Annotated in this window: 63 protein-coding genes, 1 tRNA gene, 2 rRNA genes, 3 pseudogenes and 2 riboswitches (2 of these 71 cut by a window edge); of the genes and pseudogenes, 54 read left to right on the plus strand and 15 right to left on the minus strand. The window is 44.4% G+C overall.

What is annotated here, in order from left to right:
* The 11 genes from ACRRNK_RS00385 to ACRRNK_RS00435 all read left to right on the plus strand — a co-directional run.
* Positions 1-1,527: ribosomal RNA gene (locus ACRRNK_RS00385) — 23S ribosomal RNA — on the plus strand (it extends 1,405 nt beyond the left edge of the window).
* 194 nt (positions 1,528-1,721) lie between these two features.
* A 5S ribosomal RNA gene (gene rrf / locus ACRRNK_RS00390) occupies positions 1,722-1,838 on the plus strand.
* Positions 1,839-2,128: 290 nt separating this feature from the next.
* On the plus strand, positions 2,129-3,586 hold the full coding sequence (gene guaB, locus ACRRNK_RS00395) for an IMP dehydrogenase (RefSeq protein ID WP_433944892.1): 1,458 nt from the start codon (positions 2,129-2,131) through the stop codon (positions 3,584-3,586).
* 131 nt (positions 3,587-3,717) lie between these two features.
* Positions 3,718-5,100 carry a D-alanyl-D-alanine carboxypeptidase family protein gene (locus ACRRNK_RS00400; RefSeq protein ID WP_433944893.1) on the plus strand — a complete coding sequence of 461 codons (1,383 nt, stop codon included), beginning with the start codon at positions 3,718-3,720 and terminating at the stop codon, positions 5,098-5,100.
* 196 nt (positions 5,101-5,296) lie between these two features.
* A complete protein-coding gene (gene pdxS / locus ACRRNK_RS00405) occupies positions 5,297-6,178 on the plus strand; it encodes a pyridoxal 5'-phosphate synthase lyase subunit PdxS (protein WP_127200813.1) in 882 nt (293 codons plus the stop codon).
* Between the two features lie 57 nt (positions 6,179-6,235).
* Positions 6,236-6,808, plus strand: a complete 573-nt coding sequence (pdxT, locus tag ACRRNK_RS00410; protein WP_433944894.1) for a pyridoxal 5'-phosphate synthase glutaminase subunit PdxT — start codon at positions 6,236-6,238, stop codon at positions 6,806-6,808.
* A gap of 206 nt (positions 6,809-7,014) precedes the next feature.
* Positions 7,015-8,298, plus strand: a complete 1,284-nt coding sequence (serS, locus tag ACRRNK_RS00415; RefSeq protein WP_433944895.1) for a serine--tRNA ligase — start codon at positions 7,015-7,017, stop codon at positions 8,296-8,298.
* Positions 8,299-8,368: 70 nt separating this feature from the next.
* Positions 8,369-8,457: transfer RNA gene (locus ACRRNK_RS00420), tRNA-Ser, on the plus strand.
* A 164-nt stretch (positions 8,458-8,621) separates the two neighbouring features.
* Positions 8,622-8,777 carry a small acid-soluble spore protein P gene (locus ACRRNK_RS00425; RefSeq protein ID WP_127200810.1) on the plus strand — a complete coding sequence of 52 codons (156 nt, stop codon included), beginning with the start codon at positions 8,622-8,624 and terminating at the stop codon, positions 8,775-8,777.
* Positions 8,778-9,002: 225 nt separating this feature from the next.
* Positions 9,003-9,878, plus strand: coding sequence for a YitT family protein (locus ACRRNK_RS00430; RefSeq protein ID WP_433946752.1), 876 nt, complete (start codon positions 9,003-9,005; stop codon positions 9,876-9,878).
* A gap of 90 nt (positions 9,879-9,968) precedes the next feature.
* A complete protein-coding gene (locus ACRRNK_RS00435; protein ID WP_433944896.1) occupies positions 9,969-11,039 on the plus strand; it encodes a DUF6612 family protein in 1,071 nt (356 codons plus the stop codon).
* 51 nt (positions 11,040-11,090) lie between these two features.
* Here the strand turns inward: ACRRNK_RS00435 and tadA are convergent, their stop codons facing one another.
* Complete coding sequence (gene tadA / locus ACRRNK_RS00440) at positions 11,091-11,564, minus strand: tRNA adenosine(34) deaminase TadA (RefSeq protein WP_433944897.1); 474 nt, start codon at positions 11,562-11,564, stop codon at positions 11,091-11,093.
* Positions 11,565-11,865: 301 nt separating this feature from the next.
* On the opposite strand from tadA, the gene ACRRNK_RS00445 reads away from it, so the two are divergent.
* Together ACRRNK_RS00445 and ACRRNK_RS00450 are read left to right on the plus strand one after the other, a co-directional pair.
* Positions 11,866-14,151, plus strand: coding sequence for an ATP-binding protein (locus ACRRNK_RS00445; RefSeq protein ID WP_433944898.1), 2,286 nt, complete (start codon positions 11,866-11,868; stop codon positions 14,149-14,151).
* Positions 14,152-14,199: 48 nt separating this feature from the next.
* Positions 14,200-14,901, plus strand: a complete 702-nt coding sequence (locus tag ACRRNK_RS00450) for a pseudouridine synthase (RefSeq protein ID WP_433946753.1) — start codon at positions 14,200-14,202, stop codon at positions 14,899-14,901.
* A gap of 81 nt (positions 14,902-14,982) precedes the next feature.
* On the opposite strand, the gene motB is transcribed toward ACRRNK_RS00450, so the two are convergent.
* On the minus strand, positions 14,983-15,786 hold the full coding sequence (gene motB / locus ACRRNK_RS00455; RefSeq protein ID WP_433944899.1) for a flagellar motor protein MotB: 804 nt from the start codon (positions 15,784-15,786) through the stop codon (positions 14,983-14,985).
* On the minus strand, positions 15,770-16,573 hold the full coding sequence (gene motA, locus ACRRNK_RS00460) for a flagellar motor stator protein MotA (RefSeq protein WP_433944900.1): 804 nt from the start codon (positions 16,571-16,573) through the stop codon (positions 15,770-15,772). The genes motB and motA overlap by 17 nt, the downstream gene beginning before the upstream one ends.
* 224 nt (positions 16,574-16,797) lie before the next feature.
* Here motA and ACRRNK_RS00465 point away from each other — a divergent pair, with 224 nt between their 5' ends.
* Entirely contained in the window at positions 16,798-17,091 is a 294-nt protein-coding gene (locus ACRRNK_RS00465; protein ID WP_433944901.1) for a hypothetical protein, read from the plus strand.
* 221 nt (positions 17,092-17,312) lie between these two features.
* Positions 17,313-17,612 carry a 4a-hydroxytetrahydrobiopterin dehydratase gene (locus ACRRNK_RS00470; protein ID WP_433944902.1) on the plus strand — a complete coding sequence of 100 codons (300 nt, stop codon included), beginning with the start codon at positions 17,313-17,315 and terminating at the stop codon, positions 17,610-17,612.
* Positions 17,613-17,863: 251 nt separating this feature from the next.
* Here the strand turns inward: ACRRNK_RS00470 and ACRRNK_RS00475 are convergent, their stop codons facing one another.
* The 6 genes from ACRRNK_RS00475 to ACRRNK_RS00500 form a co-directional block, all read right to left on the minus strand.
* Positions 17,864-18,220 carry a c-type cytochrome gene (locus ACRRNK_RS00475; protein ID WP_433944903.1) on the minus strand — a complete coding sequence of 119 codons (357 nt, stop codon included), beginning with the start codon at positions 18,218-18,220 and terminating at the stop codon, positions 17,864-17,866.
* A 112-nt stretch (positions 18,221-18,332) separates the two neighbouring features.
* Complete coding sequence (locus ACRRNK_RS00480; protein ID WP_433944904.1) at positions 18,333-18,836, minus strand: GNAT family N-acetyltransferase; 504 nt, start codon at positions 18,834-18,836, stop codon at positions 18,333-18,335.
* Positions 18,837-19,148: 312 nt separating this feature from the next.
* The gene (locus ACRRNK_RS00485) at positions 19,149-19,622 is read right to left on the minus strand and encodes a C40 family peptidase (protein WP_433944905.1); all 474 of its coding nucleotides are present in this window, start codon (positions 19,620-19,622) and stop codon (positions 19,149-19,151) included.
* A 4-nt stretch (positions 19,623-19,626) separates the two neighbouring features.
* Positions 19,627-19,765: riboswitch (cyclic di-AMP (ydaO/yuaA leader) on the minus strand.
* A gap of 340 nt (positions 19,766-20,105) precedes the next feature.
* Positions 20,106-20,597, minus strand: coding sequence for a C40 family peptidase (locus tag ACRRNK_RS00490; protein WP_433944906.1), 492 nt, complete (start codon positions 20,595-20,597; stop codon positions 20,106-20,108).
* 6 nt (positions 20,598-20,603) lie between these two features.
* Positions 20,604-20,741, minus strand: a riboswitch (cyclic di-AMP (ydaO/yuaA leader).
* Positions 20,742-20,962: 221 nt separating this feature from the next.
* Positions 20,963-21,778: a hypothetical protein gene (locus ACRRNK_RS00495; protein ID WP_433944907.1), complete on the minus strand. Its 816-nt coding sequence runs from the start codon at positions 21,776-21,778 to the stop codon at positions 20,963-20,965.
* A 16-nt stretch (positions 21,779-21,794) separates the two neighbouring features.
* Positions 21,795-23,771, minus strand: a complete 1,977-nt coding sequence (locus ACRRNK_RS00500; RefSeq protein WP_433944908.1) for a M1 family metallopeptidase — start codon at positions 23,769-23,771, stop codon at positions 21,795-21,797.
* Positions 23,772-23,919: 148 nt separating this feature from the next.
* On the opposite strand from ACRRNK_RS00500, the gene ACRRNK_RS00505 reads away from it, so the two are divergent.
* The gene (locus ACRRNK_RS00505) at positions 23,920-24,435 is read left to right on the plus strand and encodes a YwhD family protein (protein WP_433944909.1); all 516 of its coding nucleotides are present in this window, start codon (positions 23,920-23,922) and stop codon (positions 24,433-24,435) included.
* A 237-nt stretch (positions 24,436-24,672) separates the two neighbouring features.
* Here the strand turns inward: ACRRNK_RS00505 and ACRRNK_RS00510 are convergent, their stop codons facing one another.
* From ACRRNK_RS00510 to ACRRNK_RS00535, 6 genes are all read right to left on the minus strand, one after another.
* Complete coding sequence (locus ACRRNK_RS00510) at positions 24,673-25,323, minus strand: HAD family hydrolase (protein ID WP_433944910.1); 651 nt, start codon at positions 25,321-25,323, stop codon at positions 24,673-24,675.
* A gap of 123 nt (positions 25,324-25,446) precedes the next feature.
* Entirely contained in the window at positions 25,447-25,830 is a 384-nt protein-coding gene (locus tag ACRRNK_RS00515) for an MmcQ/YjbR family DNA-binding protein (RefSeq protein WP_433944911.1), read from the minus strand.
* A 317-nt stretch (positions 25,831-26,147) separates the two neighbouring features.
* Complete coding sequence (locus ACRRNK_RS00520; protein ID WP_433944912.1) at positions 26,148-28,574, minus strand: heavy metal translocating P-type ATPase; 2,427 nt, start codon at positions 28,572-28,574, stop codon at positions 26,148-26,150.
* Entirely contained in the window at positions 28,567-28,950 is a 384-nt protein-coding gene (locus tag ACRRNK_RS00525) for an ArsR/SmtB family transcription factor (RefSeq protein ID WP_433944913.1), read from the minus strand. The genes ACRRNK_RS00520 and ACRRNK_RS00525 overlap by 8 nt, the downstream gene beginning before the upstream one ends.
* Positions 28,951-29,564: 614 nt before the next feature.
* The gene (locus tag ACRRNK_RS00530) at positions 29,565-30,230 is read right to left on the minus strand and encodes a DNA-3-methyladenine glycosylase (protein ID WP_433944914.1); all 666 of its coding nucleotides are present in this window, start codon (positions 30,228-30,230) and stop codon (positions 29,565-29,567) included.
* Between the two features lie 90 nt (positions 30,231-30,320).
* Positions 30,321-32,384: a transglycosylase domain-containing protein gene (locus ACRRNK_RS00535; protein WP_433944915.1), complete on the minus strand. Its 2,064-nt coding sequence runs from the start codon at positions 32,382-32,384 to the stop codon at positions 30,321-30,323.
* 402 nt (positions 32,385-32,786) lie between these two features.
* Here ACRRNK_RS00535 and ACRRNK_RS00540 point away from each other — a divergent pair, with 402 nt between their 5' ends.
* The 38 genes and pseudogenes from ACRRNK_RS00540 to ACRRNK_RS00725 form a co-directional block, all read left to right on the plus strand.
* Positions 32,787-33,134, plus strand: coding sequence for a hypothetical protein (locus tag ACRRNK_RS00540; protein WP_433944916.1), 348 nt, complete (start codon positions 32,787-32,789; stop codon positions 33,132-33,134).
* Positions 33,135-33,171: 37 nt separating this feature from the next.
* The gene (locus ACRRNK_RS00545) at positions 33,172-33,375 is read left to right on the plus strand and encodes a hypothetical protein (RefSeq protein WP_433944917.1); all 204 of its coding nucleotides are present in this window, start codon (positions 33,172-33,174) and stop codon (positions 33,373-33,375) included.
* 45 nt (positions 33,376-33,420) lie between these two features.
* On the plus strand, positions 33,421-33,894 hold the full coding sequence (locus tag ACRRNK_RS00550; RefSeq protein ID WP_433944918.1) for a VOC family protein: 474 nt from the start codon (positions 33,421-33,423) through the stop codon (positions 33,892-33,894).
* Positions 33,895-34,147: 253 nt separating this feature from the next.
* Positions 34,148-34,474: a DUF962 domain-containing protein gene (locus ACRRNK_RS00555; RefSeq protein ID WP_433944919.1), complete on the plus strand. Its 327-nt coding sequence runs from the start codon at positions 34,148-34,150 to the stop codon at positions 34,472-34,474.
* 918 nt (positions 34,475-35,392) lie between these two features.
* Positions 35,393-36,034, plus strand: a complete 642-nt coding sequence (locus ACRRNK_RS00560; RefSeq protein WP_433944920.1) for a hypothetical protein — start codon at positions 35,393-35,395, stop codon at positions 36,032-36,034.
* 152 nt (positions 36,035-36,186) lie between these two features.
* Positions 36,187-36,780 (plus strand): transglutaminase-like domain-containing protein, encoded by a 594-nt coding sequence (locus tag ACRRNK_RS00565; RefSeq protein WP_433944921.1) that lies wholly within the window; start codon positions 36,187-36,189, stop codon positions 36,778-36,780.
* A 160-nt stretch (positions 36,781-36,940) separates the two neighbouring features.
* Complete coding sequence (locus ACRRNK_RS00570; protein ID WP_433944922.1) at positions 36,941-37,486, plus strand: histidine phosphatase family protein; 546 nt, start codon at positions 36,941-36,943, stop codon at positions 37,484-37,486.
* 133 nt (positions 37,487-37,619) lie between these two features.
* Positions 37,620-37,757, plus strand: a pseudogene (locus ACRRNK_RS00575) (NUDIX hydrolase); the annotation flags it as partial.
* Positions 37,758-37,800: 43 nt separating this feature from the next.
* Positions 37,801-38,280 carry a YcxB family protein gene (locus ACRRNK_RS00580; protein ID WP_433944923.1) on the plus strand — a complete coding sequence of 160 codons (480 nt, stop codon included), beginning with the start codon at positions 37,801-37,803 and terminating at the stop codon, positions 38,278-38,280.
* 83 nt (positions 38,281-38,363) lie between these two features.
* Positions 38,364-38,828 (plus strand): annotated as a pseudogene (locus ACRRNK_RS00585) (DUF2691 family protein).
* A gap of 236 nt (positions 38,829-39,064) precedes the next feature.
* On the plus strand, positions 39,065-39,235 hold the full coding sequence (locus ACRRNK_RS00590; protein WP_433944924.1) for a YHYH domain-containing protein: 171 nt from the start codon (positions 39,065-39,067) through the stop codon (positions 39,233-39,235).
* Positions 39,236-39,513: 278 nt separating this feature from the next.
* Positions 39,514-39,906: a VOC family protein gene (locus ACRRNK_RS00595; RefSeq protein WP_433944925.1), complete on the plus strand. Its 393-nt coding sequence runs from the start codon at positions 39,514-39,516 to the stop codon at positions 39,904-39,906.
* A 22-nt stretch (positions 39,907-39,928) separates the two neighbouring features.
* A complete protein-coding gene (locus ACRRNK_RS00600) occupies positions 39,929-40,330 on the plus strand; it encodes a GNAT family N-acetyltransferase (RefSeq protein ID WP_433944926.1) in 402 nt (133 codons plus the stop codon).
* A 104-nt stretch (positions 40,331-40,434) separates the two neighbouring features.
* Positions 40,435-41,121, plus strand: a complete 687-nt coding sequence (locus tag ACRRNK_RS00605; protein WP_433944927.1) for an SMI1/KNR4 family protein — start codon at positions 40,435-40,437, stop codon at positions 41,119-41,121.
* 348 nt (positions 41,122-41,469) lie between these two features.
* Positions 41,470-42,282 carry a class I SAM-dependent methyltransferase gene (locus ACRRNK_RS00610; RefSeq protein ID WP_433944928.1) on the plus strand — a complete coding sequence of 271 codons (813 nt, stop codon included), beginning with the start codon at positions 41,470-41,472 and terminating at the stop codon, positions 42,280-42,282.
* A 242-nt stretch (positions 42,283-42,524) separates the two neighbouring features.
* On the plus strand, positions 42,525-43,088 hold the full coding sequence (locus ACRRNK_RS00615; RefSeq protein ID WP_433944929.1) for a GNAT family N-acetyltransferase: 564 nt from the start codon (positions 42,525-42,527) through the stop codon (positions 43,086-43,088).
* Between the two features lie 197 nt (positions 43,089-43,285).
* Positions 43,286-43,753 carry a hypothetical protein gene (locus tag ACRRNK_RS00620; RefSeq protein WP_433944930.1) on the plus strand — a complete coding sequence of 156 codons (468 nt, stop codon included), beginning with the start codon at positions 43,286-43,288 and terminating at the stop codon, positions 43,751-43,753.
* 264 nt (positions 43,754-44,017) lie between these two features.
* Positions 44,018-44,533 (plus strand): DinB family protein, encoded by a 516-nt coding sequence (locus tag ACRRNK_RS00625; protein WP_433944931.1) that lies wholly within the window; start codon positions 44,018-44,020, stop codon positions 44,531-44,533.
* Positions 44,534-45,023: 490 nt separating this feature from the next.
* On the plus strand, positions 45,024-45,170 hold the full coding sequence (locus tag ACRRNK_RS00630) for a cupin (protein ID WP_433944932.1): 147 nt from the start codon (positions 45,024-45,026) through the stop codon (positions 45,168-45,170).
* 17 nt (positions 45,171-45,187) lie between these two features.
* Entirely contained in the window at positions 45,188-45,478 is a 291-nt protein-coding gene (locus ACRRNK_RS00635) for a hypothetical protein (protein ID WP_433944933.1), read from the plus strand.
* Positions 45,479-46,101: 623 nt separating this feature from the next.
* Positions 46,102-46,512: an NUDIX hydrolase gene (locus ACRRNK_RS00640; RefSeq protein ID WP_433944934.1), complete on the plus strand. Its 411-nt coding sequence runs from the start codon at positions 46,102-46,104 to the stop codon at positions 46,510-46,512.
* 42 nt (positions 46,513-46,554) lie between these two features.
* Positions 46,555-47,169 (plus strand): hypothetical protein, encoded by a 615-nt coding sequence (locus ACRRNK_RS00645; protein WP_433944935.1) that lies wholly within the window; start codon positions 46,555-46,557, stop codon positions 47,167-47,169.
* A 120-nt stretch (positions 47,170-47,289) separates the two neighbouring features.
* Positions 47,290-47,574, plus strand: a complete 285-nt coding sequence (locus tag ACRRNK_RS00650; RefSeq protein ID WP_433944936.1) for a hypothetical protein — start codon at positions 47,290-47,292, stop codon at positions 47,572-47,574.
* A 298-nt stretch (positions 47,575-47,872) separates the two neighbouring features.
* Complete coding sequence (locus ACRRNK_RS00655; protein ID WP_433946754.1) at positions 47,873-48,085, plus strand: VanZ family protein; 213 nt, start codon at positions 47,873-47,875, stop codon at positions 48,083-48,085.
* A gap of 95 nt (positions 48,086-48,180) precedes the next feature.
* Positions 48,181-48,687 carry an HXXEE domain-containing protein gene (locus ACRRNK_RS00660; protein ID WP_433944937.1) on the plus strand — a complete coding sequence of 169 codons (507 nt, stop codon included), beginning with the start codon at positions 48,181-48,183 and terminating at the stop codon, positions 48,685-48,687.
* 90 nt (positions 48,688-48,777) lie between these two features.
* Positions 48,778-49,227 carry an aminoacyl-tRNA deacylase gene (locus tag ACRRNK_RS00665; RefSeq protein WP_433944938.1) on the plus strand — a complete coding sequence of 150 codons (450 nt, stop codon included), beginning with the start codon at positions 48,778-48,780 and terminating at the stop codon, positions 49,225-49,227.
* A 36-nt stretch (positions 49,228-49,263) separates the two neighbouring features.
* A complete protein-coding gene (locus ACRRNK_RS00670) occupies positions 49,264-50,130 on the plus strand; it encodes an alpha/beta hydrolase fold domain-containing protein (RefSeq protein ID WP_433944939.1) in 867 nt (288 codons plus the stop codon).
* A 597-nt stretch (positions 50,131-50,727) separates the two neighbouring features.
* Entirely contained in the window at positions 50,728-51,294 is a 567-nt protein-coding gene (locus ACRRNK_RS00675) for a hypothetical protein (protein ID WP_433944940.1), read from the plus strand.
* A 10-nt stretch (positions 51,295-51,304) separates the two neighbouring features.
* A complete protein-coding gene (locus ACRRNK_RS00680) occupies positions 51,305-51,757 on the plus strand; it encodes a hypothetical protein (RefSeq protein ID WP_433944941.1) in 453 nt (150 codons plus the stop codon).
* Between the two features lie 355 nt (positions 51,758-52,112).
* Positions 52,113-52,421 (plus strand): hypothetical protein, encoded by a 309-nt coding sequence (locus ACRRNK_RS00685; RefSeq protein ID WP_433944942.1) that lies wholly within the window; start codon positions 52,113-52,115, stop codon positions 52,419-52,421.
* 54 nt (positions 52,422-52,475) lie between these two features.
* Positions 52,476-52,637, plus strand: coding sequence for a hypothetical protein (locus ACRRNK_RS00690; protein ID WP_433944943.1), 162 nt, complete (start codon positions 52,476-52,478; stop codon positions 52,635-52,637).
* A gap of 283 nt (positions 52,638-52,920) precedes the next feature.
* A complete protein-coding gene (locus tag ACRRNK_RS00695) occupies positions 52,921-53,265 on the plus strand; it encodes a hypothetical protein (protein WP_433944944.1) in 345 nt (114 codons plus the stop codon).
* A gap of 137 nt (positions 53,266-53,402) precedes the next feature.
* A pseudogene (locus tag ACRRNK_RS00700) lies at positions 53,403-53,910 on the plus strand (AAA family ATPase).
* A 32-nt stretch (positions 53,911-53,942) separates the two neighbouring features.
* The gene (locus ACRRNK_RS00705; protein WP_433944945.1) at positions 53,943-54,410 is read left to right on the plus strand and encodes an SRPBCC family protein; all 468 of its coding nucleotides are present in this window, start codon (positions 53,943-53,945) and stop codon (positions 54,408-54,410) included.
* A 199-nt stretch (positions 54,411-54,609) separates the two neighbouring features.
* On the plus strand, positions 54,610-55,092 hold the full coding sequence (locus ACRRNK_RS00710) for a hypothetical protein (RefSeq protein WP_433944946.1): 483 nt from the start codon (positions 54,610-54,612) through the stop codon (positions 55,090-55,092).
* A 101-nt stretch (positions 55,093-55,193) separates the two neighbouring features.
* Positions 55,194-55,925: a metallophosphoesterase family protein gene (locus ACRRNK_RS00715; protein WP_433944947.1), complete on the plus strand. Its 732-nt coding sequence runs from the start codon at positions 55,194-55,196 to the stop codon at positions 55,923-55,925.
* Positions 55,926-55,975: 50 nt separating this feature from the next.
* Complete coding sequence (locus ACRRNK_RS00720; protein WP_433944948.1) at positions 55,976-56,482, plus strand: hypothetical protein; 507 nt, start codon at positions 55,976-55,978, stop codon at positions 56,480-56,482.
* A gap of 31 nt (positions 56,483-56,513) precedes the next feature.
* Positions 56,514-56,748, plus strand: partial view of an SRPBCC family protein gene (locus tag ACRRNK_RS00725; RefSeq protein WP_433944949.1) — the 5' portion only. Its footprint extends 188 nt past the window's final position; only the first 235 of its 423 coding nucleotides appear in the window; the start codon lies at positions 56,514-56,516; the stop codon falls past the right edge of the window.

A 56,748-nucleotide genomic window follows, 5' to 3' on the forward strand; every position in this document is an offset into this window, starting at 1 on the left:
AGGCCGAAAGGCGTAGTCGAAGGACAACAGGCCCTAATTCCTGTACCACCGTAATCCGTTATGAGCGATGGGGTGACGCAGCAGGGTAGTGACGCAGACTGATGGATGTCTGTCCAAGCAGTGAGGCTGGTGTGTAGGCAAATCCGCACACCGTTAAGGCTGGGCTGTGATGGGGAGTGAAAATTACAGTAGCGAAGGTCATGATCTCACACTGCCAAGAAAAGCCTCTAGTCAGGAGAAGGTGCCCGTACCGCAAACCGACACAGGTAGGCGAGAAGAGAATTCTAAGGCGCGCGGAAGAACTCTCGTTAAGGAACTCGGCAAAATGACCCCGTAACTTCGGGAGAAGGGGTGCCCCGGTAGTGTGAATAGCACGAGGGGGCCGCAGTGAAAAGGCCCAAGCGACTGTTTAGCAAAAACACAGGTCTGTGCGAAGCCGCAAGGCGAAGTATACGGGCTGACGCCTGCCCGGTGCTGGAAGGTTAAGGGGAGTGGTTAGGGAGTAATCCCGAAGCTATGAACCGAAGCCCCAGTAAACGGCGGCCGTAACTATAACGGTCCTAAGGTAGCGAAATTCCTTGTCAGGTAAATTCTGACCCGCACGAATGGCGTAACGACTTGGGCGCTGTCTCAACGAGAGATCCGGTGAAATTTTAATACCTGTGAAGATGCAGGTTACCCGCGACAAGACGGAAAGACCCCATGGAGCTTTACTGCAGCTTGATATTGGACTTTGATACGATTTGTACAGGATAGGTGGGAGCCTAAGAAGCAGGAGCGCCAGCTTCTGTGGAGGCAACGTTGGGATACCACCCTGATCGTATCGGAGTTCTAACCTGGTACCGTAATCCGGTATGGGGACAGTGTCAGGTGGGCAGTTTGACTGGGGCGGTCGCCTCCTAAAGAGTAACGGAGGCGCCCCAAGGTTCCCTCAGAATGGTTGGAAATCATTCGAAGAGTGCAAAGGCATAAGGGAGCTTGACTGCGAGACTGACAAGTCGAGCAGGGACGAAAGTCGGGCTTAGTGATCCGGTGGTACCGCATGGAAGGGCCATCGCTCAACGGATAAAAGCTACCCTGGGGATAACAGGCTTATCTCCCCCAAGAGTCCACATCGACGGGGAGGTTTGGCACCTCGATGTCGGCTCATCGCATCCTGGGGCTGAAGTAGGTCCCAAGGGTTGGGCTGTTCGCCCATTAAAGCGGTACGCGAGCTGGGTTCAGAACGTCGTGAGACAGTTCGGTCCCTATCTGTCGTGGGCGTAGGAAATTTGAGAGGAGCTGTCCTTAGTACGAGAGGACCGGGATGGACGCACCGCTGGTGCACCAGTTGTTCCGCCAGGAGCACAGCTGGGTAGCTAAGTGCGGAAGGGATAAGCGCTGAAAGCATCTAAGCGTGAAGCCCCCCTCAAGATGAGATTTCCCAGTATGTAAGACCCCTTGAAGACGACGAGGTAGATAGGCTGGGGGTGGAAGTGCAGCAATGCATGGAGCTGACCAGTACTAATCGGTCGAGGGCTTATCCAACAAAGCTCGGAAGGACGCAGTCCAAGAAGAGCAATCGCAAGTTCGTTTCGTATCTAGTTTTCAGGTGATCAAGCCTGAACCGATTTTAAGCTGCAAGCCTTGATAAGGTCTGATATTTTCTCGCAGCGATGAGTTTTCTAAAGTCGGATATTTTCCTGAAGTGATTCAGGGAGTATTGACCCGGAAAAATCCCGTTTGGTAGCGATGGCGGAGGGGTTCCACACGTACCCATCCCGAACACGACCGTTAAGCCCTCCAGCGCCGATGGTACTTGGACCGCAGGGTCCTGGGAGAGTAGGACGCCGCCAAGCACAAGAGTAAGAGCACTACCTTATGGTAGTGCTCTTTTTGTTTATAATACGGTCTTAATGCAGATATTAGCTATGTTCGAGCTGGATAGCTTTATTTTTAAGGAGAAAAGGATATTGGTGGCAGCATGAAGAAGTACGAGTCTCTTCTCGGATGTTCTCATTACGTGTTGACAGCCTATATCCCCTTTGCTAAGATAGTACAAATATATTCCCGTGAGATGAGATCTACGGCCGTCAAGACTATAGAGATGCAGGCCGATGGGACAATAGAGCTGAGGAGGGATACCCTGGTGTGGGAAAGTAAATTTACCAAAGAAGGTCTTACTTTTGATGATGTGCTCCTGATTCCTAGAAAGTCTAATGTTTTGCCAAAAGAAGTGGATGTATCCACAAGATTGAGCGATAAGGTCAAGCTTAACATTCCATTGATTAGCGCAGGCATGGATACAGTTACTGAAGCGGCTCTTGCTATCGCAATTGCTCGTGAAGGTGGGATCGGGATTATCCATAAGAATATGCCAATTGAGCAGCAAGCGGAAGAGGTAGACCGTGTTAAACGTTCAGAGAGCGGAGTTATTACGAATCCTTTCTCGCTTACGCCGAATCATTTGGTGACGGATGCTGAGCAGGTTATGGGCAAATTCCGTATCTCTGGTGTACCTATCGTTGATGAGGATCAGAAGCTGGTAGGTATTCTCACTAACCGCGACCTCCGGTTCATTCACGATTATAACATCGAAATCAAACAGGTCATGACTCATGAGAATCTTGTTACTGCACCTGTAGGAACCACTCTTCAGCAAGCAGAGGTTATTCTACAGCAGCATAAGATTGAGAAGCTTCCGCTGGTCGATGAGAATAATGTCCTCAAGGGTCTGATTACGATCAAGGATATTGAGAAGGCTATTCAGTTCCCAAATGCAGCGAAAGACGCTCAGGGACGCCTGTTGGTAGGAGCGGCTGTTGGGATCTCCAAGGATACTTTTGATCGGACGGACGCCTTGGTTAAAGCCGGAGTGGATGTAATTACCGTAGACTCGGCACACGGTCACCATATCAACATTGTGGATGCGGTTCGCGAGCTGCGTACTCGTTATCCTGAACTGACTATTATTGCAGGGAATGTAGCGACTGGGCACGCTACCCGTGATCTGATTGAAGCTGGCGCCAGTGTAGTGAAGGTCGGAATTGGACCTGGATCAATTTGTACAACACGTGTTGTATCCGGTATCGGTGTACCGCAAGTCACGGCTATCTACGATTGTGCTACGGTTGCACGCGAGTATGGTATTCCAATTATTGCAGACGGAGGTATCAAGTACTCCGGTGAAATACCTAAGGCTATCGCCGCAGGTGCTCATGCGGTAATGCTTGGAAGCTTGTTCGCAGGAACAGAAGAGAGCCCGGGTGAGTCTGAGATTTATCAAGGACGCCGCTTTAAAGTATACCGCGGTATGGGTTCATTAGCGGCCATGAAGCAAGGCAGTAAGGACCGTTACTTCCAAGATGATGACAAGAAGCTTGTGCCTGAGGGTATTGAAGGACGGGTAGCTTACAAAGGGCCGCTATCCGACACGATTCATCAGCTTATCGGCGGCCTGCGTTCAGGTATGGGCTATTGTGGAACGGCTAATCTGGACGAGCTTCGTGATGAGACGGAATTTGTTCGTATAACGGGTGCGGGTCTGCGTGAGAGCCATCCTCATGATGTGCAAATCACGAAGGAAGCACCGAACTATTCGCTATAATTTTCGGAAATGGTTGGTAATCAAGGTCAGGCAGGACGAATTTCGTTCTGCCTGTCTTTTTTTTGCTGCATACCCTGTGTTAGAATGGAACAAGTAATTGATTGAGATCATGAGGGGAGCTTAAAGGTAACTTGAAACCGATAGAAATGAACACGAAGCCTAAACGGCGTATCCTTCGCAAGAGTGTAACGTCGCTTTTGATGGTTAATATGTTGTGCTTATCCATTATTCCCGCACTAACTCTGGCTGAAGGACAGGCCATAGCTGCACCAAGCAGTAAGTCAACGGCAAAGTCAACAGCATCAACAGATAAATTAGGACTTAATGTAAGGTCAGCGATTCTGATTGAGGCAACTACCGGGCAGGTTCTGTACTCCGTCAATGGGGACGAGGCTATGCCGCCGGCCAGTATGACCAAGATGATGACGGAATATATTGTTGCCGAGCAGGTTAAACAGGGCAAACTTAAATGGAGCGATGTTGTAACGGTTAAAGAGAACGCCGCGAAGCAGATCGGTTCTCGTGTCTTCCTTGCAGAGGGAGATCAGCACACTGTGGAAGAGCTGTATATCGCAATGGCTATCGCTTCTGCAAATGATGCAACTGTAGCCCTGGCAGAGCGTGTAGGGGGTACAGAGCAGGAATTCGTTAAGATGATGAATGCGGAAGCGAAGCGTATGGGCATGAAGACAGCTTATTTTGCCAATTCCACAGGTCTTAATGTCGGAGATATGCCGGAGGGCTACCGCCCAGAGAACCCGAAAGAAACAGTTATGTCTGCAGAGGACGCCGCTACGCTGGCTAAATACATTGTAACGGATCACCCGGACTTCACTCGTTTTACTACGATGCAATCATACAAATTCCGCGATCGCGATAAAACTCCATTGGTGAACCTCGACTGGATGCTAGAAGCAAATAAGTCGAATATTAACTTCAAGCAGTACGCCTATCCTGGATTGGATGGTCTAAAAACAGGGCATACCGAGAATGCGGGGAACTGCTTCACAGGTACAGCGGTACGTAACGGCGTTCGTCTCATTAGTGTAGTTATGGGAACTGATGCGAACTCACAGAAGTCCCGTTTTGTCGAGACCAAGAAGCTGCTTGATTATGGCTTTGATAACTTTGAGGTCAAACAAGTTGTTGCTCCAAAAACTACAGTTAAAGGTGCAGAGCAGGTTAGTGTGAAGAAAGCAACCAATACCGATGTTCCTGTAGTTACGGACCAGGCCGTAAGCTTTGTGGTGCAAAAGGGTGCCGATCTTAAAGGAATCAAGTCCACCGTGAAATGGCTGGATAAGGATAAGCTGACGGCTCCGCTGCCAAAAGGCACCAAAGTCGGAACCATAACTTATACCTACAAATCGGATAGCTCTTCGGCTCCGGCAGAGAAGACCGTTAATTTGATCACGGCTGAGGAAGCGGAGAAAGCCGGCTGGTTCAAGCTCTTGCTTCGTGCAATTGGTCAATTCTTTGTAGACTTGTTCAATGCGATCAAGAATTTATTCTAATTCTAGGGTCTATATATTTTGAACTAGAGACTGCATGAGTGATTACCTGGCACCAGCCGGTAGTCCTGCGTATTTAGTTCATGCCATAAGGTTGTGTAATTTAAGCTAATCTTGTAAAATAACAAGTTAGATCAAAGCACGATTTTTGAGTGATATGGATTAGAAATTTGTTTATATATTCGGGAGGTATGGAACAATGGAAACTGGAACATCTCGTGTAAAAAGAGGTATGGCTGAAATGCAAAAAGGCGGCGTCATTATGGACGTCATGAATGCTGAGCAAGCTAAGATTGCTGAGGCAGCTGGTGCAACGGCTGTTATGGCGCTTGAGCGTGTACCCTCTGATATTCGCGCTGCTGGCGGGGTAGCCCGTATGGCTGATCCTACCATTGTGGAAGAAGTTATGAAAGTGGTAACTATTCCAGTAATGGCTAAAGCCCGTATCGGACATTTTGTTGAAGCTAAGGTACTCGAATCTCTCGGCGTTGACTATCTCGATGAGAGTGAAGTACTGACACCTGCTGATGAAGTGTATCACATCGACAAACGTGAATTTACCGTTCCATTTGTATGTGGAGCCAAAGACCTTGGCGAGGCTCTTCGCCGTATCGGTGAAGGCGCGTCCATGATCCGTACTAAAGGTGAACCAGGAACGGGCAACATTGTAGAAGCGGTACGTCACATGCGTCTGATTAACAGCCAAATCCGTAAGATCACTAACATGTCGAAGGACGAGCTGTATGCAGAAGCCAAGAACCTTGGTGTAGCTTATGATCTGCTGCTTGAAGTCCATCAGAACGGCAAGCTTCCAGTCGTTAACTTTGCCGCGGGTGGCGTAGCTACTCCGGCAGATGCTGCCTTGATGATGCATTTGGGCGCAGACGGCGTATTCGTAGGTTCAGGTATTTTCAAATCAGAGTATCCTGAGAAATTCGCACGCGCTATTGTAGAAGCAACCACTCACTACACAGACTATAAATTGATTGCTGAAGTCTCCAAGAACATCGGTACACCGATGAAAGGTATCGAAATCTCTAAATTGACTGCTGCTGAGCGTATGAGTGACCGGGGCTGGTAAGCCCTGGTTCTTCGGCAAATCCAATACTTGGCTTGATATAGAAGGATGATGAGCGTTATGAAAATAGGAGTATTGGCGCTGCAAGGTGCCGTTGCCGAGCATATCAGAAGCATTGAACGTACTGGGGCCGAGGGCGTCGCTGTTAAGCACACGCATCAGCTCAAGGAGATTCAAGGCCTGATTATTCCCGGCGGAGAGAGTACGACAATCGGTAAGCTGATGAGAAGATATGAGTTCATAGATGCGATTCGTGACTTCTCAGCTGAAGGTAAGCCGCTCTTCGGAACATGTGCGGGGCTAATCGTGCTTGCTAAAGAGATCGAGGGTGGAGAAGAAGCTCACCTTGGTCTGATGGATATTCGTGTCTCAAGGAATGCATTCGGACGCCAGCGTGAGAGTTTTGAGACCGATCTGGATGTAAAAGGGATTGATAATCCCGTTCGGGCTGTGTTCATTCGTGCGCCTCTGATTACTTCAGTTGGTAAAGGTGTGGATGTTCTTTCTACCTATAAAGACGAAATAGTCACTGCACGGGAAGGGCATATGCTTGTTAGTTCCTACCATCCAGAGCTTACAGAAGACTTTTCACTTCATCAATATTTCGCCGATATGGTAAGGCAGTATAATTAAAGATTTGAAACTAACTACATCTGGTCAGGAATACGCTAATTCCGTCCGGGTGTAGTTCAATTTTAGCCGATAATCGGAGTCCTGCGCGGACTGAACTGAAGAATTGTACGCTCATTTGTGCTATGTTCCTATTGGGAGCATGCGGTGAGGGTCCTCATCTTGTTCATTCTGTACAGTCAAGGCTGCTGCCCTAGGAGGGACTAGTTATGTTAGATGTAAAGATATTAAGAAATGAATATAGTCGGGTTGAAGAAGCCCTTCAGAAGCGTGGCAAGTCACTTGATCTGATCTCAGGCTTCCCGCAGCTGGATGAGAAACGCCGTGAACTTCTTCAAGAAAGCGAACAGCTGAAGAACCGCCGTAATGTAGTGTCAGCGGAGGTAGCTAAGCGTAAGAAGAATCGGGAAGATGCGGATGAGCTCATTACGGAGATGCGTGAGGTGGGTGACCGGATCAAGGCTCTGGACGATGAGGTACGGGAGCTTGAAGCTAGAATCGATGAGCTTACCATGGCTATCCCGAACATTCCAAATGAAAGCGTACCTGTTGGTTCCTCTGAAGAGGATAATGTAGAGATCCGCCGCTGGAGTGAACCGCGCAAGTTTGATTTTACGCCTAAGGCCCACTGGGAACTGGGTGTGGATTTAAATATCCTTGATTTCGAAGCGGCCGCTAAAGTAACGGGTTCCCGGTTCACCTTCTACAAGGGCCTCGGTGCCCGCTTGGAGCGTGCTCTGATCAGTTTTATGATGGATCTTCACAGCAATGAGCATGGCTATGAGGAGATGCTTCCTCCGTATATTGTGAATCGCGACAGCTTATATGGCACGGGGCAGCTGCCGAAATTTGAAGAAGACCTGTTTAAGCTTCGGGATACCGAATACTACCTGATTCCAACAGCTGAAGTGCCGGTTACCAACTATCACCGTGATGAAATTCTGAATGTTGAGGATCTTCCCCGCAATTATGTTGCGTACAGCTCTTGCTTCCGCTCTGAGGCGGGTGCATCCGGACGTGACACCAGAGGATTAATTCGCCAGCACCAATTTAATAAGGTTGAGATGATTAAAATCGTCCATCCTGAGACATCCTATGAAGAGCTTGAGAAGATGACTCAGAACGCAGAGCGTGTACTCCAGCTTCTTAACCTGCCTTACCGTGTTCTTGCGCTCTGTACAGGCGATATGGGCTTTACTGCGGCCAAGACGTATGACCTTGAGGTATGGCTGCCTGAGAGCGGGATGTACCGTGAAATTTCCTCCTGCTCGAATGTTGAGGACTTCCAAGCGCGCCGAGCGAATATCAGATTCCGTCCTGAAGCAAAAGCCAAACCGGAATTTGTGCATACGCTGAATGGATCAGGGCTTGCCGTGGGCCGTACGGTTGCGGCTATTCTTGAGAATTATCAGCAAGAGGACGGCAGTATCGAGATTCCCGAGGTTCTTCGTCCTTACATGGGAAATATAAATTATATTTCTCCAAAGAAATAGTTGCTTAGTAAGACAACTCATGATATAATCTAATTTGTCACGTGTTAAGCGTGAGAAATTAGATTGACTTGGAGAGGTACCGAAGCGGTCATAACGGGGCGGTCTTGAAAACCGTTAGGGTGCAAGCCCACGTGGGTTCGAATCCCACCCTCTCCGCCATATTACTTTCAACTTAACTACAGTGATTAGACAGGGCTTATTCCTTAGGGAATAGGCCCTTTTAGTTGTTCGATTTCAGCGCTAGGACTGAATAATAAAGGCAGGATCTCGGTAAATTAAATGTGGGCATGAGATTGAACTACACAAGCCTAGGAGGGACAACAATGAGCAAACCGAAATCCATGGCTGTGCCAGGAGTGCAGCCGAACACAGGTAGACGTCGCAAGGAGGAAGGAGCGGGTGGACCCGAGCCCCTCTCCGGATCGAAGAAAGTGAAGAACCGTAATCACGTTGACCATCATAACCGTCAAGGGGGCTAACCCTCTAATTTGCCCGATTTCGGGCAAATTAAGTCTATTTTGCAAGAATATTGGGTTTAAACAAGACATTAGGCTAAATTAATGGCATAATAAAGATAGGGTTACTGCGAACCTGGTGGATAGTATTCTAGGAAATGGAGAGATGAGACAAAAGATAATCGAAAGGAAAGTGATGCAATGAATGAACTCACAAAAGATTTAATGCATGACCAATCCCTTGGAATGATGCCGCGGCCGGCTCGGCAGCATAGTAAGCGTTCTTTGGGGAGTATCCTACTTAGGTGTATGTTTATAATTATAGGGGCTGTGTGCTACGCCGTCGCACTTGAGCTGTTTTTGGTTCCTAACAACATTACGGACGGTGGGGTCACCGGGATATCCGTTATCGCCTCGCATTTCACAAGTTTGCCACTGGGCATTTTCTTATTTCTGCTTAACCTCCCCTTTCTCATCGTAGGATACAAACAAATCGGAAAGACCTTTGCCTTCTCCACTCTTCTAGGTATCATTGTTATGTCCGTCTCTACCCTACTTCTTCATTCTGTACAGGCCGTTAGTCAGGAAACCACGTTAGCCTTTGTGTTTGGCGGTATGCTTCTCGGTTTGGGCACGGGTATCGTTATACGTGCGGGTGGATCACTGGACGGAACTGAAATCATTGCTATTCTCATTTCTCGTAAGACCCCATTCTCTGTAGGCGAGATCATTATGATTCTCAACGTATTCATTCTTGGCGGTGCAGGCTTTGTATTTGGCTGGGATTCGGCTTTATTCTCCATTCTTGCTTACTATATTGCTTTTAAAGTCATCGATATTACGATTGACGGGCTTAATGAGTCAAAATCGGTGTGGATCATTAGTAATAATATTGATGAGATCGGCGACGCCATTATCAGCCGTCTAGGGCGCGGTGTTACATATCTGTCCGGTGAGGGCGGGTTCTCGGGTGATCCGAAGAAAGTTATTTTTTGTGTAGTTACACGTTTGGAAGAAGCTAAGCTCAAAGAGATTGTGAATCACTTTGACGAACGAGCTTTTCTTGCAGTTGGAAACATTCATGACGTGAAGGGCGGCCGTTTCAAGAAAAAAGATATTCATTAATTCTAGAAAAGGGTTTCTCTTCCAGCGGAAATGGTTTATCATATTAAATGTATTTGTCACAATTTAGGGGAATAAAGAGGGGAGAACTTCATGCGTAAGATTATGGGATTGACCCTGACGTTGCTGTTGTCAGTGGTCCTAGTTTTGTCAGGTTGCAGCAGTAAGAAAGATCCAAAAGAGGCTCTACAAGGAGCTGCTACAAATGCACTAAAAATGGATTCTTATGTTCTTAAGAACGAAATTAAAATTAAGGATCTTTCCGTGAATATGGCTCAAAGTAACGAACAGGTTGGATCTGTCGTTAATATGTTGAAGGATGCTGAGATCAATGTCAGCCAAATTTACCAAAAGGATCCTATGCAAACCGAAGCTACACTTGAAGTTAAGCTTAAAGGTGACGTAGCCACTACAATTACAATTCCTTTTGTAACAACAAAAGAGAAGATGTATGTGAAAATTCCTAAAGTACCGTTTTTCCCGATTCCAGACAGCGTAGTGGGTAAATTCCTGGTGCTTGATTACAAAGAACTGGCTGCTCAAAGCGGTAATGAAGTTAAGCTCGATACGATTGACCTTAACAAATCACAAAAGCTGGTTTCTGAAATAGCTAATGCGGTATTCGCTGAATATGATTCTGCTAAATACTTTAAAGATGTAGATTCTAAAGATGCAGCTCTTCCGAATGGATTTAGCGCGAAGCAAGTGGTTCAGTTCAATGTTACGAACGACAATGTTAAAGATGCGGTAACCATCTTCGTGAATAAAGCTCTTCCTAAGATCTTGGACATCATTAGCAAAGATGAATATCGTGAAATGTTACAAGTAACGAAAGAGGATATCGATCAGGCTAAGAAGGAAATTCAATCCGGCAGCCAAGCTGAACTGAGCAAAGCGCTTGATGAAATGAAGAACCATTTGAAGATCAACCAATTTACTGTGAACACAGCGATCGATAAGAACGATTTCCCGGCATACCAGAACGTGAATGCCAATGTTGAGATCAACGATCCGGATACTAAAGACAATGTGAAAATTGCAGTTGAGGCAAAAAGCACATTTACAAACATCAATGAGAAACAAAAATTTGTAATTGGGATTCCGACAAATACAATTACTATGGATGAGCTGCAGCAGGAGTTTGGAGCTGCTGGTCTAGAATAAGAATTTAGACCTTTTCTAAATAAAGAACCCGTGCCATTAGGCACGGGTTCTTTATTGTTCAGTTTTAGGGGGCTTCGCGCGAAGCTTGCGGAAGAATTGAGTCAGCAGGCTTGCGCATTCGGTCTGGAGAATACCGTTAGTCACTTCTGTCTGATGATTAAATCTTGATTCCTGCAGCAGATTCATTAGAGTTCCGGCACAGCCGGCTTTCGGGTCCGTAGTGCCATATAGCACATGTGGAATACGGGCTTGTACAATAGCTCCTGCACACATAGGGCAGGGCTCCAAAGTGACATACAATCTGCAATTTAGAAGTCTCCACGATCCAAGGTGATTGCTTGCCTCACGAATGGCAATAATCTCGGCGTGAGCGGTAGGGTCATAAGCCGTCTCCCGAAGATTATGTCCACGACCTATGATCTCCTGATCACGGACTACAATAGCTCCTATAGGTACTTCTCCAATAGCCTCTGCTTTGAGAGCTTCAGCAATGGCTTCTTTCATCCAGTATTCATCGGTAAACATGGTTAAATGACTCCCTTTTTCATCCTATGATCTGATGGTTATTCTGCGAACAGGCATTCGTTGTGAACAGCCTGTGCGTAAGTATGTGCATAAGTCTTATGTTATCAACAGAGTTATACACAGGTTAATAATTTTTGTGTGTAACTAAGGGCAAACTGTGGGTAACTATAAATGAACAAGGATTGAAACTTGATCCATATTCAATTCGGAATGTCTTTGCAAAAAGTGTCGTTAAAGGTATTATGATAGGAGAGTTATTCCAAATTTCGGCAGGCAATTAGGCCGAGGAGTGAGCAGCGAATTGTCCATAAAAACCAAACTATCCATTATCATTTCTTTTCTGGCCGTGGTTCTTCTGTCTTTGAATATTATTCTCAGCTACTTTACCACGCAAGAAAACCTGCGTAAAGACAGTGAGAACAAAATCATGCTTACTGCCAAGCAAATCGCAATTGCTGTCGAACAAAGCGGCTTTGGTTCTGAATATGTCGAAAGACAAATCACCCAGAAGCTGAAGCTGGCTTCTCTTTTGGCTGTCAAAGAGCTGAATCCCGATATTAATCAGGTGACCAGTCAGCAGCTGGCTAATTTGGCAAAGAAAGCTGGCGTAACAGGTATATCCTTATTTGTAAAAACCACGGATGACATCGTGGCGGCCAAGTCATCGGAGCCCCAGGAAATCGGGTTATCCACGAACAAATGGGGTTATTGGTATGCTGCATTAAATCAGCTGTTCAGTCTACAACCTGTTAAGGTAGAGCAAGGGCAGAAATCCGAGCATTTCTGGTCGGGTCCGTTCGAATATTCATCCACGGCGCCAGATAGTATTGTAAAGTGGGGCTATTATTATGACGGAACGAGCAATTATATTATAGATCCTTATATTCGCAATTTGGACATGGATAGCTTCTTTGAGGTCCTGAATCCGGAGAGGATTATAGCCAAGACCCAGGATGCCAATACGAACGTACTAGATATTACGGGTATAAATTTAACCCGATTTGAAGAGGCTGTTACGCAGGGAATTCCACTTCAAAGAGGCCTCTCGGTAGAAATGAAGGACAAGCCTCTTGTATTCGGTAAGTATAAATACCCGAGTCCCGAGGCGGACCTGAAGGTTCTGAAGGAAGCTATCCATAACGGGCAGAGTGCCCAGTACGACGTTAAGATTGATGGGAAAAGGGTAATTAAGAGCTTTATTCCAATTAAGGATAACTCCAATTATACGTATGTAATCCGGATTATCTCCAGCTATGATCCTATTTATTCTGTCATTTCCAAGCAGATGATTAGCCAAATCTCTATTTCACTGGTTCTTTTGGAGATTGTGATTTTTGCAAGTTATATTCTTGCCGGTCTGCTGATTAGGCCAATTCAAGACATTCTGCTAAAAGTGAATGGGATGGCAGATGGGGACTTCGAGACTCAGCTTGAGGTTTCACGCAAGGATGAGCTTGGGCTGCTTGCAGCCAGGATTAATGCCATGGGTGGGAACCTTGCCCGGTATACACAAGATCTAAATGAAATGAACGATGAGAACCGCTCTGTCAAGGAGCACCTGGAGTCCATTATTCGTCAAACGGCGGATGCCATTCATCTGACTGATCCTGAGGGCAAGATTATACGTGTAAATAAGGCATTTGAACAGCTTTATGGCTGGACAAGTGAGGAGGTTCAGGGAGTCTGCCTGTTCAATATTCCTGAATCGCTTCGTCAGGAGGAGTCGCTCTGGAAGAAGAAGCTGAGTGAAGGAATACCAGTCTACTCAGCAGAGACTGTCCGTCTGACGAAGGAAGGAGCGGAGGTCCGGGTCAGCATCAGTGAATCCCCGATCTTTGACGAAGAGGGGCGGATCACCGCATATGTAATCATTTCCAGAGATATGACGGAACGTAATAAGATGGAGGAGCTTCTGCGCCGCTCTGAGAAGCTGACTACAGTAGGTCAGCTCGCCGCAGGGGTGGCCCATGAAATACGAAATCCATTGACGACGCTGAAGGGATTCTTGCAGCTGCAGCTGCAGACGAAGAAGCTTAATTCCCAGCATACAGATCTAATGTTGTCGGAGCTGGATCGAATCAACCTAATCGTTAGTGAGTTTCTGATTCTGGCTAAGCCTCAGGCTGTTCACTTCCAGGTGAAGGATATTCGTTATATTCTGGGTGACGTTATTTCTCTTCTCGATAGTCAGGCGCACCTTCATAGTATAGAATTCTCCATGAACTTTTCGGTGGAGGCTCTGCTTGTTCATTGCGAAGAGAATCAGCTGAAGCAAGTATTCATTAATCTGCTCAAAAATGCGATGGAGGCCATGCCAGATGGCGGGACAATTCATATGGAGACGTGGCGGAGGGAGCCGGATAGCGTCATGATTCGTATCATTGATGAAGGAGAAGGCATCTCCAAAGAGGCCTTGGCCAAGCTCGGGGAGCCCTTCTTTACGAATAAGGAGTCTGGCACGGGGCTTGGGCTTATGATTAGCCAGCGGATTATTGAGAGTCACAAGGGCACAATGGATATTGAAAGCGAGCTGGGCCGGGGGACGACGGTGACAGTAGCCTTGCCGAGTGGTGAGCAACCAAGGTAACATGTAGGAATAGTGCAGCCAGATGAGTAAAGAAAAGGTGTGAATTTTGTGCGGATTAATAAATTTATTAGCGAGTCAGGGTATTGTTCCCGGCGAGAGGCTGACAAGCTGGTGGAAGCAGGGAAGGTTACGATCAATGGTGTAGTTGCTCTTCTGGGGAGTCAGGCCGAAGAGGGCGATGATGTCCGTGTGAACGGACAGCCTTTGACGGACAAGGAGAAGCATGTGTATTTAGCCCTTTATAAGCCAGTCGGCATTACAAGCACAACTGAGCGTCATGTACAAGGCAACATTGTGGACTTCGTGGGACACGAGAAAAGGATCTTTCCGATTGGCCGTCTCGACAAAGATTCTGAAGGGCTCATTCTTATGACGAATGATGGGGATATCGTTAATCGTATTCTTCGGGCTGAAGGAAAGCATGAGAAGGAATACATCGTAACGGTGGATAAGGCTATTAGCCCATACTTCGTAAGGGCCATGTCGGAAGGGGTAAGAATTCTTGGAGAAATGACGCTCCCATGTACAGTTACCCGAATGTCAGACCGGGTGTTTCGAATTATATTAACCGAAGGCAAGAACAGGCAGATCCGGCGAATGTGCAGCGCTTTGGGATATGAGGTAAGGCGCCTGCAGCGGATCCGGATTATGAATATTCACCTGGGTACCCAAAAAAGCGGCACATGGCGGGAGTTGACCGCTCAAGAGAAGCAGGACTTGGGACGCCAGCTGAACTATACCCTTACCTGATTCACGACTTATCTGAAGATTACCTAGCCCTTTCTGCACTAAAGGCCCCAACAGTTCAAGATGAGCTGTTGGGGCCTTTGGTTAAGGTGTAGAGGTAACGCCCTGCTGGGCATTATTTTGATACTTACGAAGAATCGAGACTTCCACGCGGCGGTTCTTAGCCCGTCCTTCCTCCGTGCTATTCGAGGCGACCGGATGATACTCGCCATATCCTGTGCTGACAAACTTCCTTGGATCCAGCTTACTGTTGAGAAGCAGAATTTTCATAAAGTTAAGCGCTCTTCCCGAACTGAGATCCCAGTTCGAGTCAAATTGTTGGTTAGAGATTGGAACATTATCCGTGTGACCGGACACGATAATGTCATAGTCCGGGAAGCCTTCTAGCATGACAGAGATGGCTTTAGCCAGCTGCTTGGATTCAGGCTTGACCGTGTCATCCCCGGAAGCGAACAGAGCCTTGTCGCTAATGGTAATCGTTAACTGGGACTGATTCAGCTTCGTATCCAGCTGGGATGACAGTCCGTTGACTTTGATGTAGCTGTCCATTTGCTTCTTCAGCTTCTCCAGATCTTCTTGCTCCTGACGCATAAGCTCGCTTCGCTTCTTGCTCATCGACATACTCTGGGTGCTCTGCTGAGCTGAACTTTCCTGTGGTGTATTCGTATCTGTTCCTTCACTTGAGCTCTTATCCATTACGCCTACACCGCCATTCAAAGCGATGCTAAAGGCCTTGCTCATCTGTTCAAACTTCTTGGCGTCCGTGGAGCTCATTCCATACAGTACAATAAACAGGGCGAGCAGCAGGGTGAGAAGGTCGGCATAAGGAATCAGCCAGGATTCGTCGGCATGTTCCTCATGCGGTTCATGTCTATTCTTTTTGCTCACCGGTCGTCTCCTCCTTATCCTGAAGCTTGGCACGTTCAGTTGGAGTTAGGAAGACCGCCAGCTTCTGCTGAATGGCAATAGTGGAGACACCAGATTGGATGGAGAGGAGTCCCTCGACCATCATAAGACGGATTTCAATTTCACGTTTGGAGATACGTTTGAGCTTATTGGATATAGGATGCCATAAGACGTAACCTGAGAATATCCCGAGCATGGTGGCTACGAAGGCTCCGGCGATCGCATGTCCCAGCTTCTCCATATCAGTCATATCAGCCAACGCCGCGATCAGACCGATAACGGCACCGAGTACCCCGAGCGTAGGAGCATACATCCCGGCTTGGGAGAAAATTAAGGCACCGGCGCGGTGGCGTTCTTCGGTAGCAGCGATGTCCTCGGCAAGCACATCACTGACAAATTCTTGATCATTACCGTCGATGATCATCCGCATTCCACCCCGGAGAAAGTCGTCATCGATCTCTTCAACCTTGCTCTCTAGAGCAAGAAGTCCTTCACGGCGGGTAATGGAAGCCCATTCCATGAACAGCGTAATCAATTCAGGTTTGGTGATCATTTTGGGCTTAACAAATAGTAATTTAAGAAGCTTCGGAAACTTCTTCAGTTCTGAAGCCGGGAAACCGACAAAGAGTGATGCTGCGGTACCTACAAAAATGATGATATAAGCCGCCGGGTTATTTACCAGGTTGATGATGGGTGCGCCTTTGAGTATCATACCCACGACAATTGCCACAAGACCCAGTACTAGTCCTATAAGTGTTGATATTTCCATTAATACACCTCGTCCATGAGATAGAATTGAATCCTTTCAGTCTTTCCGGCATCCTTCCGTCAAGACAGTTTCTAGACAGAAACCACAGGAACTTGCAGCCTTCTTTCTGTAAGAAACGGTTTACCTACTTTATCGACAGATTTCCTTTTTTTTTTAAGATGAATTTTCAGTTATAATGAAAAGAGTGGTTCTTAAGTAGAGATCTAGGAAGGCGGAGAGCATAGATGGGCGTAAAACACGCAAGAGATTACGGAGATATTCTGGCAGAATTAACAGCTGCGGTAGGATTGATTGAGGATAGTTATGTTTTCTTTGAAATGGAGGCTGACGATTGGGAAAGACTGTCTGAGGAGGACAGACGCGAGGTCCACGAGGCTTTAGCTGAGGACCTGTTCTATGGTCTGGGGACAGAGCCGGTTATCACGGTAGGCAGTGGTGTGATTATGCTTGATTCCAGCCTGCACCGGATCAACATCCTGGTTGGGGATACGGAGCTTGCTACCGTTCTTCTGGTGTAGACATACACATTAACCTGGATGTGGATTTAAGCCTTATGTCGTGTTAATATATCGTGAGAAGCGTTATCGTTTAGGTCCTTAAGTTCTGTTCTGGGTATTTAGTGGGAAGAGGGATCTGCGATACAGGCGGGTACACGGGTCATAAGAAGATGTGAAGGACAGCCGGTTCTTAAGTCAATCCAGGACAGTTCGGACGTTGTATAGAATAGGGAGGAAATAGGATGCCATTTACACCTCAAGAAGTGGAAGCGCACTTAATTAATCTGGAAGGATGGGAGATGGAAGAGGAAAGATGGATTGTGCGTAAATATGTATTCTCAAACTTCATGAAGGGCATTGCCTTTGTAGACGAAGTTGCGGCTATCTCGGAGGCTTTCAATCATCATCCATTTATCACTATAGACCATAAGACCGTGACGCTCCGTCTAACCTCTTGGGAAGCTGGCGGGATTACTGCAGTGGATATCAAGGAAGCCCAGCAGTATAACGAGGCTTTTGAGAAGGCACGCTCGGCTGAGTAAATAACGCAATAGGAAGATGAATTACTGCGTGGGGCTTACACCGCCATACAGAGCGGTTAAAGGGCACCAGATTTGGATTCCAAACTTAAGTCATATTGCGGACCTCATGCCGTGTGTTGCGATGGAACAGCAGAGGTTCTTACATATTTCAGGGGCAGATTCCCTCAGAATAGCAGAGAAGCGCATATCCAATAAAAAACACGCCCTCCGGAATACGCTTACAGCGTAAAAGAGGGCGCGCTTTGATTTAGTTATTTTTTTGCGGCAAGCCATTCCGCTACATTGGCAATCTCTTCGGGCTTCAATTTGTCTTTGAATGACGGCATGGCGTCTTTACCCTTGGTAACTGTGGTAAAAATTTGCTCATTGGTCAACTGCGCACCGACCTTTTGCAGACTAGGTCCAACCTTACCCTCAAGCTGATCACCGTGACAGCTGATACAGTTGGCTTTGACAGTAGCTTCTGCCTTGGCTGCATCCAACGTGACCTTCGGCATAGTAGGCTTATTCTCCTGTGCTACTTGTTCTTTACCCGGCAGGTTGAACATGAGCACGATGGCCAAAGCGCACGCGATAAAGAACAAACCGCTCATGATCCACTTTTGCATTCCAATCGTCCCTCCTATGTATGATACCTTCTCTCATTATAACGGAACATCCTGTTTGATCATAGCATTTGTGACAAAAAAACAAACAAGTTGTTCACTTTGACTTATTTCATCAGCCGGAGTGCGATTGGTCATTGTGATATACCATGCAGTAGAAAGGCTTCATTCCATCCGGAGTCCGCCGCTCATATTGGTCCGTGATTTGGAACCCCGCCTTCTCATAGGTACGAATGGCCCGCTCATTCCATGTAAGGACTTCCAGATCCACCTCATGATGCGGATAGCGGCGCAGGGCCTCATGGACGACAGCCTGTACGAACGACTTACCCCGTCCCTGCCCACACCAATCAGGCCGCATTCCAATCCCTAAGCGGGAGACACCCACCATGGGAAAGATCTGCGCAAATCCGGCTAACTCCCCTGTATTCGCAAGAACAGACACGTACTGCTCCCGGCGAAGCTGCGGGTCCCCAAATTCAATCTCAAGCGATTTCATTTGTTCCCAGGAGTCAAAGCTGTAGATATCATAAGGCGGGTCGTAGACCCAGGAGCAGATGTCTTGTGCGTGGGATTCTTCCATAGGAATAACCTTGAAGTACGAAGAGCTATTCATCAAAAGGAGTACCTCATTTCGTTCTGATCTAATTCATTTAGAATATGAATATTCAATTGTGTTTTATATAGAGAAAATTTCGAAAAAAAAAGAACTAAATATGTGTTTTCACACGTTTAACCCCTATGGCAGTGGGTAAATATAGAATAAGCAAATATATGGAATAAAATTATTTATTCATTCGAAATGTCTGAAACCTTTTACAGTTAACACACGTTTTAGAAGTAGGTACTAAGGAAGCAAAAAGACCGCAGGCGATTCCGGCAAGAATCGTGCGGTCCACGCGGATGTAAATTCCATTTGAGGGAATGGAGTTTACAGGTTCACAGCATATTTAGTGTATTTGGCTTGGCTGAGAACACGTTTAGCTCCAACGTAGCGTTTGCTGTAGTAGCTGCTGCTGAGACGGTCAATATGGATGCCTTTTGAGGAAGAGGCGTGTGCGAATTGGCCGTTTCCAATGAATACTCCGACATGAGATACACCGGTACCGAACGTATTAAAGAAGACAAGATCTCCTGCTTTCAACTGGCTCTTCGCCATAACTGGAGAACCTTGATGAAATTGAGCTTTGGATTGACGGGCAAGTGTTACACCCATCTTCTTGAACACAAAAGATGTAAATCCGGAACAATCGAAACCACTTGAAGTTACGCCACCCCATTTATACGGAGTACCGTATACACTCTTCACCGTATGAGTTAGTGTGGAATCTGCGAAAGCGCTACCTGTTCCAAGTGTGAACAATAATGCCAAGCTCGTTGCCGCTGCTGCTAGTTTCTTTCTCAAGTTGTTAAACTCCTTCCAAGGCCTGCGAGGTTAGCTTGAGGATTCGGTTGAAGGTTCCCTATGACCCCTTTAATGCAAGATCAATTCACCCATAACTGGTTCCCCCGTTTCCCAGGTGCGTGGGAATTCGGCTGATTTGTTGGTTTAGTGCACCTGAACTGAAAATCCTCGAGATAACGAGATTTCAGGACCCAGCGTTCACGGGAAGTGCTTGTATGACTCTTGTAATGAACATCAAGACAGCCTTCAGAACGCTCCGACATATGACAGTAATAATTACAAAGTTGTTACTAATTCCTTGACTATTGTACCAAAGGCCCCAAGCTTTGGCAAGTTGGATCTCACTTTTTATGTCAAAAAAACATATGATTACGATTTATTTGTCGAAAAATTGGTTAATACTAACTAAAATCCCTAGTTTTGGGCAAACAAAAACCCGCAAGATTCCGGCAAGAATCACTGCGGGCGGGCCAAGGGAACTGCTTATTCTACATCGTCGTTGTCTTTAGAGGAATCGGCAACAGATTGAAATACTTCGTTGCTCATAATACGCTTAGCTCCAACGTAGCGGTTGGTGTAGTAGCTATCACTCAGCTTGCTGATGGTAACGCCCTTTGAGGAAGAGGCGTGTGCGAATTTGCCATTACCGACATATACACCCACATGTGACACACCATTACCAAAAGTATTGAAGAATACCAGATCTCCGGCTTTCAATTCATCTTTCGATACGGCCTTGCCCATTTTGAATTGGGAGCCAGATTGGTGAGGAAGGTTTATTCCCAGTTTGTCAAATACATACATCGTAAAGCCTGAGCAATCGAAGCCGCTAGTGGTAGTTCCACCTGACTTATACTCCGTGCCAATTACTTTGTCCACGACTTTGTCCAGCTTGGAGTCTGCGAAAACGCTTCCAGTCCCAAGTGTGAACAAAATGGACATAGATACTGCTGCAACTACAAGTTTCTTCTTCAAAAGCGGTTAAACTCCTTCCAATGCCTGCGAGGTTAGCTTAAGGATTCGGTTGAAGGTCCCCTATGATCCCTCCGTTGCGAGATCAATTCACCCAAAATTGGTTCCCCCGTTTCCCGGTGCCCGGGAATTCGGCTTGATATCTGTGCACCTATAACAAGAATACGACATGGAAGTCGAATATCCTGCTGTGACAAAAAAATAATTACAATGTTGTTACTGTCTGTTCATAATTCACATTGTAGCAAGGGAGGTATCTTTTGGCAATGGTTACTTGCGAGATTTCCCGGAGGGTTGAAAGAAAAAGGGCCTCCGCAGAGAAGCGGAAGCCTTGGTGGACGCGGGTTTAAGGAAGATGGAGGTAGTTCTCAATTCTTCTCATTCCAAAGGTGATATTGCGAGGCTATGTGCCAAATACTGAGAGTCGTGCGAATGAAAGGATAGGTTTGCTGAAGGATAAGGGCGAGAAATCCGGTCCAGATCCAGGATGCTGTACTGAAAGCACCGAATAGAAGCAGGGCTGTTCCGCCTAGGAACAGAGATATTCCCGTAACGATAAGCAGTCGCCGCAAGCAGCTTAGGATAGAGGAGAACATTCCCCGCCCGAAGATATAACCGAACTGTGCATATAGAAGAAGCTGATGGATGAGATAGCCATAAATCAGCCAACCCAGAATATATATAGCAGTATAGAGGAGCGGATAGCCGCCAGTCTGTATACCCTGTACAAGAAGATCCAGCACCTTCGGTCCGATCCAGTAAGCAGGACCTAGAACAAGGATGAGCTCTATGAGGTAAAAGATGGTGACCGGCTTCCACAGCCGGCCAATCCCTTGGAAGAACACCAGACCGGCTCCGTCCGGGGTTAGCGGACGAAGTCCATACAGAATTCCTGCCTGAATGAGCGGCGTAAGCAGTATTCGCAGGATGAACATGCCGGCAAGAAGCCAGAAGTACAGATGCACCTCTGAGCTGTATTTCAGCTCCAGCTGGCCTTCAATAAGAAATAGAATGCGGCTCAGGTCGCTCGGCGCTGGATCGGGGTAGCGCTGCAGAAGCGGAATAATGGCAGAATTGATCAGCCTATAGAGAAATACACCCCACAGCAGCTGATATAGAAATAGGATAATGACGACCGGAAACTGTTCCTTGGTACTTTGCCATCCGTTACGAATGTATCTCATTCTACTATTGGTCACCTCACCATGAGAGCAATCCAAGTAGGGACTCCACTACTTTGGTTATGCCCAGATTCCACCGCGTGCCTGTCTTCTCTTCCACTTCTGCCTTCAGATAGTTATTGATATGCTTGTTCTCCAGCACCAGGGTATAGCCGGGATCAATCATAGCCCAGGCCAGAGGCTGTTTGTACCGCAGCTTGTAGACAATCTGACTCTCATCGCCCTTCCAGGTCTTGCGCACGATTTGTCCATCTTTAAAGCTGAATAGAATGGGGACCTCCGGATAGCTTCCGCCGAGTCTGCTGATCTTCACGACAGACTCATATAGCGGGCCAGCGCTGGTCTGTACGGGGTTCACTGTAATGGAATCAACCGAGTAGTTCGTCATTTGTCCGCTGTATACATATTGATTGAAGTAATCTTTCCATGACCGCCCGGTAACCTGTTCAACGATTCTCTGAAAATCAGAGGTTGTGGGATGCTTGAAGCGGTACTTGGCACTGTAGCGGGCCATGATCTTGTTCATGGTGCTGGTTCCAACCTGACGTTCAATGCCGAGCAGCACGAGCTTGCCGCGGGTATATACATTTTGGGCATAGGTGTCAGAAGATGCGTATTTCCATGCTTCCAGGGGCAGTGCGGCTGGCTGATTCACGAAGCTTGCCTGCACAGGCAGATTAGGCTTAATCCCATAGGCGCTCTCCATGAGTTTGTCCTCGGCATAAGAGGTGAATCCCTCATCGAGCCATGCTTCCTCAAATTCGTTACTGGCGATCATACCGTAGAAATACTGGTGGCCGATTTCATGCACCACGGTTCTCTCCAGCTCATACCCGGGCGATTCCGAGGTGGCTCCGAAGGCGGTAACGAGGGTCGGATATTCCATTCCACCCGCACCATTGCCGCTTGCCGGGGGTACAACGATGGATAAAGTCGAATAGGGATAACGGCCATACCAATTGCTGTAGGAAGACAGAGCGGCCTTAGCCGCATAGAAGTAACGGTCCTTCAGGTCCTTGTGAAGCGGGTCGAGATACAGCTTGATCCGTACACCGGGAACCTCGGCTGAAGAGAAAGGCTCCTCTGCATAGACAAAGTTCGGGGAAGCAGCCCAGGCAAAGTCATGTACATCGTCAGCATAGAACTGATAAATCTTGCGATTCTGCTTGACGACTGCGGTCTTGGTGGGAAAGCCGGTCGCTGCGACGATATAGGAGCTTGGCACATTGATCCGTACGCTGAAGATACCGAAATCGGAATAGAATTCCGAGCTTCCGTGATATTGATGAAGGTTCCAGCCTTCGGAGGTACGGCCTCTTGTTCCTGCTGGCTCATACACACTTAATTTAGGGAACCACTGACCGGCCATCACGAAGTTATCTGCTGTACCCATGCGGGCGAATACTTTAGGGAGCTGGACCTCAAAGTTAATGAGGAGGGTGATGCTCTCTCCACCTTGAACCGGACGGGGAAGGCGAACCTTAACCAGGGTCTGGTCCTTCGTATTCCCATCATCAGGCTGAACATACTGAAGACGGTGAATCAAGGAGATGCCGTCGGTGGTCCGGATTCCGGTCAGCTTCATGGAGCCCCATCCATCCTTCGGCATGGTGTCCCCTCGAAGCTTGCCTCCGGATTCTTTCATGAAGGTCGTATCCTTGGAAGCGAAGGCGTTCGGATACAGGTGAAAGTAGAGCTCGCTCACGGGTTGTCTACCCGGGTGCTTCCAAGTCACACTTTCAGTGCCGATTAAGGTGCGTTCCTTCTCATCCAGATTCACATCGATGTGATATTCGGCAACGCGGTCACTAAGCTGCTCCGTACCTGGAGTGCCGATACTCTCTGGTGCCTTGGGCTGATCTTGCGGGAGCTTGCCCATTTCTGGTGCAAATGAGGGCTGGGCAGGGGCGGGTGTCAGACTGAGCCATACAGCGCCGCCGATAACAATAAAGCTGAGAATGGAAATGAGTATAATTTTGATCCGTGGTGGGGTCATTCTTGGATACCTCCCGTTGACAAGCATCTAAGGCATGTATATGTTTGCATCTGGAGGATTATTAGTTAAAATTAAAATATATAGAGCCTATTGTTATCGAGGAAGTCTGAATCTTCAGCAAGGCTGCGGCTCACTAATGGAGGGGAATATGGATAATCTGAATAAGACCGGCAAGAAGCAAATTGCCTTAAATATTATCAGCGGCAACGAGAAGAGTAATAAACACAAGGGCTTTGGCGCGGGTTCGATTGACCTGAACAGCGTATCGCCGATCATTATCGATGGCGGTGAAGCGAAGATTGACATCGGAGCTATGCACGCGAAGAGTAAGGTCGAGCGGGGAATCAAATTCTCCGCGAATAAAGAGGACGTGCCGAACGGACGTCAAGTTTGGTTGGTATGGGTTGCGGTGGACCGCACGCCGGAAGGGCAGCTGTATGGCGGAGCAACGGCGTGTGAGATGCTGATCGATACCGAGGCGAAGCGCGGATGGAAGATTCTCGCCGACCACGTAAATAAGCTGGATTATGCGATCAAACGCCGTATTATGCTGGATGAGCTGGGCCCGGTAGAAAAGCAGGCGCTGCGTACGCTGCTAATCACACATAATGAAGATTGGTGGAATCGTTCCTCCAGCGAGCTGAAGAGTGCACTTGAGGGATAATTAAGAGGGATCACATAAGGATCCTCTTTGATGTTTTATTATTGATTAGCCCAATATAAATTTAACCGATAAAATAAGCGATTAAATACCACGCTTGGACATTTTGTTGGTGAAAATAGGAATGGATAGAGTTTTCAGATGAGTTCTGAGCTCTATCCATTTCTTTTGGTTAATTACAATAACATTGTTGATCAGTAAATTGAGCCCTCGATCATTGAACTGTCGTTCCCGGTTAGCTTAATCCCCTGGCAATATGTATGGAAGAAATTCAAGAATATCTATCGGGGAGTGAGCAAATTTGGATGGAAACGTTGATTCCAGCACACCCGCTTCTCCATCTCCCCAAAGTGCGGCGACACTCTTCATCCGAGCTGCGTCAGCAGCACGAATGTCTGAAGGTTGGTCACCGATATATACACAACAATCATGAGATACATTTAACTGTCTCATCGCAAGCTCCAGGGGATCGGGGAAAGGTTTATGCCTTATCGTATCTTCTTGCGTTACAATAGCGTCAAATAAGGCATCCAAGCCTTTTGATTGAAGTTCATTCATGACATGAATACGCCGTTTTGAAGAAACAATGCCCATACGGTAACCTCTCCGCTTCAACTCAATCAATAACTCCGGTATTTCAGAGTAACAAGGGATTTGGTCGGCCCTTTCATGGTAGTAACTTGTCCCACATTCAAGAATTTGCCTTGCCAAATCCTCATCAAACCACTCCTTGTAGACAACTGGAACAGGTCTTCCAACTAGTTGAGAAAATTCTTCTTCTGTTGGATCTCTTCCGAGTATTTGTTGGAATCCAAAACGTGTTCCTTCTTTTGCTAAAAACTCACTATCTAATAGGGTCCCATCAAGGTCCCAAAGAACAACTTTAATCAAAGTGAATCCTCCTCAGCTCAGAAGTTCTCTTGCCTATTTAGACTGAAGTTGGAGATAAAAGCTAGAGACAGAAGATAAAATAGAGATTACAGATTGGAGCTTGGGGATCGGCCCGCTAGAGCGTCATTCCTGTTCGGCTGCGGGTTGCTCGCCCTGAAATAGAAGCAATCTGGATGCCTTAGGCATCTTGGCAACGACCAGCTGGTAGGATTCCTGCAGCATGGCAGTAATGACCTCGTCCGGTACCTGCCCGTTCAGCAGGACAGTATTCCAATGGCGCTTATTCATATGGTAGCCAGGGATAACGGCGCCCGGATAACTCTCGCGCTGAATCCAGGCTTCATCAGGGGAGGTCTTGAGATTAACGGACTCCACTTCAAGATGATTTCCGAGGAGGGCGAACATTTTGCTGCCAACATAGAGTACCGGGAGGCCGGGGTCAAAAGGATAACGAAGGCTGGTTCCCGGGTAACCGAGGCCCAGCTCGATGAGCTCCTGATGATTCATATAGGGATCATACTCCTTTCGTGAAAGATGCTGTTCTTATGGGGATATGGATTATTAGGTATGTATAGGCTCTTTCTCCATAGTGTATCTGGACCCCATTCATAATTCAATGGATGCCGGGGCTGTTATAACCGGTCCTGAGAGGGAAAGCATAGAAGCATAGAGGTAAAAGAGTAAAGAGGCAGAGCAGAAGAGCCGCAGAGTGTAATCCACAAGCAGCTATTCCTCAGGCAAAAGTGGCAGTCCAGACCCTCGCAAGAGGTTTGAACTGCCACTTTTGTTTTTGTATGAAAAGAATACAGCTGGCGGACGTGAGCTTATGCTTCCTTGTCTTTGCCAAGCAGGACGGTTAGTCCAAGCAAGGTGACCAGAATAGTCGCGCCCATATCGGACATGACGGCGATCCAGAGCGTAAGCAGGCCTGGAATCGTCAGCAGCAGGGCGATCAGCTTCAGACCGAGGCTGATGCCAATGTTCCAGCGGATAATCCGGTTCGAGAGACGGGCGACCTTGATCGCCGTCGGCAGCTTGCCGAGATGATCCTGCATCAGGACGATGTCAGCCGTCTCAACGGCACTGTCGGTGCCCTTGCCCATCGCAATCCCCAGCTGTGCCGTGGCGAGTGCTGGCGCGTCATTAATGCCATCACCAACCATGGCGATGCTTCCTCTAGCTGCCAGCTCCTTGATCTTGTCGACCTTCTGCTCCGGCAGGAGACCGGCGTACCAATCCGTGACGCCAGTCGCCTGTGCAACCGCCTCAGCTGTACCTGCGTGGTCACCGGTCAGCATGACCGTATGTTCAATCCCGGCCTGGTGCAGCCGCTTGATCACGTCCCGGCTCTCGGCGCGAATCTGGTCCGCGAGCCCGGCAATGCCCAGAACATGCTTTGCATCAGCTACAAGGACAATAGTTAGACCCGCCTTTTTCATTCGGCTAAGGTCGTCTTGTACCCGCTCTCTATCCGAAGAGGACAGGGAGACGTGCTGGAGCAGCTGCTCATTCCCGGCCCAGTAACGAGCTCCCTCAATATCCCCCTGAATCCCTTGGCCAGGCAGGGTAATCAGGTCATTAACCGGGGCAAAATGGGTGATCCCCGACTCTTCGGCCTTGCGGACCACCGCCTCGGCTAGCGGGTGAAGAGAGGATTGCTCCATGGCTCCGGCTACGGCGTAGAAGTGCTCCGGGTCGTATACTGCTTCCTGAATTACAGCAGGACGGCCCTCGGTGAGCGTTCCGGTCTTGTCGAAGGCGATCATGTTGATTTTGCCAAGCTGCTCCAGATGGATGCCGCCTTTGATCAACACGCCGCTGCGGGCACTGCGGGTCATTCCGCTAACGAGTGCAATCGGTGAGGAAAGCACCAGCGCACACGGACAGCCAACGATCAGGATGGCCAGCCCTTCATATACCCATTTCATCCAGGGTGCTCCAAAGAGCAGGGGCGGGACCAGAACAACAAGTGCTGCAATAATCATAATGGCTGGAGTGTAATATCTCGCAAATTTATCAATGAAAAGTTCAGTCGGCGTCTTGGTGTCTTGCGCTTCCTGTACCAGATGCATGATCTTCGAAAGGGAAGAGTCCTGGTAAGCCTTCTCGATTCTCACCTTCAGAAGCCCCTCGGTATTCACGCTGCCGCCAAAAACAGGATCTCCGGCACTCTTCGAGACAGGGATGGATTCCCCCGTAATAGCTGCTTCATTTACCGCACTGTTCCCTTCGGTAATGATTCCGTCTGAGGGAATCTTCTCTCCGGCACGAACGATAACGATATCGTTCACCTGAAGCCCCTCGATTGCAATGGTCTCCGTCCGGTCTCCGGCCCGGAGAACAACGGCCTGCTTAGGGGCTGCGCTGAGCAGCGCCTCCATCGATTTGCGGGCCCGGCTCATGCCGTAGCCTTCAAGCAGTTCGTTAAGACCGAACAAGATCGCCACCAGAGTGGCTTCCTTCCATTCCCCGATTACTACGGCACCTGCCAAAGCCACGGTCATCAGCGTATCCATATTGAACTTCAATTTAAGCAGATTCTTCAGACCCCGCCAAAAGGTAGAGTAGCCGCTTAACACGATGGCCGCAGCGTAGAAGATAATCAGTGCGGCTGGCGGAAGCACATTTCCAAGTGCAAAGGTGGCAATATACAGGACCGCGGCTGTACTGAGCAGCCATTTGATCAGCTGGCCTTCGTGCCCGCCGTGATCATGGCCGTGGCCATGGGAGTGGCTGTCCGAATGACTGTGGGCGTGCCCGTGATCATCGTGATGGTGGTCAAGTCCACCGTGATCGTGGCCATGCGAGTGTTCGGGCGAATGATCATGTGCGTGACCGTGATGATCGCGATTATGCCCGCTTTGCTGATCGTGCGATTGGGAATGACTGCGGGCGGCATAGTCACGATCGGCCGGTCTGCTGTTAGCAGATGCGGTTGAATCCGCTGAATTCCCCGCATGGGAGTTGGCGCGGCCGGATTTTGCAGCGGATGCTTCACCAGTGGATCGTGAGTCACCTGAATGTGTGCCTTCAGGAAGGACCAAGGTGGCACCGTCGCTCTTGAGAATTTTGCTGACACGGGAGAGGTCTACGTTAGGATTCACAATCAGCCGGCTGCTGTTATAGTGAAGCGCGGCGTCCTCGCCATGCGCAAGCTTGCGAATCTCGTCCTGCAGCTCCCGGGCACAATTCGCGCAGGATAGCCCTTGTACTCTGAATTCAGCTTTGGAACTTGCGGATGAGTTACTCATGGTCGCTCTTCTCCCTTTGGTGCTCCAGCGTCATGGCGATTAGCGTCTGGATATGATGGTCCTTCAGCGAATAATAGACGTTCTTGCCTTCCTTGCGTGACTTCGTAATATGTGAGGACTTCAGCTGCCTTAGATGATGGGAGGCGGTGGCTACGGAACAATCCAGCAATGCCGCAATGTCGCATACACACAGCTCTTTGCCTTGATCGAGCAGAAAAGCGATTTTTACACGGTTAGGATCAGATAACGATTTGAAGATTTGGGCCATGCCCACGATCTCCTCTTCCTGCAGCAGGTTCCGCAGCTTGGAGGTGATTTCTTCATGCTCACAGGTCATTTCACATACTTCAAGTTGGGTACGGGACTCAGTTGCCATGGCCTATCGCTTCCTTTCGGGTCATCATTCAAACGTTCATTTGATTGTTATGAGGTTACTATAACTCATTTCTATAAGATATTCAAATCTTTGTTTGAATGTTAGGGCTTTTCTCCTAGCGGTTGTGAATTTAGAGGCAAAGGGGTGGGGTAAGATGGCCCGGGAATTAAGTTGCGAGGGTTAGGTGAGGATTTTGCGGGGCTTAAAGATCCGTAAGGGGATTGCAAGGGGTTCGTAAAAGTTCTGCAAAATCTCTGCAAAATCTCTGTAAGTGCTCCGTGAAAAGCTCTGTAGATACTCCGTATAAGCACCGTAAAAGCACCGTAAAAGCACCGTGTTGTTATCCGGCAGCTGTCTGAGTTGGGGGAGTATACTATCTACCCGCTAACCCTCTTTCATCGGTGTAACAAGGCGGATTAAAAGCCCGGAAGATTCGTTCATAGAAAAGTGAACTTTCTACCAGGCTTTGCTGCTGTTAGCGTAGCTTAACCCTTTTGGGTTGGCCCATTTCAATAGGATACAGTTCTCTAGAGCTACATGTTAGCGTAGCTGTAACCATTCTAGATGGGGTCCATATCAATAGGATACCGGTCACTCGGGCTTTGCTATAACTGCTAGCTTGGACGTAACCCCTGAAATGTCCCGAATATCCGGCCGTCTTTGGCTTTGACCGATACATAGGGATGGTCCTTGATGTTGAACCGCCAAGGCTTGGCCGCATACTCCTCGGCATAATCGATGTTGATGCGCGGAGACTCCACGATATCAAATTCCTGATCCTCGTCTCCGGCTTCAAGCCAGATCGGTCCGCCGGGAGTGCGCAGGTCCAGCCCGTTCAGCGACCTGTCAATACGCAGGGCACGGCACAGCTTGCCGGGGCCATTGCTCAGATCCGCAGGCTTGCGGGACTTGATATCCCGGTATTTGGACATGACCAGTCTGTCCAATTCCGTCAGCGGCTCGGTTGCCCGGATGAGCACGGCTTGCGGATCATCCTCTTGGCCTGTCACGACGTTCAGACAGCTGTACATCCCGTAGATCAAATACACATACGCGGGGCCTCCTTCGCCGAACATGACCCTGGTTCTGTCGGTGCGGCGGCCTCCAAAAGCGTGGCTGCCCTTGTCCTCCACGCCTCCGTAAGCTTCGGTCTCGATAATTCGAGAGCGGATCTCCCCGTCTTCCGTACGACGGACAAGGGTATGTCCGAGCAGGCGGGGGGCTGCCTCAAGCGCGGTCATCTGGTAGATCGAAGCCGGAAGTCTATCTTTATCACTCATGGTACTGTCTCCTTCGCGAGAGCCGGATATATTTACTTTCATGTTATATAACCCGGCTCACGGAGGCAAATCAGGAATAGGATGACCCCATTATTTGTTCATCCACCAGCGCTTGAGGTCGCCCCACCACGAGCTGTCTTTGGACTTTCCGTCCTTGGCCTCCGCCGGTGCGGGGGTGCCTTTGCCGCCATGATCACTGCAATACTCCTTCGGCTCGGTTCCCTTGATGAACATCTCAAGGCGCTGATTCGCCGCACACTCGGCTGTGGCCAGCTTGCCGGACTGAGGATCAACGTACACATTGACCACCCCATCCGGGATAGGGAAAATCTTCGGCGGCACCTTCTCCAGCGCCTTCTCCGTGAACTGGGCGAAGATCGGCGCGGCTTTGCGCGACTCTGCGGTCTCTAGGATCTTGCCCTTGTCATAGCCGACCCAGACGGCGGTGGACAGCTCGGGGGTGAAGCCGACGAGCCAGGCGTCGGTGTGGGTCGTGCCGGTCTTGCCGGCGACAGGGCGTTTCATTACCGCGGATACACGGTTGCCTGTGCCCCCGGTCTCGAACACGCTCTCCATCAGATGCGTCATCACATACGCGGCGGCGGGCTCGACAATCTGCTCCTGCGGCGGAGGCGTGTTCTCGTAGAGGACTTCGCCGCTGCTGTCGGTGATTTTCACGATGGCCGTGGGCTTAACGCTCTTGCCCTGGTTGCTGATCACGGCGAAGGCCGAGGCCATCTCAAAAGGACTCACCGGCGAGGTCCCGAGCGCAAGCGAAGGAACGGGCTCCATCGGGCTGTCAATGCCCATGCGGCGGGCCATGTCGATGACATGGTTCGCCCCAACGGTCAGGATCGTATTGACCGCGTAAATATTGTCGGAGGCGGCGATCGCTTGCCGCATGTCGATCTCGCCGAGGTATTTTTCCCCGAAATTGCGCGGGCTGTACGTCTTGCGGTTCCCGTCGTAGTGGAACATGGTCGGCTCGCTGTTGAACATGCTGGCTTCGGTCATTTTGCGGGAAGATAGGGCAGTCAGGTACATAATCGGCTTGAACGACGAGCCGGGTTGCCGCGTCTTGGCCAGGACATGATTGTACTGGTTCTGTGTGTAATTCGTTCCACCGACGAAGGCCTTGATATACCCATTTCGCGGGTCAATTGACACCAATGCGGCCTGCAGGTCCGGGCTTCCGCTTGTGCCGCTTGAGACTGCGGTCTCGGCTGCTTTTTGAGCCTGCATATCCAGAGTGGAGTAGATCGTCAAGCCCCCGTGTTCCAGCAGACTCTCGTCGATGCCAAGCTGATTCACCACAATATTCCGTACATAATCACGGAAATAGGGAGCATCATCCCCGGTGGTGCGCTGGGAAGGCGACTTGAAATTAAGCAGCTGTGCATAGGCATCATCAGCCTGCTGCTGGGTAATCGCGCCAGTCTCAACCATCGTCTTCAGTACGATGCGCTGGCGGTCCTTGGCGTTCTTCATGGAGTTATACGGCGAATAGTAGGTCGGCCCTTTCGGAATTCCGGCGAGCATGGCGCTCTCTCCAAGCGTTAACGCCTTGGCCGGCTTGCCAAAATACATCTCGGACGCCGCCTCCACCCCATACGCTCCGTGCCCGTAATACACTTCATTTAAATACATTTGCAGGATCTCGTCCTTGCTGTATTTCATCTCAAGCTGGGCTGTATACATGGCCTCCTTCGCCTTGCGGGTCCAGGTGCGCTCATGAGACAGATACAGGTTGCGGGCAAGCTGCTGGGTCAGGGTGCTGGCCCCCTGAACGGTGCTGAGGTGCTCAATATTTACAAGCACAGCGCGGGCCATGCCTTTCACGTCAAATCCGATATGGTTATAAAAATTACGGTCTTCCACAGCCAATGTAGCGTGTATGAGATCTGGCGCAATCTGATCCAGCTTCACGCTGATCCGGTTCTTGGCCCCGGAGGAAAAGGTCGCAATCGTCTCACCGCTTATATCCACGAGCCGGGAGTTACGGTCGGAATCTGCCGTCGGCAGCGGCGTATTGGCGAGATAGATCAAGATTCCCCCAATCGTACAGATGCCGAGAATGGCGGTGATCAGGGCAATTCTAAAGAACAGCCGTAAGCCCCGGCGGGGTCTGCGGCCGCTTCGTGATAGTCGCTGCATCGTAAGTAGGTGCCTCCTTCTCCTTCTGGCTTGGTGCGTGATGCGGGACGTGGGTTGTTGGGTTGTTAATTAATTGTTGATGGCAACTGGCTGTTGGTTAATAGCTAAAGGCTAGAAGCTAAAGGCACATGAAAATGACTAATCGGAGATAGCAAATCGCAGCTACGTTACTGCTGGATGCTAGTTACTAATTGCTAGTTGGTGACTGGCACCTGGCCAGGCCTATTTTTCAGTATGGGAAAGTTTGGGGCAGTTATTCACTTGGAGAGGTAAAGGGACGGGGAAGGCAGAGAAACTTTTTTGAAGCAAAGGGCGATAAAGACTTAATTGCGGAAGGTTTTTCCTGGGAAGATATAGAAGATTAACAAGAGGAATGCAGCTAAGACTTGAGGGGTTGAACGAATGAGTGATCGATTAAGCAAAGCTAAGCGCAGACTGATCCTGACGGCCAAGTGGGTGCTGAATTATTGGTATACTCTGCTCATACCTTATGTAGGGGCGGGGTATGGGCTGTATTATTGGGCCAACAACTACCTGGATGTGATCGTGTGGGTATCCGGGCCAGATGCGAGCGGGGGATGGAAGCATTTTATGCTATCTTTTGTGGGGATTCCTGTCCTGCTGCTGGCAGTCGCATACTGGTTCGTGCCTCTGGTGGCTGTGGTCATCATGTATGCAGCATGGCTAATCTCTGGAAAAAGGTCTGGAAGCCCGAGTATGAAAGGGTACCTGGAGGAGCTGTCTCAATAAGCCGCGTACACATGGATACGAATAGGGGGATGTTCGGATGGAAAAGAACGAATTTGTTGAATTCACAGCCCTGACTAACTATCTTAAAGAACTTGGCCTCAATCCAGCAGAGTATTTGAGCAGAGAAGAATTGAAGAGATATACAGAGGTTGGAGAAGCATATGTAGGCATGTCGAGTGAAACCTTCAGGGATGAGCTGAAAGCCGTGATTATGGCGATGGTGGAGCGGCATTTGAGGTAATGAGTGTAGTTTGTTTTATGGGTGAAACGGAGAGGAGCGGTTGATATGAGTAATCAGCATCCTGCGGAGACCAACAATACACCTAAAATTAAATTGGGGCGGGCCATCCAAGTCAGGCTTGTCTCTGATCTGAAGAAATCACAGGAGTATTACAGCCATGTACTTGGTTGTACAATCGACGGCTGGGGCCATGCTGAGAGAGATGATATGGTGTTCCTTTTGCAGCAGGCTTCTTCTATAAATGATGTAAGACCGAACGCAGTCGCGCAAAAGCGCTCCGATTACCCAACCGAATGGGAAGGTCCGGACTATGCGTGGGACTCTTTTATAAGCATATCATGGGAAGGGTTGGACGCTTTCGTAGAGGAAGTACGGGACAAAGGTGGAATGATATCCACCGAGCCATTCACTGGCTCACATGGAGGCTGGGAGTTCAAGAACGCATGTATTCAGGATCCGGACGGATATAACCTGGTGTTGGGCGCTATGCGTGTGATCAATGCGGATAGTAGCAAGTAAGGAATATTGCTGAATTAGACGTGAGATTAAGGGTATTGGGACAGATCCTCCGAGGGAGGGCTGTCTCTTTTTTGTACGTCTGCGTGGTAGGTTACACAGTGTGATGCCGCGTACTCTCCTGTAGAAACATGGAAGGTATGGGGTTGAGGTACATAGAATTATATAAAGGGAGTATGGTTTGAATGCTGAGGTTAGTAGATTTCAAGTTAGTTTATTGGTGTAAAAATCCGATACCTTAAGGGATGCGGGAAAAGTGGAGATTAAAAAAGCAATTAGAAGAGACTTGAAATATTATGTGAATTCACATAACAACAGGCATAACCAACAATTGCACTATTTTGCATTCCTATTTGCACTTCTTGGTTGGATTTTTCTTTTTATTAATCTCTGGGCTACCTTAATATTTGCACTACTGCATTACATCTTATCATGGGTAGGCCATTTTTACTTTGAGGGAAATAAACCAGCATCATTTAGATATCCATGGGTCGGGTTTTACGCTGGGTTTATCTGGTTTTTCGTAAGGACTTTTGAATTGATCACGAATAGAGAAGTGCTAGTAAGATGGGTTGAGGATTGAGATATGAATTTGAGGAAGATTCGAGGAAGGGCTCGGCCTCGTATAACAGCGCAGCCTGAGGCTGAGTGGCGTGGCCACCCGGCCCTGGCGGGGCTTAAGCCTCTCGGGTTTGTGGATACAAGAACTTACACGAAGTTATTGATGAGCTATAAAAAATTATTACTAAGGTTACAATCATGGAGGTAAGACAGACAAATATGAGGGAAATAAATTGGAGAAGAATGAAAGAAAAAAGATATAGAGGGATATTTGTGTTATTCAGTATGGTTTATTTCTATTTACATATTAATTTGTTTAATCAAGATGTTAAATCTGTAATTATCTATATTATTCTATTGTTCTCATATAACTATATAGCCAGAAAGAAACGGGAAAGGAGTTTTAGTTCGCAGGTTCTTTTTGACGTGTTAAGTACTTGGAAATATTCATTATATTGTATTGTGGCTTTTGGAATGATTATAGATAATGTCTTTAAAGTAAAACTTGAGAATGAACATTTTTTAATTAGTTTTTTTGTCATATTGATCTCATTATTGGAAGCAATAACTGGCTTTAGATCATTAAGAGAAAACAGGCATTAGGTTCTTGTAAATGTAGGTGCCACCGAGAAAATAATGATTCGTGTAATAATGTATTCACGCTGCAGGTCTATCGCCCTTTGGTTGACAGATGTATAGTCATGGAAGAAGCTCAGTCAACGCCCCAACCCAACCCAAGATAAGGGTTGGGTTGGGGCGTATCGTTAATACAATAAGCATTGCACTACTAGCAAGGAGGACTTATCCAATGTCTTGGCTGCAGTTTAGTTTATTTATTACAATCTACTTATTTTTAGTTTCAGCCAGTTTTATAAGTTATTTTAAAGTAAAGAAAAAAATCCTTTATTATACAGCATCACCAGTAAACTGAATATTACAAATGGTAATTTTATTGTTTGGTTTGAATGCAAAGTCTGACTTTATTGAAAGAAACGAAGTTGTACTTATTCTAATTTTTACAGCGATGGTTGTTTTATTAACTGCACAAATCTTATTTTTTGTTGTTGTATGTATGATAGAGCTTACGAAATTTATAAATAATGATTCTGACTTTAACAGTTCCATGCCTAAATATCAGGGCGGTGCACTAATTGTTTTACTGATTTTGATGCTTATAGTTCCTAGTATCATTTATGGGATGTTTTATGAGTTATGGGTGGATTATGTGAGTGTGGTTAATCAAAGTGAACTAAAAATGGGAATGTATGATTTCATATATTTTGCTTTCGGTATAAATTATTCACTTCCAATGTCAGGAACACTGATAAAATTGCAAGATCTTATAAACGTGAACTATTACTTAAGAACCGTACAAATAATCCATATACTCTCGGCGAAACTACTAGAACTGATTTTAATTGGCTTTATTATTTCGAAGATAACAAAACTATTAGAAAAAAATAGAGAGGACTTTTATGTATCTGAAGAAATAAAGCGACTATATAAACTAAGAAATCAAAAAATAATAACAAATGAACAATATGAACAAATAAAGCAGTCCATAATCAATAGAATTTCTTAAAGTGTTTATTTGGAGGGCAATACCCTCGTCTAACAGCGTATCCGAGGCTAAGTCTTCGACCTGGGGGCGCAAGCGTCCTTAAGCCTCTCAGTTCTGTGCACACAGAAGCGTTAAGTAAAATTGCTGCAAAATTTTTTATGTGAGGTGTACCAATGAAGTCAGTTTCTTCGCTAGATGCTTACCTTAAGGCATCTGAATATATTGATTATTTTGATGATCAAATTCAAGCTCTTATTCGGTCATTTAATCAAAATAATGAAATTGAAAAAATTATAGAAGTATTTCAATTTGTACGAGACAAGATTCATCATTCTTATGACATTAATTCTACGAACGTAACTAGGAAAGCTTCTGAAGTTCTACAACAAGGGCATGGGATCTGTTATGCTAAATCGCATTTGTTTGCGGCCATTTTACGAGGGATGGACATACCATCCGGTATTTGTTATCAGAGACTGACACTTTATGATCAACCAGAAGACGGTCACTGCATACATGCGTTAAACACTGTATATATAAGGCATTTAAACAAGTGGATAAGACTTGATGCAAGGGGTAACAAGAAAGGTATAGATGCTCAATTTTCTATTGAAGAAGAGAAGTTAGCTTTTCCCATAAGGGAAGAATACGGCGAGAGAGACTATCTGATCAATTATTCCGAACCGCATCCGGAAATAATCAAGACATTAGAAACTTACTCAGATTGTATGGAGTTGTATCAACAAGGATTACCGGATCAGTTGTAAGAGTGATGTATAGAAAAACATTTGTACCATCCAACATCGCGGCCGCACTCCTTTCGCTGAAGGTGGTGGGACGTTGTGAATACGGGAACGTTAGGTGAGGTTGTGAACCCAATAACTACTTATGAAATATAGCAAGATCAATAAATTCAGAGGTGTCATCATGATAATAGGATTGGTAAGACATTATAAAGTGCTTATTAATACACCGGGTTACTGGATGACACCAGTTGAATTCCGTGAGTGGATTGATCTGTACAACAACTCAAGTATTGATCGTACAAATCTTACAAATACGGATGTGAACTGGGATGCTTGTTATTCGAGTAATATGTCAAGGGCAATACATACGGCGGGTACTATTCACCAAGGTGAAATCATAATAACCGAAGATCTTAGGGAAATAGATATTAGCCCTTTTTTTAATCTAAACCTAAAGCTGCATCTAAATATGTGGTTGATTTTAGGAAGAGTAGGTTGGATACTTAAGCATCGCTCTCAGGAAGATAAGACACAAACAATGGAGAGAGCAAAGAAAATAATTACTATGATAGAAGATAGCCACGAAAAGTATGAGAATGTGTTAATTGTAACCCATGGTGCCTTTATGACGGTGCTCAGGCGTGAACTTATGAATAGGGGATACAAGGGTAGTAACTTCACAAAACCGAAGAATGGTAAGATATATAAATTTTCAAAGAACTATTGAGACTAACTTAAGGATGCCGCCATACTTCATATAACACAGCATTTACGCATCGGGCTTATGCTCTAGGTCACAGATGTGACTCGAAGAAGAAAATTGTTCTGACCAAACCCCTTATAGCAAGGAGACTTCGGAAATGGATACTTCTCCAAAGCATATAGTGACCGCCGCTGCGGTTGTTTTAAATGATAATAACTAAATTCTACTCATTAATGGACCAAAGAGAGGATGGGAGATACCCGGGGTTGAGGAAGGTGAATCCATTCATTCGGCAAGGAAGGTTAGGAGAAATTTATAAATAATAGGAGGGCTTAGCTTTGCATGTAACCTTTAAGTACTCTGAAAGAGAATTCATCTCGGCAATGAAGCAGATTCATAATTCAAAAAGAATAGTTTTTGATTTTGTACTCGCAATTGCTTTATTTTCTTATGGAGTCTATTCGCTAATGAGTGACTCTAATGATATTCTAGATACGATTTTAGTCGTGATTTCTTTAATTTTTCTTTTTATTTCGGTGGCAAAATTGTTCATTGTTCCAAGAATGGCCTTTCGAAGAGAACCCAAGTTCAAGGAAGAATACCATTTGTTATTTAATGATGATGGAATCTTATTTAAAGCTGGGGGAATCAACTCGAATATAACATGGGACTACTATAATGGCATCAAAGAAACCAAAGATTTCATTTATTTATATTATGGGAAAAGGGGCTATTCCATTATCCCCAAAAGAGCTTTTGAAAATAATGAGGAAGTAAACAAGTTCTTAACCATGTTAAGATCCAAAATAACAACTTAGTATGATAGTGACGACTTGTGAAAAACCACATTATTTAAGAATTAAATAAAAAGACTTAAACTCTTAAAACAGGTGATAATTGAATGATCAGAGGAATTAGTTTTGAAATCCCTAATGAATACGGTAGATTTCTCGGACAAATACTGAAGCCATTTAAAGTAGAAGAATATCATTGGTGGGTTGGAGGAGAAGAGTCGTATGCTCTAGCCAATGGAGAACTAGTGGAGCTTTTTCCGGGGTTAATAGAAGATATGTAAGGAAGGACCCTAAAAGATATTATCGAAAATAATGAATATTATTTGATATTTCAAAATATAAAAGCTTTTCCCCTAAAAAGTAAAACATACGAAATTAAGACTTACGACGGCTTTCTAAATAGCAGTTGTGTACTCGCATTGTTAGTAATAGATAGTTCTTATATTGCCGTCTATTGCAAAGATCCTGGATTGATAGAGGGATTATATAATAACGCCAAAGAGCAGGGATATCTAAATCTAAATTACATAACTAATGAAAATGACTTTAGAACTCGGTTGTCTGTCTGGTAGTGATTTATGATAGTTAATCAATAAAGGCAAAGATATCGGATAACAAAAATAGTGAGGCTACGTCTTTGTCCCGGTGCTGTGCTACCTTAAGCCTCTCGGTTCACTAAATACCAGAATGTAAGGTGAAACCACCCAAAAGTTCGCAGGGTCTAAATTCTCAACTTATTCTATTTAATGTATAATGTTGGGAGATTGTATCAAACCCTAAAGCATAGGGTAATCAGGGAGATTTGACTATGAAGAAAATAACTGTATTTCTATTAGCTGTTGTTGTGTTGGTTGGAGCTTCTTCATCCGCTTATGCACACTCTGGACGAACGGATAAGAATGGCGGACATAATTGCTCGGCTAAATCAATACAAAAAGGGCTTTGTAAGGGATATCATTATCATAACAAGAAAAGATAATATCACATTTTCGATCATGAAAAGTTGAAAGTACATTAATTAAACCCAGCTTAGTCTTCAAGCTGGGTTTAATTAATAAGATCTTTTGCGTCCTGTGGAGGTTTTCAGCTCCTTGGTTCGCAAGGCGATCGGCAGAGGACTGGACTCAGGCGAACACGTTATGAGGTAAAGATCTAACAGACCTCGGAACTGCGCCTGCCTTAAGCCTCTCGGGATCTTAGATACAAGAACGTTAATGTGAACTTTAGCAATGAACTTTGTAAGCGAGGTCTGCAGAAATGAATGTTCTCGGTTTTAGCCATATAACATTGAATGTGAGTAATTTGGAAAGATCACTGAGTTTTTATTGTAACTCATTGAAAATGAAGCTCAGGCATAAAGGGAATACGGATGCATGCCTGGAATGGGGAACAGCTTGGATATGCCTGATACAAGGGAACAACTTAGGAAGCCTTGAACAGGGAAATGTCGGAGTAGATCATGTGGCATTTTATATAGGTGAGGAGGACTTTCAAGAAGCGGTAGAGCAAATTAAGAAGTTGAACATAACCATAGTAAGAGGGCCGGTACAAAGAGGAAGAGGATGGAGTATAAACTTTTTAGACCCGGATGGTATCGAATTGGAACTGCATACTTCGAGTTTAGATGAACGGATGAAAGTCTGGATATAGGCGGACACTTAGGAGTGAGATCATGAACATTATAATTAAAGAAACAAAAGAAATTGATAAACAAGCCATTCAAGAATTGTTTCACTCTGTGGAGTGGAAATCAGGGGACTTTCCAGATGAACTTAAACAGGCCATAACGAACTCACATTCAGTTATTACTGCGTGGGATAACACCAAATTAGTTGGTTTAATTAATGCTCTGTCTGACGGAGTGATGACGGTATACTTCCATTACATGTTAGTTCATGGAGAATATCAATCATTAGGGATTGGAAAAAGGATGATGAAAGAAATGCTTCGCCGATATACCAATATCAAGACAAAAGTGCTTATTTCTTATGAAAGTGCGGAAGAATTCTATAGAATATTTGGATTTAAGCCAGAAGAAGGAACAAAGGCTATGTTTATTTCGGATGTGGTGTAGGATTGGGGTGTCTTGAACAAGATTCTTTTACAAAAAGAAGGTTGTAAGTAGGCAGCTAAGGATGATAACGCGTGTAAGGCTATAAAAGAAAGAAGGCGAGTTTAGTGAATTCTTCTCCGGAATTATATGAATTCGAATATTTATTTGAGTGTGACGCTAAGCTCGTTGAACCCGATATACCATGGTTCTACTCCGGTGCTACATTTTCAATAAGGAGAGATGAACTTGAAATTGAATTTAGTTTAGTTCCCGAGATCAGCAATGGAGAGATAAAATTATTACATAATAATGGGTTTCAGAACGATCTGGAGGATATTATGTCAAATCAAATAATACATGAAGCAATAAATCTAGTGCAGAGAATTAAAGATACATATCCTGCATTTCAAGGAAGAACAGCAAAAAAAGAAGACATTCTTCAGCTTCAAGACCAATTAAAATTGAAATTACCTACATGGTTTTTAGAACTTTATTCTTCAATACCTATAATAGATGCTGAGTTTAGCTTTCAAGAAGATGAAGCAGATGAAGATTACGATGGCAGGTCATCTGTAATGATCGGTGATATTCAATCAGTATTGGATGAGGGGACAAGGTTTGCTCCGGGAATGTTTTTACAGAAAGAAGAGTTTATATATTTTGCAACGTGTTCTCATGGAAGCGGAGATCCCATATTTTTGAAGTTAAATTCTATTGATGAGCCTGCGGTATATCGGGTATATCATGATGATATTTCAAAGGTCAAAGTTTCGGAGAAATTATCTGAATTCTTGAAGAATGCAACACCTTAATTTATAAGTAACTTGAGGAAGGCCTCAACATCCGATAACACCACGTTCACACATCGGGCATTCGCCGGTCCGCCCGAGGCATTTCGATGAAGTTTATCCAGGCGGACAACCCTGCGAGGCTAAGTCCTCGATCCGGAGCTGACGCGCCTTAAGCCTCTTCACGCTGCGGGACTTTCGCCCCTTGGTTTCAGGTGTATAATTATGGAAGAAGCTCAGACAACAAACGACCCAGCCTAAGATAAGAGCTATCTAAGGCTGGGTCGTTTCGTGAATACAAGAACGTTATCGGAAATCAATGCAAATCTGAAATTCTTAAAATAAAAATATCTACTAGGAGAAGGTGGCTTCATGGACAAGAATTCATTAGAAAGAACAAGCATTATTGATAATGGGGAAAATGGTGTCGTTATCTCGAACGACATAAATAAGAATGTTGTTCATAAAACAAACAGCCTATATTGGGATACAAAAGGCAATGACTTCTTAAAAGCAATCGTGCTCCCTTATTATGGGCCGTTTATCTCAGAAGAAAAATGTCAGCTCTTTGGTGATGTTTCAGGAAAGAAGCTGCTGGAAATTGGCTGCGGAAACGGTCAATCCTTGCAATATCAAGGAGAACGAAAAGCATCTGAACTTTGGGCTGTAGATATCTCTGAAAGACAAATTGAAAAGGCAACGCAACATTTGAAGTCATGCGGAATAACAGCAAAATTGATATGTTCTCCCATGGAAAAAGAATGCGGCATCCGGACCGATTATTTTGACTATGTTTATTCAATTTATGCTATAGGTTGGACCACCGATCTTGAAGGTACTTTTCAACGGATATCTTCTTACCTTAAAAAGGACGGGCTGTTTATTTTTAGCTGGTCTCACCCTATACACAGATGTGTTGCTTCAGAGAATGATATTTTTACTATTAAAAAGAGCTACTTTGATGAATCTTGGTATCCGGTAGCTGTTGATGAAGGTGAGCTATTATTAGCGGATCGTAAATTATCAACCTATGTGAACGCACTGGCAAAAGCGGGATTTGTAATTGAGCAAATGATTGAGCAAACTGATGAAGAGATTATGCAATCGCGGGCCGATAACAGCGATATGGCAAAGAGAGCAAAGATGTTTCCTGTAACTTTTGTGATTAAGGCAAGAAAACTATAAGGTCTCGTGAGAAGGAGAATCATACATCAAGGACATTAGGTGAATCGAGGAAGGCATTGACATCCGATAACACCACATTCACGCTGCGGGACTTTCGACCCTCCATCTGCCGGGGGAATCTCAAAGAAGTGTGTCCAGGCAGACAACTCCATCGACCCCGGGGCTGATGCCCTTAAGCCAGTAAGGTTCGTGAATACTAGAACGTTATACGAAAGTCGGGATGAAATATTATCAGATTGAAGGTGAATTCATTGGAGATAAAGAAACTAGAGAGATTTACAATTGATGACCAAAAGTTACTTGGAAGATTCGGCTATTCATCTGCCTATAAATATAAGGTTACAAGGGACCTGAGTGATCAAAAGACTATAATCAGTATTGAGCTTGTTCGTTTAGAAACCGAGTATGTTAAAGTCTATCCAGAGGAAATGGATGATTTTGAGAGATATAAAAAGTTAATATCACATGATTTATCACTTGGAATATTCAGAAATCGTGAATTAATTGGGGTAGCTATATGTGAACCATATTATTGGAATAAGACACTTTTTATATGGAATTTTCACGTGTCAGAGAGATATCAACGTTGTGGAGTTGGAGTAAGTTTAATGCAAGGTTTAGAAGAACTAGCCAGACTTAAAGGGTTTCGAGCTGTTGGGCTAGAAACGCAAAATACAAATGTCCCAGCAGTTAATTTTTATAAGAAATGTGGATTTGAAATAGAGGGAATAGACTTGTCATATTATACTAATGATGATGTTGAAGACGGTGAAGTGGCTTTTTTTATGAGGAAGAAAATTATCTAAAGAGTGAAAAGATTAAAGGCTATATATAACGAAAGTTTAATAAAAGTATTACAGGAGTTGAACTTAGCATAGCCGGGGAGGCAGTTGCTTCTAATAATACGCCTGGTAGATGGACTGCCTGAGGGATTTCGGAGAAGCGGAATCAGGCGAACAACCCTGAAAACCTTAATAAAGTAATGTGAGGGGGAGGGGAATCAATGCGGTATACTAGAAAACCCTTTAAATTTATCGCCATCGCTTTTTTGGGGCTAATAGGAACATATTTTATATTAAATGAGTTTATAATTTTAGATCGAACAAACCAAGAGTTGGCAATATACGACTACATCCCAATTTCAGCTGATGTTGAAGCGTTAGTAGAAGGGACTGGTGAGCAAATCATAAAAGGAGATGGAACTTCAACTAAGATTAAAATCTTGAACATTAAATGGAACAAGATTAATAACTATTTAGTTGCGGGCACTGAAGTTGAAGTGAATGAATATTTTGTCGTATCTAGGAACAAGCAAGTGAGTGGGTTGACGTTAATTCCCGGAAGAAGCATTTACAGTATGGGGACAAGCTACAAAAGGTTGAAAAAAGGCGAACAAAAAATAGTACATCTAAAAATGGACGGTAAAACAAATCGGTTTTGGATAATGCCAGAAGAACTGGTTAAACAATGAGAATGTAACTTTGAAGAAACCGGTGCGGTTCATGAATATAAGAACGCTAGGCTAAATTTATTGCAACTATGAAACAAACTCAGCAATGAACAATATAATAATGATGATGGGAGGTTAACTTTATTTATTTCAGCCATGCTTTGGAATGCGATATACCCCAAACTGAGAGAGGGTGTTATCAGGGCAAGTGAATTAGTAATAAAGTAATTGAGGAGAGCTTCTCCGTTATTTTGATACAGATGGGTCAGTGGAGGTGCTTCAAAGATGGAGAATCAAACTCTTTTTGAATTTATAACAATATCAAGACATCGTATGGTCAGTCATTATCTTCCTAAGTTCATTCGCTGTTTGGAAGAGATGACTGATTTTTTTATATGGGAGAGTCCGGATGGAACGAATAGTATTGGAGGTATAACTTTACACGTCGTAGAACATATAGAAAGAAATAGGAATAGATATATTAACCCTGAATGTATGTACAGGGACGGGATTGAAAAAACATTTCCAAAAACGAATGAAACTCAAAACCAATTAATAAATAGAGTTCGTGAAGTATTTCAGAATTGGGATGAGACACTTAAAAAGATGGAGCCTAAAAACATAGGGATGTACGATTTATATCATCTTGTAGAACATACGGGATACCATTTAGGTCAAATTGTTGATCGGACACAAAGGATAACGGGAAAGAGATTCTCATTCGTAGATCATGGAATAAATGAAAAGAACTTAAAGCTAGAAGTAGAACGTGAACTCGAAAAAGGCACCGGCATCCCATAAAGCAACGCATTCACGCGGGTTCAGCAGGCCGTCCCTTGGATAGACCGAGGGATTTTGGAGGAACTGAATCAGGAGAACAACCCTAGGAGGGTTAGTATCAGACCCGGCGCTTCGCCACATAACAAAATATAATTTCATTTCAAGGAGATTAATATGTGGGAGTATCTAACTGCAAGATTATTAGTTCTAATAGTTATCTGCTTTGCTACATTACTAATTGTAATTTACCCTCTGGTTAATAAGTACAGCAAAGTTTTCTCTAAATTGAGTTTTGCAATAGGAATATTTGTTTTGGCTATTCTGCTATATTTTCTATTTGGTAACCCAGTGATTAGAGATCAAATATTAACATATGGGTTTAATTGAATGAACTGAAGGATAGAGAAGATAAATATTCAAATCTTTGATGCGCTGATAATTATTCGTCGTTGTTAATTAAAAGATTGATTTAAGTTTAAGAGCTATTGAAAGCTCGTTAAGGAGTGATCTAATGAAGATATTTAGCTTCGATAAGGAAACTGGTAGAGAAGTAACTAATTTTAATAGCAAACAAGCAACTTTCTCTAAAATTGTTCAACATAACAACAAAGTACATATAGGCTGCTTTCATATAGGGGCAGAAGGAGTTGTAGGATAGGGGGGAAAGGTGATTCAATGAAGTATAAATACAGTATTTTACTACCCATTATTCAATGTTGTTTAGTCACAGCAGCTGTGATTACTGACCTTAGTATAGATACTGGAACGGGAGAGGGACGCAATCAAATAATATCAAATCTACTTACTAATGTAGAATACTATATTAAAGGTTTTTTTGGGTATGGCGACATAGTAAATTATAACTTTAGGATTGTAACCACAGTTTTAGGGATATTCGTTTGGCTTTTAATCGGATGTTTAATTGACTTTTTCCGTCGCTCAAGAAATAAAAGATTTTATAAATGAAACTAGCTAAAAATTGTATGAATAATATGATTCTTATGATCAATGGTGCATTTGGTTCAGGCAAAACTTCGGCAGCTAACATGCTCCAACCTCTAGTTCCCAATAGTATGATTTTTGACCCCGAGGGAGTTGGATTCATGGTTCGGAAAATCATTTCAGAAGATATTAGACTCGAATCAGAGCGGACAGAGGATTTTCAGCTATATATAAGATTGAGAATTTTAACTACATACATAGTGGCTTTATAGATATCGATAGGAATGTAAAACAATTCTGTCTGGAGGCATCGGAGGAATCATTAAGGAACAGGTTGTCGATACGAGGGGATACTCAGGAGGGCTGGACATACCAGCAAATTTCAAAGTGTGTTCAGGGATTGAGTAATGAACGGTTTGAGAAGCACATAAATACGAGCAATAAAGATACGAATGAAGTCGTTGAAGAGATTTTATTAGATATTAGTAAAGAGGATTTGTAAGTAAATTGAGGAGGGGGGTGACTTCACCTAACAATGTATTCAGGCTTTGGAACTGACGATCCCTGGGACGTTAGACGACGTGAACTCAACTGAAGTATCTGATAGTGGTAAAACCTAAATTCCATTATTTTAGCGTAGGAGAATTATGAAACAAAATTATAGTATTGAGTGCTGGATAACTTTCAATAATAAGGTATTGCTACTTGAAGTTGATAAGGGAGAAGACCACCTAAGTTTTTTACAACCAGTTACTGGGGGAATTGAAGCAGGGGAAAGCAGTACTTATGCTTGTTGTAGGGAAATCTTTGAAGAGACAGGGTTACAAGTTAAACCGGACCAATTGGAACTAATTATCAAGAATTATGAAGTATACATTCCAAGAGAAGAATTGAAAATTATAAAGGATGTATTTCTTTTAAGATTAGACAGGAAGTTAGAGATATGTTTATCTGATGAGCATATAGGATGCTGTTGGATTCATTTCACTGAAGTAAAGAAGCGATTATTTTGGGATAGCAATAAAGAGACATATAAATTAATTGAAAAATATATGTAGAACATTCAGGAAGGGCACATTAGACCGTAGAGGGGTGAAGGTATGGAAGAAAGGGAATTTATTAGGAGTTACAATGTAGATTCTGCAGAGAAGCTCTCATTTATGTGGAACGGAAAGCATTCCGAAGGTTTTGAGGATAGTAATCAGGCATTTCGGCGAAGAATAGTTGACTTCATAACTTCAAGTGATTTGACTGTTCCAGATGAATTACTAATAGACATCTTGATTGCTGAATCGAAATGGGCTGAGCAAGCATGGTGTGTTTATATGAAGTACCAGTTGATAGCTGAAAGAATAATCAAACAGAGCGGTCCCAAGTACATAGACGAATTTTTAGACTCAGTTTTTACGTGTTTTGATACTTATTGTGCAAGTCTTACTATGAACCTTTCTGGAGTTAATATAAATGACATTGTCAGAACTACTGAGCAAAGGAAAGAACAAACGAGAGACAATCAGATGAAGAAGTTATACGAATCCGGCGTGGAGTTATTTAAGCAGCATTTATCTGGCGATCCTGCAAAGGGTCTAATTGCACTCACTGGGGAAGTTAAGGTTAATAATGTGAAGGTGATTCAACCGAAACTATACCATCGGATTTTTCGAGGTATTAAGGAAAAGATGAAACGTTTATTTAGCAAATTCTGGGGACAATGACATTATGTAACACTTTTATGCCGCCCTTATTAAACATCTTCATTCCAGCTAAGCTCGAATAAAGCCCAACTAATAATAACAGAAAATTATCATTAGAGAACAGAGAGAAGAGGATAGAAAATGAGGGCAACATACAAAACAATTAGTACTTTAGTATGTACAATCTTAATACTTGCAGGAATAGTGTGGGCTTCAAAGACTGAGTACTCAAGTGAGCCAGTTAGGATCCTTGATATCGGTAAGGATAACTTAGTAGTCAGAATTCAAAGCGGAGAAACAATGACAATTGAATTGAAAGAGGCTCTTGATAAAACCATAGTAAAAGGACAAGATTATCAAATTGAGTATTATAAGAAAAGATGGGGAGGGCCGACCCTGGAAAGGATAAAACCTGAACCGAAATAAGCCTTGTGATAAGAACTTTATACAAAAACAAATAAAGTAGGTAGATCAGTGTTCAAGAATACTTTTTTTCATAATAAGTTTCTAAATATATTGATCCTTGCAGGAAGCATGATCTACGCATTGATCATGATTAAATTACTATTTTTACGTGGAGGAGCCTCTCATTGGAGCACCTACAATTATAACCTGATTCCTTTTAAAACTATTAAGCAGTATGCGCTTCACCGAGAGCATTACAATCTGGATACGTGGGTAAAGAATCTTTTTGGAAACATTATTTTATTCATTCCAATATGGAGTGATATTTCCTCTTCTAAACCGACGGCTTTTTAGGATACTACAATTTCTGCTGGTTGTCATATTGGTCTTGTTAGCGGTTGAATTGATACAGTTATTTACCAAGGTCGGATGTTTTGATGTGGATGATATTATTCTGAACACACTTGGTGCGATTGGATTTGCAGGAACCGTTGCAACGGTAAGATCCTTATCAAAGAGAGGTCTACTTTAGAACTGTAGGTCAATGTAAGTCGTGAATACAAGAAGGTTAAGTATAATTCGCTCAATCAGAGTAAACGGAGATGTGAATCTATGGTGCAGACAAGCATGAATTCGTTAATATGGATGTTCTTGGCTGTGTTTATCATTCATGATTTTGAAGAAATTATCACTGTTGAACCTTGGATGAAGAAGAATTACTCACAAATCAGCGCACTCATTCCAAAACCACTAGAAAATGTATTAAAGAAATTCTCCACAATTAAATCATCACAATTTGCAATAGCAGTCTTAATCGAATTTGTTGTGTTTGTACCGACTACATACATGGCAGCAGAGTATAGGGAATACGGCCTTTTCTTGGGGTTCAATGTAATTCTCTTTATACATGTATTTACTCATCTGCTTCAAAGTATCTTCTTGAGAAGATACACACCCGGAGTAGTGACAGCCATTTTCTTGATACTACCCTATACCGTTTATCTATTTTATAGATTCGTAGATGATGGGCTAGTAAGTCTAAGCGGAATTTGGGAAAGTGGGCTAGCGGGATTAATAATTCTACCCATTGTATTTTTGGGTCACTTAATTGCGGGAAAGATCATAAGAGTTTAATAAATGGATTAATGGTTCAAAAAAGAGGCGAACATTACATAACATCAAATTTACGCATAGCAGCCTTACGGGCTTAGGAGGTGGACGATCATGGATAAATTAATTTCCCTATTAGAAAGTGAGCACGTGGTGGATTATGAGGTCTTTGAACATACTAAGCCACTTCAAAGTGCGCGCGAAGGTGCTGAATATTTTGGTATACATATTGGACAAGCAGCTCCAACGCTAATTTTGAAGACAGACAAGGGTTATTTCTCCTTAATCATATCAGGCGATTACGGGCATGTTGATTTTAGTTTGTTAAAGGATTTAATACAGGTAGAAGAGATTAAGTTAGCTAGGCCTCAAGAGGTTGAGAAAATCACGGGGAGTAAGGTTGGTAGTGTATCTTTGATAAATCCAGGCATACCAACCATTCTCGATAGGGAATTATTTAGGTTTCCATATGTTTTTGGAGGAACGGGAGTATCCAACACGACACTAAAGATCTCGCCAAAGGACATAGAAAAGTTAAACAGAGTGATTGGATACATAAGATAGGATTTGGATCAGCTAAACCTGTTTTGGAGGGAAAGTATGAAGGAAACAAGGATCTATAAGCAATTAGAGAATTGCTCTATTGGTGCGGACATCTATTACCAAGGTGCTGGGACTCCTGTAATTATATATATTCATAGCGGTGCTTTAATTTTTGGAACAAGAGAGTGGCTGCCTAGTGAGCAAATTGATTATCTAACTAAATCCGGGTTTAGCGTGGTTAATATAGATTATCGTCTTGCACCAGAAACTAATCTAGAATTTATTGTTGAAGATATAAGAGATGCTATGAATTGGGTAAGAACTGAGGCTGTAGAGTGGTATGACTTTGATATTGATAAAATTGCAGTGGTGGGTGGGTCAGCAGGTGGATACCTGGGTTTATTGAGCGGGACAATGGATTACAGACCCAATGCGATCGTTTCCCTTTATGGATATGGGGATATCCTGGGAAGCTGGATTACTCAGCCAAGCGAGTACTACTGTCAGAAGCCGATGATCGATAAGATAAGTGCTGTAAGCCGAACTGGTCATATTGAAGTTACGAATGGTAAATGGGATAGATTTGATTACTATCTCTATTGTCGCCAACAAGGAATCTGGATACAAGAAGTAACAAAGATGGATCCTCATCTGGATAAGGATAAAATAAAACGATATAATCCAATCGACAACATCACCAAGGAATTTCCACCTGCTTTATTTCTGCATGGCAACCAGGACACGGATGTACCTTATGAACAGTCTGTAATTATGCATGAAAAACTCAAGAGTGAGGGGATATATTCAAAGTTAATCACTATTGAAGGGGCGGACCATGTTTTCGATCAGAATTTCAATGATGGAGAGGTTCAATCCGCATTTACAGAGTTAATTAACTTCTTGAAAGTTCACTTGTATAAGTGATGCATAGCTAATAAATGTACATAACTAACGCATTTCCTGCATAGGGGCTATCGCCTACGGTTGCCCTAATGTATAATCATGGAAGCAAGCTCAGACAGAAACGACCCAGCCTAAGATAAGAGCTATCTAAGGTTGGGTCGTTTTGTGTATAAAATATGTGGGAGGAACACCATCGTGACTAATATTGGGAAAATCATCTATTCCTTAGCTGTTTTTATTGTTCTATTAATTATAATTCAAGCTGTTGTAAAGGCGATACTAACTTCAGTGATTTCTGATAGATACCTAGGAAACCTTCTAACCCTTTTAATTTCAATTGGCCTTTCATTTATTTGGACCAGAAAGATTACAAATAGAAACACTCGTAAAAAATTGTACTAATGAATGGTGAGCAACGAGGAGAGCGGATTAAGGGGAGGGGATTGAAATTATTACCTTTTTAACATTCGTGGTTGGTATTGGATTAGCTGGGGTAATTGGAAATCAATATTCAGGACTGCGAAGAATGGATGATATTCAAAGATCGTTAGATGACATCAATCAGAAACTTAGGGATATGAATTCAAAAAATACATAGCTGAAAAAGAGGTAGACCACATGAGGAAGAAATGTTTTAGCTTACTGATTATTATGACCCTAATTGCGTTTGTGAGTGGATGTACAAATCAAAAAACCTTTGACGATTTCAGTATCGGGATGACCCTGAATGAGGGTAAAGACAAACTTGCCCAGTATCCATTTGTTATCCGAGATAATTTGGACATTAAAACGTTGGAAATTGATAACTATACGAAATTATACGGAAAAGATGTTGAGCTGAGAGTGAATTTTACCAACAGCATTGCTATTGATCAACAAATGGATGAGAAGCAGCTAGATGATTTTAGATTAATTTTATATAACTATTCAGTAGAAAATGTCGATGAGGCTTATGCTAGGAAAGTACTGGATGGCTTGATTCAGGACTATGGGGAGCCCAAGAGGAATGATTTCCTGAGCAAGGAAAATGATGATAAAGTCTATAAGGATGTGAAATGGGATTTAGAGGATTATGAGTTGCTGTTAGATTACGAGTATCCTAAGAATGGGAAGAACTTCTTGTACATCAGATTTGGAATTAATGATCATGGGAGACAACAGTTTAAGAAATATGTGACTGGTTAAGGAGGGAATTATGAGACAAACACGGATATTACTATTCATGGCTCTCCTGATCAGTGTAATAACTGCATGCTCCAATAAAGCTCAAGTCCAGAATAATGAACTTTTCAAACACTTTTCTGGAGAGTTATTGAGCGTAGTCAATCAAAAAGATAGCAAATATAGTCATAATCTTGGAATTCTCTATACCGTCACAATTATAAATACGTCTCCATCAATGAAAGAAGAATATAAGGAATATAATGAGTCAAATCAGACGGATGCAGAGTTTGTCGTTATTACAGATAGAACCAGAATATTTAGAAAAATTAAAGATAGTACCAAACAACTAATTACTCCAGAAGAGTTGGAATTAGCCAAAGGGAATGAAATGTTATCTAAAGGTCCGAAAATCGAGTATTGGATAAGACCTATGAACAAACATCTTAATGATCTGGAGGCCATTGAAATTACAGTAATGAACTGAAGTGGATTAGATACTTTTTAAGCATACACAGCATATCTGCACGGATTGCCTTAGACGTAAGTAATCAAAAACATTTTTATATAAGCGGGGTATCATAGATGCCAACTAATATGCCAGGGAGCCTAGAAAGGCTTGTTCAACTGGATAAGAAATTACGAAAGGACTTTGGTCGGACACTCGATGATTACATAGGTTTTCATATCAGTTTTAATGACGATAAAGATAGGTACTACTGTACTCCTGATGACGCGGTCGTGTTTGGAAGAACAGGAGTAGATGGCGACCATTTTGCTTACTATACCTTCAATGGCCGTATAAGAGATTTAGAGAAAGCTCCCATTATTTTCATACAGCATTGGCTTTTGGTAATGAAGTTAGTTTAGTTGCAAGAAATTTTAAAGACTTCTTATCTTTATTCATCAACTTAAGAGAACTTTATATCCTCGAACGCTTCAGGCTGTATAGTAGCAGAGTTGATTTTGTTAAGGACTATGACAAGCACTATTCGGAGGGCATAAGCTCAAGAGAAAGCGAACATGATTTTTTCATTAAGCTATTACGGGAGAATGTTGAAGGAATTATAGATATAAACGATGTATATCAATATATTAATGATCTAAGAGAGCAAGTCGTACTAGAGATTGATAGAGAATGGGACATATAAAAGATCCTAATAAGTGAATTGAAAGATAATTTAATAGTGAAAGGTGTGTATCCCATGAAATCAATAAAAATTATGATTTTCGGTCTCGCAATAATCCTGATAAGCCTTTTCATACAAGGAGAGCCTGGCATTAAATTTTATGGAAACGAAATTTTTATTGGGGGATTGGGATTTATTTTAATTTGTATTGGATTCTTTATGAAAGATAGGGACTAGAAGGGTGATAGACTAATGGGCAACTCTGATGGGCCTTCAGACGGGGAAATGCAACTTCAAGCAACACAAAGCAGGACTTACAAGTTTTAAAAAAAGTAAACGAGTATAGGAGGATCAAGGTTTTTACAGTTAAGATATACATAGTAATGGAATATAACTCGACAACCAACGCCCCAACCTAAGATAAGAGCTATCTAAGGCTGGGGCGTTTCGTGAATACAAGTACGTTATGAGTATTTAAAGTGAATGGTTTTCTGAACATCCAGGAAGGGAGGGGAGCACAGTGCGTAAATACATCTTATTATCTTCCGTTGTCGTACTTATCGTGGTCATGTTATTCTACTTCGGAATAGCCACCAATCATAAGAACTTAAATGAAGTTAAATTAGTAATGGTGGAACATTTAATCAAGAAGGGCTATTCAAAAGGCGCATTTGATGTTGAGGTTAAATATCACTGGGAGAATAAGCTGTTTGGATATAATCCTTATAATATTAGTGTTACATATAAAGATGAGCAAGACGTTAAATATTTCTATGACTACAATGACAAAAGTAATACAGTAAGGCCTGACGGAATTGGACCGATAAGGGGCAAGGAAGATAAGAACTTTAAACATGCAGAATAATTGATACTGTACTATCCGAACGTGAACCAGCCCAGAATTAGAACATCCAGGGCTGGTTTTTTGCCATAAATGCACCACGGGTAGCCAAGTAAAGCAGGATTAACTGCACAAGCAGAGCGAATTTAAAGGGAGGACTTATGAAATTCATTATTATATTCGGACCACAGGCAGTTGGCAAAATGACCGTTGGGCACGAGCTGGAGAAAATAACGGGGCTGAAGCTTTTTCACAATCATATGACAATTGAATTGGTTACCCCTTTCTTTGATTATAGTACGGATGCGGGGAAGCGTCTGGTCAGCTTGTTCCGCCTATGTATGGGCATTTGATCTGCAATCGGACTGGGATTATGTTGAGGAGATTAGTCATGTATTTGAATCCAGGGGCGGCACCGTGTATTTGGTCGAGCTTGAAGCCGATCTGGAGGAAAGGCTTGAGCGTAACCAAAGCCCGCACCGATTGTTGCATAAGCCTACCAAGCGGAATTTCGAGCGATCTGAACGGGATTTAATAGAAACAGCTGAGAGATACAGACTTAACTCCCGCGAAGGGGAGATTGATAAGAAGAATTACATCAGAATCAACAACACGAGCATTAGCCCTGCAGAGGCAGCTCAGATGATCAAGGACAAGTTCCAATTATAGTAAAGAAGCCGGGAGCAGAAGGGGATGAGCATGTGATCGTAATAAAGACAGACTTAGAAATTAATGCTCCCATAGAGGTTTGTTTTGACCTCGCCAGAGACATCCAGCTCCATACAGTCACAGTCTGGAGACACACTAAGGAACGCGCTGTGGAGGGAACTTGCGTTGGCCGAATTAACCGGGGCGAAACGGTTACTTTTGAAGCGACCCATTTTCTTATCAGGCAAAGACTTACATCACGAATTACTGAATTCGAACGGCCTTATATTTTCGTTGATCAGATGGTGAGCGGAGCCTTTAAGAGCATGAAGCACACCCATGAATTTAAGGAACGTAATGGTGCGACGCTGATGACGGACACTCTTCAGTTCGAAGCCCCATTTGGATTCTTAGGTTGGATCGTGGAGCGGCTGCTTCTGCGTTATTATATGAAGCGATTTATTGAGTATAGAAATAATGAGCTTAAGAAGATTGCGGAAGGTAGACAGGCCCGAGTATAGGATTCTGTTATCACAGGCAGTTATCTTGTTAACGAGGATGCAAGGGAATATGGAGTGTAGGGTCACTATATGGATTGAACTAAATACTGCGTGATCGATTCCTTTACTAACAGGTGTTAGCCTTAATCCATACGCTCATCTCTTTAGTTCATTCCATATAGCTAAACAATTAATGCATACAAGAGCATCGGAGGGCGTTATGAGTAGTTACACCAACATATGGTTAAGTTCCGTGGACCATCTTAATCAATTTGCGAGTATCGTAAGCACAAAGGATAAGCAGGTGTGGAAGGCTTCCCAGGTACCCAAGGTGAGGGCCTTGTTCGATTATGCCCCGGTTGTCTTTTATTCTAAGGGAAGGTTGGAGATTGGAGATTCAGATCTTCATTATTTCGCGGAAGAACCGAAGAGAAATATCATAAAGAGTTATATGTACCTGCAAAATGACCTGAATATTGTCCTTCCTTACGGAGAAGTTGAAGAGATCAGCAGATATAAGCACTCTAACCCGTTATTCAATTATTACAATACGAACTGGATAAGCATAAAATATAGTCAGGGAGAATTGCTGCTAGCCCAAGGTGGAAATGGCCCATCTATGAGAAGAATAGTGGATGGAACAAATAAGATCTATGATGAATTAAGTGCACAACTTAAGGTAGCCAGCAAGGAACTGAATTAGAAAAGATGAAGCCGTGCTTTAACCATGAAGGATTTGAAGTAAAGAAGATCAAGCATAATAAGAGCTAACTAGATTACCACACAATTATCGGAGGTGGGTCCATGAATAGAATCGCAATCATATCCGACATTCACGGGAATGTTCCAGCCCTTCAGGCTGTTCTTGAAGATATTAATAAGCGCGGCGTCAGCGCGATTTACTGCCTTGGCGATCTAATTGGGAAGGGCCCGAGCGGTGATGTCGCGGTGGACTTGATTAAGGCGAACTGTGAACGGGTGGTTCGGGGGAACTGGGATGATTTTATTGGAAAAGAGACCACGAATGGCGCGCTCAAGTGGCATCAGGATCGATTGGGACCGGAACGTCTGGATTATCTGGGCTCGCTCCCCTTTTCCATCGAATTCCTGATGAGCGGCCGATACATTCGGCTGTTTCACGCCTCCCCAAGAAGTCTGTACGAGCGCATCCAGCCGTGGGATAGCCACGAAAGTCGGCTCTCTCTGTGCGAAGGATCTGAGCTGTGCAAGGACCCAAGAGATGCCGATGTGATTGGTTACGGAGACATTCATAATGCCTATCTTCAACACCTGGATGGGAAGACGCTGTTCAACACGGGGAGTGTCGGGAATCCGCTGGACCTGACTAGCGCCTCCTATGTGATTCTGGAAGGAGAGTACGGCAGCCAGGATACGGCCGATTTGAATATTCAGTTTCTGAGGGTAACTTACGATATTGAGGCGGCTATTCAAGAGGCTGTTGATGCGGGAATGCCACAACTGAATGAATATATACAGGAGCTCAGAACAGCGAAATACAGAGGGATTACAACCTGATAGAGCATAAGTATGAGACATAAATGAGATCCGCCCCCTACTGGGATACCATGAATGAAGAGGTGGTTAACCTGTATCGATGGCCCCGAACAACTCTGTTCATTCTGCTGATATATGTTATGTCGGCGACAGCGGCTTCGGCTAGCTGGGCTTTTGCCTTTGTTGTTCATGATGGGAAGACCTATGCTCTCTCGAATGACACCGTGAGCAAGTCCCTGCTTGGGGGCAAGATTGGGCAGGTATCTTACTACTCGGATGAGGAAGGGTCTTACGGAGGTAACTTTTCCAATGCACTGCCAAAAGGCACACCGTACTTCCGCATACAGGGAACCCCGGTGGAGCAGGCGATTACCGTGCAGAATAGGGATGGTACTTATGTAAAGGCTTATTACCAGGGACAACATTCGGCCGGTGGGGACAATACGGAAGACGAGAGGAATAGCCCTGCCGGAACCTCGTATTCGGGGGAGAACTTCATCCTTCCCATCATCCTTTTTGTGCTAGTCGGCACAGCGGTGGCCATTGTATTTCATAACAAATTGGGCAAAGGAAAATAGCAATCTACCTATCTATATTGGAGGTGTAATCGTGAATAGTCCGAAACCAGTAGGCCAGACGGTGGCAACAGGTTTTCAAGCTGGAGTTAGAAGAACCTTTCACATTCCTGTTCAAGAAGCGTGGAACATGATTACGTCCACTGAGGGCATAAATATTTGGTTGGGTGAGGCGGGTTCCGTGGATGTGCGAGCAGGACAATTATATCAGACCGAGGAAGGGATCACAGGGGAATTCAGAGTGGTGAATGAGTTGGAGAACATAAGAC

This window comes from Paenibacillus sp. SN-8-1, from assembly GCF_050995535.1.
GTDB lineage: Bacteria > Bacillota > Bacilli > Paenibacillales > Paenibacillaceae > Fontibacillus.

Bases quoted from the DNA above. Each gene is read 5' to 3' on its own strand.
- ACRRNK_RS00715 (WP_433944947.1), top strand. From the start codon at position 55,194: ATGAATAGAATCGCAATCATATCCGACATTCACGGGAATGTTCCAGCC.
- motA (WP_433944900.1), bottom strand. From the start codon at position 16,573: ATGGAAATATCAACACTTATAGGACTAGTACTGGGTCTTGTGGCAATT.
- ACRRNK_RS00620 (WP_433944930.1), top strand. From the start codon at position 43,286: ATGCGGTATACTAGAAAACCCTTTAAATTTATCGCCATCGCTTTTTTG.
- ACRRNK_RS00710 (WP_433944946.1), top strand. From the start codon at position 54,610: ATGAGTAGTTACACCAACATATGGTTAAGTTCCGTGGACCATCTTAAT.
- ACRRNK_RS00630 (WP_433944932.1), top strand. From the start codon at position 45,024: ATGAAGATATTTAGCTTCGATAAGGAAACTGGTAGAGAAGTAACTAAT.
- ACRRNK_RS00530 (WP_433944914.1), bottom strand. From the start codon at position 30,230: ATGAGTGATAAAGATAGACTTCCGGCTTCGATCTACCAGATGACCGCG.
- ACRRNK_RS00675 (WP_433944940.1), top strand. From the start codon at position 50,728: ATGAGGAAGAAATGTTTTAGCTTACTGATTATTATGACCCTAATTGCG.
- ACRRNK_RS00670 (WP_433944939.1), top strand. From the start codon at position 49,264: ATGAAGGAAACAAGGATCTATAAGCAATTAGAGAATTGCTCTATTGGT.
- ACRRNK_RS00635 (WP_433944933.1), top strand. From the start codon at position 45,188: ATGAAGTATAAATACAGTATTTTACTACCCATTATTCAATGTTGTTTA.
- ACRRNK_RS00680 (WP_433944941.1), top strand. From the start codon at position 51,305: ATGAGACAAACACGGATATTACTATTCATGGCTCTCCTGATCAGTGTA.
- ACRRNK_RS00690 (WP_433944943.1), top strand. From the start codon at position 52,476: ATGAAATCAATAAAAATTATGATTTTCGGTCTCGCAATAATCCTGATA.
- ACRRNK_RS00590 (WP_433944924.1), top strand. From the start codon at position 39,065: ATGAAGAAAATAACTGTATTTCTATTAGCTGTTGTTGTGTTGGTTGGA.
- ACRRNK_RS00720 (WP_433944948.1), top strand. From the start codon at position 55,976: ATGAATGAAGAGGTGGTTAACCTGTATCGATGGCCCCGAACAACTCTG.
- ACRRNK_RS00595 (WP_433944925.1), top strand. From the start codon at position 39,514: ATGAATGTTCTCGGTTTTAGCCATATAACATTGAATGTGAGTAATTTG.
- ACRRNK_RS00425 (WP_127200810.1), top strand. From the start codon at position 8,622: ATGAGCAAACCGAAATCCATGGCTGTGCCAGGAGTGCAGCCGAACACA.
- ACRRNK_RS00470 (WP_433944902.1), top strand. From the start codon at position 17,313: ATGCCATTTACACCTCAAGAAGTGGAAGCGCACTTAATTAATCTGGAA.
- ACRRNK_RS00435 (WP_433944896.1), top strand. From the start codon at position 9,969: ATGCGTAAGATTATGGGATTGACCCTGACGTTGCTGTTGTCAGTGGTC.
- ACRRNK_RS00660 (WP_433944937.1), top strand. From the start codon at position 48,181: ATGAATTCGTTAATATGGATGTTCTTGGCTGTGTTTATCATTCATGAT.
- tadA (WP_433944897.1), bottom strand. From the start codon at position 11,564: ATGTTTACCGATGAATACTGGATGAAAGAAGCCATTGCTGAAGCTCTC.
- ACRRNK_RS00570 (WP_433944922.1), top strand. From the start codon at position 36,941: ATGATAATAGGATTGGTAAGACATTATAAAGTGCTTATTAATACACCG.
- ACRRNK_RS00565 (WP_433944921.1), top strand. From the start codon at position 36,187: ATGAAGTCAGTTTCTTCGCTAGATGCTTACCTTAAGGCATCTGAATAT.
- ACRRNK_RS00535 (WP_433944915.1), bottom strand. From the start codon at position 32,384: ATGCAGCGACTATCACGAAGCGGCCGCAGACCCCGCCGGGGCTTACGG.
- pdxS (WP_127200813.1), top strand. From the start codon at position 5,297: ATGGAAACTGGAACATCTCGTGTAAAAAGAGGTATGGCTGAAATGCAA.
- ACRRNK_RS00515 (WP_433944911.1), bottom strand. From the start codon at position 25,830: ATGAATCATCAGGAGCTCATCGAGCTGGGCCTCGGTTACCCGGGAACC.
- serS (WP_433944895.1), top strand. From the start codon at position 7,015: ATGTTAGATGTAAAGATATTAAGAAATGAATATAGTCGGGTTGAAGAA.
- ACRRNK_RS00500 (WP_433944908.1), bottom strand. From the start codon at position 23,771: ATGACCCCACCACGGATCAAAATTATACTCATTTCCATTCTCAGCTTT.
- pdxT (WP_433944894.1), top strand. From the start codon at position 6,236: ATGAAAATAGGAGTATTGGCGCTGCAAGGTGCCGTTGCCGAGCATATC.
- ACRRNK_RS00625 (WP_433944931.1), top strand. From the start codon at position 44,018: ATGGAGAATCAAACTCTTTTTGAATTTATAACAATATCAAGACATCGT.
- ACRRNK_RS00650 (WP_433944936.1), top strand. From the start codon at position 47,290: ATGAGGGCAACATACAAAACAATTAGTACTTTAGTATGTACAATCTTA.
- ACRRNK_RS00465 (WP_433944901.1), top strand. From the start codon at position 16,798: ATGGGCGTAAAACACGCAAGAGATTACGGAGATATTCTGGCAGAATTA.
- ACRRNK_RS00645 (WP_433944935.1), top strand. From the start codon at position 46,555: ATGGAAGAAAGGGAATTTATTAGGAGTTACAATGTAGATTCTGCAGAG.
- ACRRNK_RS00540 (WP_433944916.1), top strand. From the start codon at position 32,787: ATGAGTGATCGATTAAGCAAAGCTAAGCGCAGACTGATCCTGACGGCC.
- ACRRNK_RS00550 (WP_433944918.1), top strand. From the start codon at position 33,421: ATGAGTAATCAGCATCCTGCGGAGACCAACAATACACCTAAAATTAAA.
- ACRRNK_RS00560 (WP_433944920.1), top strand. From the start codon at position 35,393: ATGGTAATTTTATTGTTTGGTTTGAATGCAAAGTCTGACTTTATTGAA.
- ACRRNK_RS00430 (WP_433946752.1), top strand. From the start codon at position 9,003: ATGCCGCGGCCGGCTCGGCAGCATAGTAAGCGTTCTTTGGGGAGTATC.
- ACRRNK_RS00665 (WP_433944938.1), top strand. From the start codon at position 48,778: ATGGATAAATTAATTTCCCTATTAGAAAGTGAGCACGTGGTGGATTAT.
- ACRRNK_RS00520 (WP_433944912.1), bottom strand. From the start codon at position 28,574: ATGAGTAACTCATCCGCAAGTTCCAAAGCTGAATTCAGAGTACAAGGG.
- ACRRNK_RS00545 (WP_433944917.1), top strand. From the start codon at position 33,172: ATGGAAAAGAACGAATTTGTTGAATTCACAGCCCTGACTAACTATCTT.
- ACRRNK_RS00600 (WP_433944926.1), top strand. From the start codon at position 39,929: ATGAACATTATAATTAAAGAAACAAAAGAAATTGATAAACAAGCCATT.
- ACRRNK_RS00475 (WP_433944903.1), bottom strand. From the start codon at position 18,220: ATGCAAAAGTGGATCATGAGCGGTTTGTTCTTTATCGCGTGCGCTTTG.
- ACRRNK_RS00495 (WP_433944907.1), bottom strand. From the start codon at position 21,778: ATGAGATACATTCGTAACGGATGGCAAAGTACCAAGGAACAGTTTCCG.
- ACRRNK_RS00525 (WP_433944913.1), bottom strand. From the start codon at position 28,950: ATGGCAACTGAGTCCCGTACCCAACTTGAAGTATGTGAAATGACCTGT.
- ACRRNK_RS00505 (WP_433944909.1), top strand. From the start codon at position 23,920: ATGGATAATCTGAATAAGACCGGCAAGAAGCAAATTGCCTTAAATATT.
- ACRRNK_RS00610 (WP_433944928.1), top strand. From the start codon at position 41,470: ATGGACAAGAATTCATTAGAAAGAACAAGCATTATTGATAATGGGGAA.
- ACRRNK_RS00640 (WP_433944934.1), top strand. From the start codon at position 46,102: ATGAAACAAAATTATAGTATTGAGTGCTGGATAACTTTCAATAATAAG.